Source organism: Nocardioides hungaricus, from assembly GCF_054782915.1.
The window spans coordinates 1-55,008 of record NZ_BAAGRO010000056.1; the positions used below are offsets into that span (position 1 = coordinate 1).

General features: G+C 71.1%; 58 protein-coding genes and 1 pseudogene (1 of these 59 only partly in view). 31 read left to right on the plus strand and 28 right to left on the minus strand.

The window, feature by feature from the left end; genetic code table 11:
- Window positions 1–63: 63 nt before the first annotated feature.
- Window positions 64–396 (minus strand): nitrite reductase small subunit NirD, encoded by a 333-nt coding sequence (gene nirD / locus ACYVKX_RS20255; RefSeq protein WP_460835493.1) that lies wholly within the window; start codon window positions 394–396, stop codon window positions 64–66.
- A 69-nt stretch (window positions 397–465) separates the two neighbouring features.
- Between nirD and ACYVKX_RS20260 the strand changes: the two genes are divergently transcribed.
- Window positions 466–1,137 carry an IspD/TarI family cytidylyltransferase gene (locus tag ACYVKX_RS20260; protein ID WP_460835494.1) on the plus strand — a complete coding sequence of 224 codons (672 nt, stop codon included), beginning with the start codon at window positions 466–468 and terminating at the stop codon, window positions 1,135–1,137.
- On the opposite strand, the gene ACYVKX_RS20265 is transcribed toward ACYVKX_RS20260, so the two are convergent.
- Together ACYVKX_RS20265 and ACYVKX_RS20270 are read right to left on the minus strand one after the other, a co-directional pair.
- Window positions 1,094–1,687, minus strand: coding sequence for a 2-C-methyl-D-erythritol 4-phosphate cytidylyltransferase (locus ACYVKX_RS20265; protein WP_460835495.1), 594 nt, complete (start codon window positions 1,685–1,687; stop codon window positions 1,094–1,096). The genes ACYVKX_RS20260 and ACYVKX_RS20265 overlap by 44 nt on opposite strands.
- Window positions 1,688–1,782: 95 nt before the next feature.
- Entirely contained in the window at window positions 1,783–2,268 is a 486-nt protein-coding gene (locus ACYVKX_RS20270) for a CarD family transcriptional regulator (RefSeq protein ID WP_460835496.1), read from the minus strand.
- 144 nt (window positions 2,269–2,412) lie between these two features.
- Between ACYVKX_RS20270 and ACYVKX_RS20275 the strand changes: the two genes are divergently transcribed.
- The 3 genes from ACYVKX_RS20275 to ACYVKX_RS20285 are packed head-to-tail and all read left to right on the plus strand — an operon-like array spanning window position 2,413 to window position 4,562.
- A complete protein-coding gene (locus tag ACYVKX_RS20275) occupies window positions 2,413–3,195 on the plus strand; it encodes a UbiA family prenyltransferase (RefSeq protein ID WP_460835497.1) in 783 nt (260 codons plus the stop codon).
- A 57-nt stretch (window positions 3,196–3,252) separates the two neighbouring features.
- Window positions 3,253–3,813, plus strand: coding sequence for a copper chaperone PCu(A)C (locus ACYVKX_RS20280; protein ID WP_460835498.1), 561 nt, complete (start codon window positions 3,253–3,255; stop codon window positions 3,811–3,813).
- A gap of 5 nt (window positions 3,814–3,818) precedes the next feature.
- Window positions 3,819–4,562: a phosphoglyceromutase gene (locus ACYVKX_RS20285; protein ID WP_460835499.1), complete on the plus strand. Its 744-nt coding sequence runs from the start codon at window positions 3,819–3,821 to the stop codon at window positions 4,560–4,562.
- Here ACYVKX_RS20285 and phoU read toward each other — a convergent pair whose 3' ends face one another.
- Window positions 4,563–5,222 carry a phosphate signaling complex protein PhoU gene (gene phoU, locus ACYVKX_RS20290; protein ID WP_460835500.1) on the minus strand — a complete coding sequence of 220 codons (660 nt, stop codon included), beginning with the start codon at window positions 5,220–5,222 and terminating at the stop codon, window positions 4,563–4,565. It lies immediately after the preceding gene.
- A 122-nt stretch (window positions 5,223–5,344) separates the two neighbouring features.
- On the opposite strand from phoU, the gene ACYVKX_RS20295 reads away from it, so the two are divergent.
- Together ACYVKX_RS20295 and ACYVKX_RS20300 are read left to right on the plus strand one after the other, a co-directional pair.
- Window positions 5,345–6,499 carry a sensor histidine kinase gene (locus ACYVKX_RS20295; RefSeq protein ID WP_460835501.1) on the plus strand — a complete coding sequence of 385 codons (1,155 nt, stop codon included), beginning with the start codon at window positions 5,345–5,347 and terminating at the stop codon, window positions 6,497–6,499.
- Window positions 6,496–7,173: a response regulator gene (locus ACYVKX_RS20300; RefSeq protein ID WP_460835502.1), complete on the plus strand. Its 678-nt coding sequence runs from the start codon at window positions 6,496–6,498 to the stop codon at window positions 7,171–7,173. The genes ACYVKX_RS20295 and ACYVKX_RS20300 overlap by 4 nt, the downstream gene beginning before the upstream one ends.
- An 87-nt stretch (window positions 7,174–7,260) precedes the next feature.
- Here ACYVKX_RS20300 and ACYVKX_RS20305 read toward each other — a convergent pair whose 3' ends face one another.
- Window positions 7,261–7,764, minus strand: coding sequence for a type III secretion system chaperone family protein (locus ACYVKX_RS20305; protein WP_460835503.1), 504 nt, complete (start codon window positions 7,762–7,764; stop codon window positions 7,261–7,263).
- Window positions 7,761–9,023, minus strand: coding sequence for a D-inositol-3-phosphate glycosyltransferase (gene mshA / locus ACYVKX_RS20310; RefSeq protein ID WP_460835504.1), 1,263 nt, complete (start codon window positions 9,021–9,023; stop codon window positions 7,761–7,763). The genes ACYVKX_RS20305 and mshA overlap by 4 nt, the downstream gene beginning before the upstream one ends.
- A gap of 142 nt (window positions 9,024–9,165) precedes the next feature.
- Between mshA and ACYVKX_RS20315 the strand changes: the two genes are divergently transcribed.
- Window positions 9,166–9,855, plus strand: coding sequence for an aspartate/glutamate racemase family protein (locus ACYVKX_RS20315; RefSeq protein ID WP_460835505.1), 690 nt, complete (start codon window positions 9,166–9,168; stop codon window positions 9,853–9,855).
- Between the two features lie 38 nt (window positions 9,856–9,893).
- Here the strand turns inward: ACYVKX_RS20315 and ACYVKX_RS20320 are convergent, their stop codons facing one another.
- Together ACYVKX_RS20320 and ACYVKX_RS20325 are read right to left on the minus strand one after the other, a co-directional pair.
- The gene (locus tag ACYVKX_RS20320) at window positions 9,894–12,719 is read right to left on the minus strand and encodes a hypothetical protein (RefSeq protein ID WP_460835506.1); all 2,826 of its coding nucleotides are present in this window, start codon (window positions 12,717–12,719) and stop codon (window positions 9,894–9,896) included.
- Between the two features lie 58 nt (window positions 12,720–12,777).
- On the minus strand, window positions 12,778–15,165 hold the full coding sequence (locus ACYVKX_RS20325; protein ID WP_460835507.1) for an NHL repeat-containing protein: 2,388 nt from the start codon (window positions 15,163–15,165) through the stop codon (window positions 12,778–12,780).
- A 256-nt stretch (window positions 15,166–15,421) separates the two neighbouring features.
- Between ACYVKX_RS20325 and ACYVKX_RS20330 the strand changes: the two genes are divergently transcribed.
- From ACYVKX_RS20330 to ACYVKX_RS20340, 3 genes are all read left to right on the plus strand, one after another.
- Window positions 15,422–16,369 carry a type IV toxin-antitoxin system AbiEi family antitoxin domain-containing protein gene (locus ACYVKX_RS20330; RefSeq protein WP_460835508.1) on the plus strand — a complete coding sequence of 316 codons (948 nt, stop codon included), beginning with the start codon at window positions 15,422–15,424 and terminating at the stop codon, window positions 16,367–16,369.
- Window positions 16,370–16,520: 151 nt separating this feature from the next.
- Window positions 16,521–18,413 carry a translational GTPase TypA gene (gene typA / locus ACYVKX_RS20335; RefSeq protein ID WP_460835509.1) on the plus strand — a complete coding sequence of 631 codons (1,893 nt, stop codon included), beginning with the start codon at window positions 16,521–16,523 and terminating at the stop codon, window positions 18,411–18,413.
- Window positions 18,414–18,435: 22 nt separating this feature from the next.
- Complete coding sequence (locus ACYVKX_RS20340) at window positions 18,436–18,927, plus strand: thioesterase family protein (RefSeq protein ID WP_460835510.1); 492 nt, start codon at window positions 18,436–18,438, stop codon at window positions 18,925–18,927.
- A 103-nt stretch (window positions 18,928–19,030) separates the two neighbouring features.
- On the opposite strand, the gene ACYVKX_RS20345 is transcribed toward ACYVKX_RS20340, so the two are convergent.
- The 4 genes from ACYVKX_RS20345 to ACYVKX_RS20360 form a co-directional block, all read right to left on the minus strand.
- A complete protein-coding gene (locus ACYVKX_RS20345; RefSeq protein ID WP_460835511.1) occupies window positions 19,031–19,660 on the minus strand; it encodes a hypothetical protein in 630 nt (209 codons plus the stop codon).
- Window positions 19,661–19,836: 176 nt separating this feature from the next.
- Entirely contained in the window at window positions 19,837–22,407 is a 2,571-nt protein-coding gene (locus tag ACYVKX_RS20350; RefSeq protein ID WP_460835512.1) for a M12 family metallo-peptidase, read from the minus strand.
- 17 nt (window positions 22,408–22,424) lie between these two features.
- Window positions 22,425–23,090 carry a dihydrofolate reductase family protein gene (locus ACYVKX_RS20355; RefSeq protein WP_460835514.1) on the minus strand — a complete coding sequence of 222 codons (666 nt, stop codon included), beginning with the start codon at window positions 23,088–23,090 and terminating at the stop codon, window positions 22,425–22,427.
- Window positions 23,087–23,584 (minus strand): hypothetical protein, encoded by a 498-nt coding sequence (locus tag ACYVKX_RS20360; RefSeq protein ID WP_460835515.1) that lies wholly within the window; start codon window positions 23,582–23,584, stop codon window positions 23,087–23,089. Before ACYVKX_RS20360 ends, ACYVKX_RS20355 begins: the two co-directional genes overlap by 4 nt.
- Before the next feature lie 57 nt (window positions 23,585–23,641).
- Here ACYVKX_RS20360 and ACYVKX_RS20365 point away from each other — a divergent pair, with 57 nt between their 5' ends.
- Window positions 23,642–24,283, plus strand: a complete 642-nt coding sequence (locus tag ACYVKX_RS20365) for a TetR/AcrR family transcriptional regulator (protein WP_460835516.1) — start codon at window positions 23,642–23,644, stop codon at window positions 24,281–24,283.
- Window positions 24,284–24,289: 6 nt separating this feature from the next.
- Here the strand turns inward: ACYVKX_RS20365 and galE are convergent, their stop codons facing one another.
- The 5 genes from galE to ACYVKX_RS20390 form a co-directional block, all read right to left on the minus strand.
- The gene (gene galE, locus ACYVKX_RS20370; RefSeq protein ID WP_460835517.1) at window positions 24,290–25,294 is read right to left on the minus strand and encodes a UDP-glucose 4-epimerase GalE; all 1,005 of its coding nucleotides are present in this window, start codon (window positions 25,292–25,294) and stop codon (window positions 24,290–24,292) included.
- Window positions 25,295–25,312: 18 nt separating this feature from the next.
- Window positions 25,313–25,828, minus strand: coding sequence for a Uma2 family endonuclease (locus ACYVKX_RS20375; protein WP_460835518.1), 516 nt, complete (start codon window positions 25,826–25,828; stop codon window positions 25,313–25,315).
- 34 nt (window positions 25,829–25,862) lie between these two features.
- Complete coding sequence (locus tag ACYVKX_RS20380; RefSeq protein WP_460835519.1) at window positions 25,863–26,402, minus strand: Uma2 family endonuclease; 540 nt, start codon at window positions 26,400–26,402, stop codon at window positions 25,863–25,865.
- 110 nt (window positions 26,403–26,512) lie between these two features.
- Window positions 26,513–26,989, minus strand: a complete 477-nt coding sequence (locus tag ACYVKX_RS20385) for an SRPBCC family protein (RefSeq protein WP_460835520.1) — start codon at window positions 26,987–26,989, stop codon at window positions 26,513–26,515.
- The gene (locus tag ACYVKX_RS20390; RefSeq protein WP_460835521.1) at window positions 26,986–27,345 is read right to left on the minus strand and encodes an ArsR/SmtB family transcription factor; all 360 of its coding nucleotides are present in this window, start codon (window positions 27,343–27,345) and stop codon (window positions 26,986–26,988) included. The genes ACYVKX_RS20385 and ACYVKX_RS20390 overlap by 4 nt, the downstream gene beginning before the upstream one ends.
- A gap of 114 nt (window positions 27,346–27,459) precedes the next feature.
- On the opposite strand from ACYVKX_RS20390, the gene gmd (ACYVKX_RS20395) reads away from it, so the two are divergent.
- Complete coding sequence (gmd, locus tag ACYVKX_RS20395) at window positions 27,460–28,440, plus strand: GDP-mannose 4,6-dehydratase (protein ID WP_460835522.1); 981 nt, start codon at window positions 27,460–27,462, stop codon at window positions 28,438–28,440.
- Window positions 28,441–28,464: 24 nt separating this feature from the next.
- Window positions 28,465–29,418 carry a GDP-mannose 4,6-dehydratase gene (locus ACYVKX_RS20400; protein WP_460835523.1) on the plus strand — a complete coding sequence of 318 codons (954 nt, stop codon included), beginning with the start codon at window positions 28,465–28,467 and terminating at the stop codon, window positions 29,416–29,418.
- Here ACYVKX_RS20400 and ACYVKX_RS20405 read toward each other — a convergent pair.
- Together ACYVKX_RS20405 and ACYVKX_RS20410 are read right to left on the minus strand one after the other, a co-directional pair.
- Window positions 29,356–31,200: a polysaccharide biosynthesis protein gene (locus tag ACYVKX_RS20405; protein ID WP_460835524.1), complete on the minus strand. Its 1,845-nt coding sequence runs from the start codon at window positions 31,198–31,200 to the stop codon at window positions 29,356–29,358. The genes ACYVKX_RS20400 and ACYVKX_RS20405 overlap by 63 nt on opposite strands.
- Window positions 31,201–31,303: 103 nt before the next feature.
- Complete coding sequence (locus ACYVKX_RS20410; protein ID WP_460835525.1) at window positions 31,304–31,666, minus strand: phosphomannose isomerase type II C-terminal cupin domain; 363 nt, start codon at window positions 31,664–31,666, stop codon at window positions 31,304–31,306.
- Window positions 31,667–31,811: 145 nt separating this feature from the next.
- Between ACYVKX_RS20410 and ACYVKX_RS20415 the strand changes: the two genes are divergently transcribed.
- Window positions 31,812–33,257 (plus strand): tyrosine-protein kinase domain-containing protein, encoded by a 1,446-nt coding sequence (locus ACYVKX_RS20415; RefSeq protein ID WP_460835526.1) that lies wholly within the window; start codon window positions 31,812–31,814, stop codon window positions 33,255–33,257.
- Here ACYVKX_RS20415 and ACYVKX_RS20420 read toward each other — a convergent pair.
- The 5 genes from ACYVKX_RS20420 to ACYVKX_RS20440 all read right to left on the minus strand — a co-directional run bounded on the left by ACYVKX_RS20420 (window position 33,190) and on the right by ACYVKX_RS20440 (window position 36,336).
- Window positions 33,190–33,477 (minus strand): DUF2516 family protein, encoded by a 288-nt coding sequence (locus tag ACYVKX_RS20420; protein ID WP_460835527.1) that lies wholly within the window; start codon window positions 33,475–33,477, stop codon window positions 33,190–33,192. The two genes, ACYVKX_RS20415 and ACYVKX_RS20420, sit on opposite strands and share 68 nt — an antisense overlap.
- 31 nt (window positions 33,478–33,508) lie before the next feature.
- Window positions 33,509–34,153 (minus strand): hypothetical protein, encoded by a 645-nt coding sequence (locus tag ACYVKX_RS20425; protein ID WP_460835528.1) that lies wholly within the window; start codon window positions 34,151–34,153, stop codon window positions 33,509–33,511.
- A 31-nt stretch (window positions 34,154–34,184) separates the two neighbouring features.
- Window positions 34,185–34,550, minus strand: a complete 366-nt coding sequence (locus ACYVKX_RS20430; protein ID WP_460835529.1) for a helix-turn-helix domain-containing protein — start codon at window positions 34,548–34,550, stop codon at window positions 34,185–34,187.
- A 123-nt stretch (window positions 34,551–34,673) separates the two neighbouring features.
- A complete protein-coding gene (locus tag ACYVKX_RS20435; RefSeq protein ID WP_460835530.1) occupies window positions 34,674–35,921 on the minus strand; it encodes an HNH endonuclease signature motif containing protein in 1,248 nt (415 codons plus the stop codon).
- Between the two features lie 199 nt (window positions 35,922–36,120).
- Window positions 36,121–36,336, minus strand: coding sequence for a hypothetical protein (locus tag ACYVKX_RS20440; RefSeq protein ID WP_460835531.1), 216 nt, complete (start codon window positions 36,334–36,336; stop codon window positions 36,121–36,123).
- A 121-nt stretch (window positions 36,337–36,457) separates the two neighbouring features.
- Here ACYVKX_RS20440 and manA point away from each other — a divergent pair, with 121 nt between their 5' ends.
- Window positions 36,458–37,696 (plus strand): mannose-6-phosphate isomerase, class I, encoded by a 1,239-nt coding sequence (gene manA / locus ACYVKX_RS20445; protein ID WP_460835532.1) that lies wholly within the window; start codon window positions 36,458–36,460, stop codon window positions 37,694–37,696.
- On the opposite strand, the gene gmd (ACYVKX_RS20450) is transcribed toward manA, so the two are convergent.
- Window positions 37,688–38,704 carry a GDP-mannose 4,6-dehydratase gene (gene gmd, locus ACYVKX_RS20450; RefSeq protein WP_460835533.1) on the minus strand — a complete coding sequence of 339 codons (1,017 nt, stop codon included), beginning with the start codon at window positions 38,702–38,704 and terminating at the stop codon, window positions 37,688–37,690. The two genes, manA and gmd (ACYVKX_RS20450), sit on opposite strands and share 9 nt — an antisense overlap.
- A 148-nt stretch (window positions 38,705–38,852) precedes the next feature.
- Between gmd (ACYVKX_RS20450) and ACYVKX_RS20455 the strand changes: the two genes are divergently transcribed.
- Window positions 38,853–39,080 (plus strand): FitA-like ribbon-helix-helix domain-containing protein, encoded by a 228-nt coding sequence (locus ACYVKX_RS20455; RefSeq protein WP_460835534.1) that lies wholly within the window; start codon window positions 38,853–38,855, stop codon window positions 39,078–39,080.
- Window positions 39,077–39,481: a type II toxin-antitoxin system VapC family toxin gene (locus tag ACYVKX_RS20460; protein ID WP_460835535.1), complete on the plus strand. Its 405-nt coding sequence runs from the start codon at window positions 39,077–39,079 to the stop codon at window positions 39,479–39,481. Before ACYVKX_RS20455 ends, ACYVKX_RS20460 begins: the two co-directional genes overlap by 4 nt.
- 36 nt (window positions 39,482–39,517) lie before the next feature.
- Here the strand turns inward: ACYVKX_RS20460 and ACYVKX_RS20465 are convergent.
- Window positions 39,518–39,649: pseudogene (locus tag ACYVKX_RS20465) on the minus strand (asparaginase); the annotation flags it as partial.
- Window positions 39,650–39,696: 47 nt separating this feature from the next.
- On the opposite strand from ACYVKX_RS20465, the gene cysC reads away from it, so the two are divergent.
- Together cysC and ACYVKX_RS20475 are read left to right on the plus strand one after the other, a co-directional pair.
- Complete coding sequence (gene cysC, locus ACYVKX_RS20470; protein WP_460835588.1) at window positions 39,697–41,592, plus strand: adenylyl-sulfate kinase; 1,896 nt, start codon at window positions 39,697–39,699, stop codon at window positions 41,590–41,592.
- Complete coding sequence (locus ACYVKX_RS20475; RefSeq protein WP_460835536.1) at window positions 41,580–42,578, plus strand: sulfite exporter TauE/SafE family protein; 999 nt, start codon at window positions 41,580–41,582, stop codon at window positions 42,576–42,578. The genes cysC and ACYVKX_RS20475 overlap by 13 nt, the downstream gene beginning before the upstream one ends.
- Window positions 42,579–42,605: 27 nt before the next feature.
- On the opposite strand, the gene ACYVKX_RS20480 is transcribed toward ACYVKX_RS20475, so the two are convergent.
- Window positions 42,606–43,046, minus strand: a complete 441-nt coding sequence (locus ACYVKX_RS20480; RefSeq protein ID WP_460835537.1) for a PIN domain-containing protein — start codon at window positions 43,044–43,046, stop codon at window positions 42,606–42,608.
- On the minus strand, window positions 43,043–43,288 hold the full coding sequence (locus ACYVKX_RS20485; protein WP_460835538.1) for a type II toxin-antitoxin system Phd/YefM family antitoxin: 246 nt from the start codon (window positions 43,286–43,288) through the stop codon (window positions 43,043–43,045). The genes ACYVKX_RS20480 and ACYVKX_RS20485 overlap by 4 nt, the downstream gene beginning before the upstream one ends.
- Before the next feature lie 176 nt (window positions 43,289–43,464).
- Here ACYVKX_RS20485 and cysD point away from each other — a divergent pair, with 176 nt between their 5' ends.
- The 12 genes from cysD to ACYVKX_RS20545 all read left to right on the plus strand — a co-directional run.
- Window positions 43,465–44,379 carry a sulfate adenylyltransferase subunit CysD gene (cysD, locus tag ACYVKX_RS20490; RefSeq protein ID WP_460835539.1) on the plus strand — a complete coding sequence of 305 codons (915 nt, stop codon included), beginning with the start codon at window positions 43,465–43,467 and terminating at the stop codon, window positions 44,377–44,379.
- 59 nt (window positions 44,380–44,438) lie between these two features.
- On the plus strand, window positions 44,439–45,689 hold the full coding sequence (locus ACYVKX_RS20495) for a sulfate adenylyltransferase subunit 1 (protein WP_460835589.1): 1,251 nt from the start codon (window positions 44,439–44,441) through the stop codon (window positions 45,687–45,689).
- Window positions 45,690–45,790: 101 nt separating this feature from the next.
- Window positions 45,791–46,387, plus strand: coding sequence for an acyltransferase (locus ACYVKX_RS20500; RefSeq protein WP_460835540.1), 597 nt, complete (start codon window positions 45,791–45,793; stop codon window positions 46,385–46,387).
- Between the two features lie 4 nt (window positions 46,388–46,391).
- Window positions 46,392–47,480: a DegT/DnrJ/EryC1/StrS family aminotransferase gene (locus ACYVKX_RS20505; protein WP_460835541.1), complete on the plus strand. Its 1,089-nt coding sequence runs from the start codon at window positions 46,392–46,394 to the stop codon at window positions 47,478–47,480.
- 1 nt (window position 47,481) lies between these two features.
- The gene (locus tag ACYVKX_RS20510) at window positions 47,482–48,477 is read left to right on the plus strand and encodes a Gfo/Idh/MocA family oxidoreductase (RefSeq protein ID WP_460835542.1); all 996 of its coding nucleotides are present in this window, start codon (window positions 47,482–47,484) and stop codon (window positions 48,475–48,477) included.
- A gap of 15 nt (window positions 48,478–48,492) precedes the next feature.
- Window positions 48,493–49,791: a nucleotide sugar dehydrogenase gene (locus ACYVKX_RS20515; protein ID WP_460835543.1), complete on the plus strand. Its 1,299-nt coding sequence runs from the start codon at window positions 48,493–48,495 to the stop codon at window positions 49,789–49,791.
- A 127-nt stretch (window positions 49,792–49,918) separates the two neighbouring features.
- Window positions 49,919–51,166 carry a lipopolysaccharide biosynthesis protein gene (locus ACYVKX_RS20520; RefSeq protein ID WP_460835544.1) on the plus strand — a complete coding sequence of 416 codons (1,248 nt, stop codon included), beginning with the start codon at window positions 49,919–49,921 and terminating at the stop codon, window positions 51,164–51,166.
- Window positions 51,163–51,747 carry an acyltransferase gene (locus ACYVKX_RS20525; RefSeq protein WP_460835545.1) on the plus strand — a complete coding sequence of 195 codons (585 nt, stop codon included), beginning with the start codon at window positions 51,163–51,165 and terminating at the stop codon, window positions 51,745–51,747. The genes ACYVKX_RS20520 and ACYVKX_RS20525 overlap by 4 nt, the downstream gene beginning before the upstream one ends.
- Window positions 51,748–51,874: 127 nt before the next feature.
- The gene (locus tag ACYVKX_RS20530) at window positions 51,875–52,318 is read left to right on the plus strand and encodes a GNAT family N-acetyltransferase (RefSeq protein ID WP_460835546.1); all 444 of its coding nucleotides are present in this window, start codon (window positions 51,875–51,877) and stop codon (window positions 52,316–52,318) included.
- Window positions 52,319–52,350: 32 nt separating this feature from the next.
- Window positions 52,351–53,595, plus strand: a complete 1,245-nt coding sequence (locus ACYVKX_RS20535; protein ID WP_460835547.1) for a glycosyltransferase family 4 protein — start codon at window positions 52,351–52,353, stop codon at window positions 53,593–53,595.
- Between the two features lie 3 nt (window positions 53,596–53,598).
- Window positions 53,599–54,681: a polysaccharide biosynthesis protein gene (locus ACYVKX_RS20540; protein ID WP_460835548.1), complete on the plus strand. Its 1,083-nt coding sequence runs from the start codon at window positions 53,599–53,601 to the stop codon at window positions 54,679–54,681.
- A protein-coding gene (locus ACYVKX_RS20545; RefSeq protein WP_460835549.1) for a polysaccharide biosynthesis C-terminal domain-containing protein crosses the window boundary here: on the plus strand, window positions 54,678–55,008 show its beginning. Its footprint extends 767 nt past the window's final position; the window shows 331 of its 1,098 coding nt (coding positions 1–331); the start codon lies at window positions 54,678–54,680; its stop codon lies off the right edge, out of view. The genes ACYVKX_RS20540 and ACYVKX_RS20545 overlap by 4 nt, the downstream gene beginning before the upstream one ends.

Genomic DNA, 55,008 nt, shown 5'->3' on the forward strand with positions numbered 1-55,008 from the left:
ACGCACGACTCAACGCCGCCTGAAACTCAAGACAACCGTCAAAGTTCTAACGACCAAGGATCGCTAGGTGCTCTGCCGGTGCCCGACCAGCACCATGCCGTCGGCGATGCGCACGTCGTAGGCCGGGATCGCCACGTGGTCGTCGTCGAGACACCTGCCGCTGCGCAGGTCGAAGGCGTGCTTGTGCGCCAGTGACGCGACGAACGGCACCCCGTCCCGGACGCCGACGATCCCCTTGGCGATCGCCGAGGCCTTGGCGAACGGGTCGTGGTTGCCGAGCGCGTACACACGGCCGTCCTGGGTCCGGAAGATGGCCAGCGCCTGGCCGTGCACGAGTGCGGTGGCACCGCGCTCGACCTCGAGGTCCTCGACCCGGCAGACCGGCTGCCACTCCATGCCCCGAACGTAGGAGCGGGTTGTGACGTGCCTGTTTCGCCGTGTGACAGCCGTGAAAAACTCAGGGCCGTGCCTGCCGCCGTCGTCGTCCTCGCCGCGGGAGCGGGCGCCCGCGTCGGCGCCGCCTCCAACAAGGTGCTGCTCCCCCTCGGCGACCGGCCGGTGCTGGCCTGGTCGGTGCTGGCCGCGCTCGCGGTCGAGGAGGTACGCCGGGTGCTCGTGGTCGTCCGCCCCGGCGAGCTCGACCTGGTGGCCGACGCCCTCGCCCCCCACCTCGGCGGCGCCGAGGTCGGCCTGGTCGAGGGCGGCGCCACGCGGCACGCGTCGGAGTGGAGCGCGCTCCGCGCGCTGCGCCCCGAGGTCGAGTCCGGTGCGGTCGACGTGGTCGCGATCCACGACGGCGCCCGGCCGCTCGCGGCGGCTGCGCTGTTCGAGGCCACCATCGAGGCGGCGCGGTCCACGGGCGGGGCGATCCCGTGCGTCCGCCTCACCGGGCTGCTGGCGCTCGACGGCCGGCCGCTGCCGGCCGAGCTCGACGGCGTGCAGACGCCGCAGGCGTTCCGGGCGCGCGAGCTGCTGGCGGCGTACTCCTCGGCGGAGGCGGACGGCTTCGAGGGCACCGACACCGCGGCCTGCTGGAGCCGCTACACCGACGTGCCGGTCGCGGCGGTGCCGAGCTCGCCGGCCAACCTGAAGATCACGTTCCCCGAGGATCTGGAGCTCGCGCTGCGGCTGACGTGAGAGACCCTGTCCCGAGGGGCCCCGTGAGGGCCTCCAGGACCCGCACGTCCTCCTCGGAGCCCACGCGGCGAGCGGCGGACGGCGCCTCGACCAACTCGACCGGGAACCGGGCCCGCAGCGCGGCCACCAGGGCCACGAATTCGGTCGACGGCAGCCCGTCCAGGGCCGCCACGACGTCCGGCGACAGCACCACCGGCGACGCCACCGCGATCAGCGCGGAGCGGTCCAGGGTCGCGCCGACCAGGCCGCCCTCGACCACCTTGACGGTGTCGGTCACCGGCCGCACGCCGACGACGACACACGCGTGCTCGACCGCGCGCTCGACGCAGGAGGCGATGAAGTCCGGCGGCGTCATCGGGCAGAGTGAGTCGTGCAGGACGACCGGCTCGCCCGCCGCGACGAGCGCCGGCCACCTCGTCCCGGTGTCGACCGGCGTCACGCCGGCCTCGCCGAGCGCCCACGCGGCCGCGGCGACCAGCGCCTCGCCGTGGATCAGCGCGAACGGCAGGTGGCCGCGGTCCTGCTCGAGGACGGTGCCGAGGGACTCCACGGTGGCGAGCCTACAAATGCGGCCTACAGATGCGACCTACAGATGCGGCGAGGCCCCCGGATCGCTCCGGGGGCCTCGCGCGGTGTCCGGGTGGATCAGGAGGCGAGCACCTCGTCGAGGAGTGCCTCGGCCTTGTCCTCGTTGGTGTGCTCGGCCAGCGCCAGCTCGGAGACGAGGATCTGGCGGGCCTTCGCCAGCATCCGCTTCTCGCCGGCGGACAGCCCGCGATCGCGCTCCCGGCGCCACAGGTCGCGCACGACCTCGGAGACCTTCATGACGTCGCCGCTGTGCAGCTTCTCCAGGTTGGCCTTGTAGCGGCGCGACCAGTTGGTCGGCTCCTCGACGTGCGCGGCCCGGAGGACGTCGAACACGCGGTCGAGGCCCTCCTTGTCGACGACGTCGCGCACGCCCACCAGGTCCAGGTTGCAGGCCGGGACGCGCACGACCAGGTCCTGCTGGGCGACGATGCGGAGTACCAGGTACTGCCGGTCCTCTCCCTTGATGGTCCGCATCTCGATGTCCTCGATGACCGCGGCCCCGTGATTCGGGTAAACAACCGTCTCGCCGACAGTGAAAGTCATGTGTCAGGTACCCCTTCCTAGATGGTCATCCTAACACGCGCCCGGAGTGCGCCCTCGGCGTTTGCGCAGGTCAGCGGCCCAATGCGGGCTTGACAGAAACGCGGTTGATGTGGTGGGCGGGGCCGGTCGCCGATACTGCGGGGTATGTCGCCGACCCTGCGCCGCCGCAAGGATCCCGAGGTCACCGCGTCGGAGCCGCCCCGTCCCGAACGGCGCCGCACGCTCGCCCACACGACGCCGGTGCTGCTGCTCCGAGCCGCCCACCCGCGGCAGGCGCTGCTCACCGCCGGCGGCCTGGCGATCGCCGCCGCGCTGACCGGCCGGGCCGGCCGCGAGGTGGCCCTCGTGTTCGCCACGGTCCTCGTCGGGCAGGCGATCCTCGGCTGGCACAACGACCTGGTCGACCGCACCCGCGACGCCACCCGGCTGCCGAGCGGCAAGCCGATCGCCGACGGCTACCTCGAGCCCGGCACGGCCTGGTTCGCACTGGTGTGCGCCGTGCTGCTCGTCGTCCCCCTCTCCGTCCAGGGCGGGCTGACCGCGGGGGCGGCGTACCTCGCCTCGCTGGCGGTCGGGCTGCTCGGCAACGTCGTGCTGCGCCGCGGCCGGCTGTCGTGGCTGCCGTGGGCGGTGGCCTACGGCCTCTACCCGTTCTTCCTCTCCTACGGCGGGTGGGGCGGTGACGCCACCGGCGCCCCTCCGCGGGTGGCGATCGTCGCGCTCGCGGCCGCGCTCGGCGCCGGGGTGCACGTGCTGTGCGCGCTGCCCGGGCTCGTGGCCGACCACGAGGACGGCATCCGGCACCTGCCGCTGCGGATCGCGCTGCGCACCGGTGCCACCCGGCTGCTGGTGCTCGCGCTCGCGTGGACGGTGGTCGTCATCGCCGCGCTGTTGGTGGTCGGGAACAGCGCCGGGCTGGCGCGGTGAGCCGAGGTGCGGGCCGCTAGGCTGTCGCACGCAATCCAGTCGACCGTGAAGGCCCAGATGATGCAGCTCCGCAGGTCCTCCCGCGTGCTCGCCGCCGCGGGGGCGCTCACGCTCGCCACCGTGCTCTCGTCGTGCGGCTTCGACTACGCGACCGACCGCCAGTACACGCCGGCCGCGGGCGCCAACGACCGTGACGCGAGGGTCGACGTCCTGGGCGCCACGGTGGTCTCCGCCCAGGAGGGCTCCGGCACCTTCGTCGCGTCGTTCGCGAACAACGTCACCGATGCGGCGGCCACGGTGGAGTCCATGACGGTCGAGACGATCCCGAGCGGCGACGAGAAGCCCCTGCCCCTCGAGGTCGCGAAGTTCTCCCCGATCGAGATCCCGGCCGGCGGCCTGGTGAACCTCGCGCAGGCCGGCGGCGTCGTCGTCACCGGCGACCTCACGGCGGGCGACTTCGTCAACCTCACGATCGGCCTCGGCGATGGCGGGTCCGTCGAGATGGAGGTCCCGGTCATGCCGAGCTGCAACGAGTGGGCCGGCCTCGACGAGTCTGGCGACGGCGCCGCGGCCGGCGAGGACCAGTGCGCGGTCGAGTCCCCCGCCGGCGAGGAGTGAGCGCGGTGACCTACCCCCTCGTCCTGCTCCGCCACGGCGAGAGCGAGTGGAACGCCGAGAACCTCTTCACCGGCTGGGTCGACGTCCCGCTCAACGACAAGGGCCGGGCCGAGGGCGCGCACGCCGGCGAGCTGATCCGCGACGCCGGCGTACTGCCCGACGTCGTGCACACCTCGCTGCTGCGCCGCGCGATCAACACCGCGGCCCTGGCGCTCGACGTCGCCGACCGGCACTGGATCCCCGTGCGCCGGTCCTGGCGGCTCAACGAGCGCCACTACGGCGACCTCCAGGGCAGGAACAAGAAGGAGACCCTCGAGGCGTACGGCGAGGAGCAGTTCATGCTCTGGCGCCGCTCCTTCGACGTACCCCCGCCGCCGATCGGCGACGACAGCGAGTGGTCGCAGGCGGGGCAGCCGCAGTACGCCGACCTCGGCGAGGAGCTGCCGCGCACGGAGTGCCTCAAGGACGTGATCGAGCGCTTCCTGCCGTACTGGGAGTCCTCGATCGTGCCCGACCTGCGCGCGGGCCGGACCGTGCTCGTGGCCGCGCACGGCAACAGCCTGCGCGCGCTGGTCAAGCACCTCGACGGCATCGGCGACGAGGACATCGCCGGGCTGAACATCCCGACCGGCATGCCGCTGGTCTACGAGCTCGACGAGCAGTTGCGCCCGACCGTCCCCGGCGGCCGCTACCTCGACCCCGCTGCCGCCGCCACTGCTGCCGCCGCGGTCGCGAGCCAGGGTCGCTGATCAGGAGGCCTCGACCGACGCCGGGTTCTCGCCGGTGACGACGAAGACGACCCGGTTGGCCACCGAGACGGCGTGGTCGGCGATCCGCTCGTAGTAGCGGCCGAGGAGGGCGACGTCGACGGCGGCCTCGACGCCGTGGGCCCAGTCGGCGGAGAGCAGCTCGGTGAAGCTGGACCTGCGCAGCTGGTCCATCTCCTCGTCGGCGTCGGCGAGCTCCCGCGCGGCGTCGACGTCGCGGTCGGCGATGACCTTGGAGGTCTGGCGCACCATCTCCTCGGCGACCTCGGCCATCCGCTCGACGGTCGGGCGCATCGGACCGGGCACGGCGACGTTCGGCACCCGCAGGCGGGCGATCTTGGCGACGTGCACCGAGAGGTCGCCCATCCGCTCGAGGTCGCTCACCATCCGCAGCGCGGCCACCACGATGCGCAGGTCGCTCGCGACCGGCTGCTGGAGCGACAGCAGCAGGAACGCCGAGTCCTCCAGGCGCTCGCGGGCGCGGTCGATCTCGACGTCGCCGCTGATGACCCGCTCCGCGATCCCCGGGTCGCCGACGAGCAGCGACTCGGTCGCGAGCCGGACGGACGTCTCGACGTTCCCGCAGATCTCCGCGAGGTCGCGGAAGATGCCGTCGAGCTGTTCGTTGAAGGCCTCTCGCATGACAGGAGAGCCTAAGTGGGCGAGGTGACCAGCCGGGGAGAACTCGTGAACGCGGGGTGAACATCTCGAAGCCCACCGCCTCCGGGCGAACTCGGGATGAAATGGCTCGTACGATTCAGGGTGTGGATGCGACGACGCAGGCGTTCCTCGCCGCGCTCATCGGAGCCGTTGTCGCCGGCGGGGCCGTGCTCGCGTGGCACGTCAGCGACCGCCAGCAGCACCGGACCGCGCCCGCCGAGGAGCCGCAGGTCCCCGTCGGTGTCGCCACCGTGCTCTCCGTCCTGCGCAGCAGCGCGGTCGTCGTCGACGACGACGAGGTCGTGCTCAAGGCCTCCGCGCCGGCGTACGCCATGGGTCTGGTGCGCGGCACCGCCCTGGTCTCCGACGACCTCGCCAACCTGGTCCGCCAGGTGCGGCGCGACGGCCAGATCCGCGAGACCGAGCTGCTGATGAGCCGCCCCGGCGCACCCGCGCGGCACGTGACCGCGCGGGTCGCGCCGCTCGGCGCCCGGCTGGTGCTGGCGCTGGTCGAGGACCGCACCCGCGAGCGCCGGGTCGAGGCGGTACGCCGCGACTTCGTCGCCAACGTGAGCCACGAACTCAAGACGCCGGTCGGCGCCATCCGGCTGCTCGCCGAGGCCGTCCACGACGCCGCCGACGACCCGGAGGCCGTGAAGCGGTTCTCGCACCGGATGCTCACCGAGAGCGACCGGCTCTCCCGGCTGGTGCAGCAGGTGATCGAGCTGTCGCGGCTCCAGGGCGACGAGCCGCTGGACGCGCCGGTGGTCGTCGACCTCGACGAGGTCATCCGGATCGCGGTCGACACCAGCGCGATCGACGCGGACTCGAAGCGGATCTCGATCGTGACCGGCGGTACGCCGCACCTCGAGGTGCTCGGCAACGAGGAGCAGGTGACGGCGGCCGTCGCCAACCTGGTCGCCAACGCGGTGTCGTACTCCGAGTGCGACGCCACCGTCCTGGTCTCGACCAAGCTCGACGGCGAGATGGTCGAGATCTCGGTCGTCGACCAGGGCATCGGCATCCCCCCCGGGGAGATCGACCGGATCTTCGAGCGGTTCTACCGGGTCGACCCGGCCCGGCACCGCTCCACCGGTGGCACGGGACTCGGGCTGTCCATCGTCAAGCACGTGGCGGCCACCCACGGCGGGGACGTCCGGGTGTGGTCCGTCGAGGGGCAGGGGTCGACGTTCACGCTGACCCTGCCCCGCCACCACTCGGCCCGCACCACCCACAGAGACCAGGAGGCCACGCGATGACGAGAGTGCTCGTCGTGGAGGACGAGGAGAGCTACAGCGACGCTCTCGCCTACATGCTGCGCAAGGAGGGCTACGAGGTCGCGATCGCACCCGACGGGCACACGGCGCTCACCGAGTTCGACCGCAACGGCGCGGACATCGTGCTGCTCGACCTGATGCTCCCCGGCCTGCCCGGCACCGAGGTGTGCCGCCAGATCCGGCAGACCTCGAGCGTCCCGGTGATCATGGTCAGCGCGAAGGACGACGAGGTCGACAAGGTCGTCGGCCTCGAGCTCGGCGCCGACGACTACGTCACCAAGCCCTACTCCCCGCGCGAGCTGGTCGCGCGCATCCGCGCCGTGCTCCGCCGCGGCCAGGAGCCGGACCTGGCGCCCTCGACGCTCGAGGCGGGCCCGGTCCGGATGGACGTCGAGCGGCACGTGGTGACCGTCGACGGCCAGGCGCAGCGGCTGCCGCTCAAGGAGTTCGAGCTCCTCGAGATGTTCCTCCGCAACCCCGGGCGGGTGCTCACCCGCGGCCAGCTCATCGACCGCGTGTGGGGCTCGGACTACGTCGGCGACACCAAGACGCTCGACGTACACGTCAAGCGGCTGCGGGCCAAGATCGAGCCCGACCCCAGCGAGCCGAAGTACCTCGTCACCGTCCGCGGCCTGGGCTACAAGCTCGACCTCTGACCCGCCCGTTGAGTTGGGCAGAAGTCGCACCCGAGTTGGGCGTTGTTCCCGGAATGAGGCCCAACTCGACGGCGAATATGGCCCAACTCAACGAGCGGACGGATCGTCGCCGGACTCGAGCCAGCCGCGGAAGGCCTCGAGGTTCGCGGTCGGCTCGCCGCGCAGCTGGCGCCACTCCCACTCCTTGCGGATCGAGGAGGCGAAGCCGAGCTCGAGGATCGAGTTGAACGACTCGTCGGCGTAGGTGAGCACCGAGCCGAGCAGCCGGTCGAGCTCGTCGGGGGTGACGGCGGCGAGCGGGAGGCGGCCGTCGAGGTAGATGTCGCCGAGCCGGTCGACGGCGAACGCGACGCCGTACATCCGCAGGTTGCGCTCGAGCAGCCAGCGGTAGACGCGCTCGTGGTTCTCGTCCGGCGCGCGGCAGACGAACGCGTGCACGCCGAGCGCGTGCGGCCCGACGTCGAGGCGGACCGCGGTCTGCAGCTTCCTCTCGCCGGGCAGCGAGAAGGAGAAGACGCCGTCGGAGACCTCCTCGAACTCCACCTCGCTCGCGGCGAGGTGGTCGCGGATGGCCTGCGCTGCGTCCGTCACACCGTCTCCTTGAGGTCGGCGCTCGCGCGGGCGTAGACGCCGAGCGTGCGCTCGGCGGTCCGCTCCCACGAGAACCGGCGGGCCTGCTCCAGCGCCCCGGCCTCCAGCCGGACCCGCAGCTCGTCGTCGGCGACCACCCGGCCGAGCGCGTCCGCCCAGGCGCCGGCGTCGTGGCCGTCGACGAGGAGCCCGCTGTGCCCGTCGCGTACGACGGTCGTCAGCCCGCCCACGGCCGCGGCGACGACCGGGGTGCCGGTGGCCTGGGCCTCGGCGGCGACCAGCCCGAAGGACTCGTTGTAGGACGGCACCGCCACCAGCGTCGCGGCCGCGCACCAGCAGGCCAGGTCGCCCTGGGCGACCGGCGGCACGAACCGGACCACGCCGTCGAGCCCGAGCGACGTGGACAGTTGGGCGAGCGACTCGGGGTGCTCGAGGCCGGACCCGGACGGCCCGCCGACGATCGGCACGACGAGCCGGGACCGGAGGTCGGGCGAGCGCCGCAGCAGCTCGGCGACCGCGCGCAGCAGCACGTCGGGGGCCTTGAGCGGCTGGATGCGACCGGCGAACAGCAGCACCGACGCGTCGCCCGGCAGGCCGAGCTCGGCGCGCACCTGCCGCCGGTCGCGCGGCCGGAAGACGTCGAGGTCCACCCCCGGATGGACGACCTCGACGCGCGAGGGGTCGGCGTCGTACAGGTTGATCAGCTGCTTGGCCTCGAGGTCGGTGTTCGCGACCAGCATGTCGGCCGCCTCGACCACCTGCTCCTCGCCGATCACGCGCGCGACCGGCTCGGGCGAGTCGCCCTCGGCGAGCGCCTCGTTCTTGACCTTGGCCATCGTGTGCATCGAGTGGACCAGCGGCACGCCCCACCGGTCGCGCGCGAGCGAGCCGACCTGGCCGGAGAGCCAGTAGTGGGAGTGCACGACGTCGTAGTGGCCGACCGGCTGGGACGCCTCGGCGCGCAGCACCTCGCGGGCGAAGACGCACAGCTGGCCGGGCAGCTCGCCCTTGGCCAGCCCCTCGAACGGCCCGGCGTGGATGTGCCGCACCGTGATCCCGCCGCCGCAGTCGACCACCGGGTCGAGCGACGAGCTCGTGGCGCGGGTGAAGATGTCGACCTCGATGCCCCGTGCGGCCAGCCGCTTCGACAGCTCGATCACGTAGACGTTCATGCCGCCCGCGTCACCGGTGCCGGGCTGGTCGAGCGGGGACGTGTGCAGGCTGATCATCGCCACACGCCGGATCGCGGCCACGTCCACCTCGGGTTCGTCGGGTCTGGAGGTCAACCATGGTGAACACGCCCGATACCCCGATGATTCCCCGGTCTAGTGCGCGCGGGCTCGGCGCGACCAGCTCCACCGGACTCTCTGACTCCACCGGTTCTCTGACAGAGTGGCTCCCATGCAGACCATCGGACTCGTCGGCGGATTGAGCTGGGAGAGCAGCGCGGCGTACTACGAGGCGCTGAACCAGGGGGTCGAGCAGCGCCTGGGCGGCCTCTCCTCCGCCCGTACGGCGATGGTGTCGGTCGACTTCGCCGAGGTGACCGCGCTGCAGGCAGAGGAGCGCTGGGACGACGTCGCCGAGATCCTCGTGCGCGCCGCCCGCGGCGTCGAGGCCGCGGGTGCGGACTTCCTCGTGCTCTGCACGACGACGTTCCACCGGGTCGCCGACCAGGTCGCGGACGCGGTCGGCATCCCTCTGCTGCACCTCGCCGACGTGGTCGCCGACGCGTGCCGGGCGCAGGGGCTGAGCGAGGTCGGCCTGCTCGGCACGACGTTCGCGATGTCGCGGTCGTTCTTCACCGACCGGATCGCCTCGCACGGCCTGACCGTGCACGTGCCCGACGAGCGGCACCACGAGACCGTGAACCGGGTGATCTACGACGAGCTCGTGCACGGCAAGGTGCTCGACTCCTCGCGGCGCACGGTGGTCTCGCTCATCGACGAGCTCTGGGACGCCGGCGCGGGCGGGGTGATCCTCGGCTGCACCGAGCTCGAGCTGCTGGTCCGCCAGGCCGACGCCGACATCCCGGTCTTCCCCTGCACGACCCTCCACGTCGCGGCCGCGCTCGACCGCGCGCTGGCCTGACGCGCTGGCCTGACGCGCTGGCCTGACCTCCGCGGTCGTCACCAGGGGCGGATCAGCATGGCCGGCTGGTCGATCTCGATCATGTCGGTGTAGATCGTCCCCGCGCCGTTGAACCGCACGTAGACCGACCAGGACAGCGGCAGGCCGGGGATCGACTCCATCGTCCACGGATAGCTGCAGGTCCCCGAGGGGGCCACGGTCCACGCGCCGGACAGGTCGGGCCTGTTGGAGATCTCGATCGAGGTCGTGCCGGCCGGCACCCGGATCGAGAGCTGGACGTCGGGCGAGGTGGTCGCGGCGTCGCCGTCGTTGATCACGACGCCGGCCGCGCCCTGGCACGCGCCGCCGCCGACCGGGGCCGACCGCGCCGCGCCCCTGCCGGCGCCGTTGATCGCGATCACCACGCAGCGCAGCGTGGCCGTGGTGTCGGCCCCTGCCACGACGTACGTCGTGCCGGTGGCGACCGTCACGCCGTCGCGCTGCCAGATCGTCGGGTAGCCGGTCGGCGCGCCCGTCCAGGTGCCCGGGTCGCAGGTCAGCGTCTGGCCGACGGCCGCGGTGCCGGTGATCGAGGGGGCCGTGAGCGGGGTCGGCGCGCCGACGACGACGCCGTCGAGGCTCACGGCCGGGGTCGTCGCCGTCCTGGTGCCGGCGGTGTTCTTGGCCGTCACCGTGCAGGCGATGCTGGTCCCGACGTCCGCGGACAGCACGAGGTAGCGGTCCGCGCCGGTGTCGGCGATCGGTACGCCGCCGCGGCTCCACGTGTAGCGGTAGCCGATCCCGGTGCCGGTCCAGGTGCCCGGGTCGCAGGTCAGCGCAGTGCCGACGGCGCCCGAGCCGGACAGGCTGGGCGGGGTGGTGCCGGGGCCGGTGTTCGAGGGCGGGTTCGCGTCCGCGACGGTGACCGCCGCGGCGTTCGCGGCGCCGTTGCCGTAGCCGTTCCTGCCGATGACCGTGCAGACCAGCGTGCTCCCCGCGTCGGCCGCCACCGGCGTGTAGGTGGCGGTGGTCGCGCCGCTGATGGTCGCGCCGCTGCGCGACCACAGGTAGCCGTACGGCTCGGTCACGCCGGTCCAGGCGCCGGGGCTGCAGGTGAGCGTGGTGCCGATCGCGACGATCCCCGACGGCGACACCGAGGGCAGCGTGGTGTTGGCCGGGGCGTGGCCCGATCCGCCCGTCACCGTGACCGCGGGCGAGGTCAGCACGGTGCTGCCGGCCGCGAACGACGCGGTCACCGTGCAGGTGAACGACTTGCCGATGTCGTCGTTCGTGGTGACGTAGGTGGTGCCGACGCCGACCGTGGTGGTGCCGTCGCGGGTCCAGACGACGCCGATGGAGACGCCCGCGCCCGACCAGGTGCCCGGGTCGCAGGTGAGCACGCTGCCGGGCAGCGTGCTGCCGGTGACCGACGGCGGGGTGAGGTTGACCGGACCGGTCCCGGCGCCCGGGCCACCGCCGACGACCACGCCCGGCGAGGTCGCCTCGTTGTAGCCGATGCTGTTGCTCGCGCGGACCACGCAGTCCAGGGTCTGGCCGCGGTCGGCGTCGACCACGGTGTAGGTCTGCGAGGTCGCGGACGCGATCGTCGTGCCCTCCCGCCGCCACCGGTAGGTGAACACGGTGGTGCCTGCCGACGGGCCACCGCTGGAGGTCCAGGTGCCCGGCCGGCAGGTCAGCGTCTGGCCGACCGCCGCGGTGCCGCCGACGCTCGGCCGCTCGGTGTTGGTCGGGCCCTCGCCGCCCGGGCCACCGGGGTCGCCCGGGCCACCGGGGTCGCCGGGGCCACCGGGGTCGCCGGGGCCACCCGGGCCGCCGGGGCCACCTGGGCCGCCGGGACCGCCGGGGCCGCCAGGGCCACCCGAGCCGCCCGAGCTGCCCGCCTTGACCTTCTTGACCCAGTACGTGTAGCCGCTGGTGTTCCACCGCTGCACCCGGGTGTTGTTCGTGTCGGCGACGAACAGGTCGCCGGACATCCCGCTGCCGTCCTGCGGGTACTGGGCGAGGGCGCTCGGGCCGTTGAGACGGCCGGCCGCCCGGCTGGCCCGGGGCGGGTGGCCCAGGGTGCGGTAGAGCGAGAAGTCGTTGTTGGCGTCGACCAGGTACACCGCGTTGTTCGCGAGGTCGCTGATCGTCAGCTGGCCCCACTTGTCGACAGCCACGCCCGCCGGCTGCGGCTTCTTCCCGCCCGACGGCTTCCGGACCGTGTAGGTCCGCATCGGCTTCGAGGAGCTGCGCAGCGACGCGGCCCGGTAGGCGAGCACGACGCCGCGGTCCGGCATGGCGACGTACAGCGTGGCCGGCTTGCCGGCCTGCGCGACGCCGTAGGAGATGCCTCGGGGGTAGCCGCCGCCCGGCAGGTCCACCGTGGCGCGCAGGCGGCCGTCTCGGGAGTAGACCGAGACGCTCCCGTGGCACTGGTTCGCGACGTAGACCGTGTCGCCGTTCGCGGTGATCCCGCCGTACCGCGACGCCGGGGCGTCGTCGCCGCAGCTGCGCAGCGGCTGGTGCTCGAAGCTGCTGAGCACGCGGCCGTTGGCCCCGAGCAGCGACACCCCGCTCTCCTGGTTCACCCAGAGCGAGCCGCCACTGGTCGCGAACAGCCCGGCGACGGCGCTGTCGTCTCGAAGCCTGATCGTGCCCTTCGGCTTGCCGTTGCCGGCCGCCAGGCGCTGGACCCTGCCGCCGCCCGAGAACCCGACGAACGTCGTCCCGCTCGGCGCGATCGCGACCGCGGTCGGGCCGTCGGCGGAGGCCCGCGCCACGGCGGCGACGGCCGCGTCCGGGCGCGCCAAGGACACCGTCCCGAGCCCGGCGCAGATCATGACAAGGCCGATCCAGCGGCCCAGGGGGGGCAAGCCGCGCACGGGAGAAGGGTAAGCGGGATCGTCCGCGATCACCGGAGGTGACTGGACCGGTCGCGGCCTAGAAGCTCCTCAGGTGATACCAGCCGGACCTGTTGCCGGCCCGGTCCCAGACCCGCACCCAGCGCAGCTGGCTGCTGTCGGCGGAGCCGACCGGCCGGCCCCACTTCACCGTGCGGGCGCCGCGCTTGGACTTGCCGACCTGCACCTTGGCCAGGCCGGTGCCCACCTCCTTGACGCGGAAGGAGAGCACCCACGCCCAGCGCGCGCGGCTCCAGCGCGCGGAGACCCTCTTCAGCACCGGCGGGCGGGCGTCGACGACGATCCTGTCCGTGACGGTGCCGGCCGCGGCCGCGCCGACGAACCGGACGTGCACGGCCTGCGGCCTGTTCGAGGCCCTCTTGTCCAGGGTCCAGCGGTAGACGCACGACGAGGCCAGCGCCCGGGTGTCGGCCCGCCGGAAGCCGGCGTCGTTGGAGATCGTGACCGCCGTGGCCCCCGAGGGCGCCTTGATCCGCAGCGCGACGTACGGCTTGCGCGCGTAGGCGGCGCCGTTGTCGATCTGCACCGAGGGCGTGCCTCGACAGGTCGTCCCGGAGCCGGTGCCGCCGCCTCCGGGGTCGACGTACCCGCGCGGGCGGACCGGGGCGGAGCTGACCGCGTCGGAGCCGCGCGGGTTGGTGCCGGTGACCAGGCAGGTGAGCTCCCGGCCCAGATCGTCGCCGAGGACCTCGTAGCGGTCCTTCTCGGAGCCGCCGATCGGCTGGCCGTCGCGGCGCCACACGTAGGTGAACACCGGCGCGTTGTCCCAGGTGCCGGGCTCGCAGGTGAGCACCGCGCCGACAGCCGCCTCGCCGACGATGCGCGGCCTGGTGAGGTTCTTTGGCGGGTCGATGCCGCCACCACCGCCCTGCTCGACGGCCACCGGGTCGCTCAGCGCCGCCTTGCCGACGCCGTTGCCGTTCCCGGCCGCGACCCGGCAGGTGAGCTCGTGGTAGACGTCGTTGTCGGTGACGAGGTACTCCGGCGCGTTGGTGCCGGGCAGCAGCTGCCCGTCGCGCAGCCAGCCCCAGGAGTACGACGTGGGGTTCTGGTCGGTCCAGGTCCCGCGGGTGCAGCGGACGATCGACCCCGAGCGCGCCGTGCCCTGGATGGCCGGCCTCTCCACGACGTACGGCGGCGAGTCGGCGCCCGGGATCGGGAACGCCTCGCTGGCCGCCGGCGCGCTGCCCGCGCCGTCGGCGCCGCGCGCGACCACCACGCAGGTGAGCTCGGTGCCGACGTCGGCCTGCTTGACGGCGTACGTCGCCTGCCCGGACGCGAGCGGCAGCCCGTCGCGCAGCCAGCTCACGTCGTAGGAGAGCGCGACGCCGTCCCACGTGCCGGTGTTGCAGGTGAGCTCGTCGCCGGCGAACGGCCGGCCCTCGATCTCGGGCAGGACGGTGTTGACCGGGGCGCCCGGGTCGCCGGGCGGCATCGTGTCGGTCATCCAGGAGGTGGTGCCGATGTGGTCCCACTGCTGGATCCGGCCGTTGCCCATGTCGGCGACCCAGAGGCCGCGCTTGAAGCTGCCGCCGGCGTGGTCGACCGCGGTCGGCCGGTCGAGGAAGCCGCGGTCGGACGCGGGGCTCGGCGGGTGCCCGAGCGCGCGGTAGAACCAGTAGTCGTCGGTGCCGTTGTAGAAGTAGAGCGCGTTGTTGGCCTGGTCGAGGACGCCGAGCTGCCCCTTCTCGTCCGCGATGACGTCGACCGGCTCCGGGTCGGCGTACCCGTAGGCCTTCTGGACCGTCAGCGTGCGCACCGGCTCGGGGTCGCCGCGCAGCGTGCCGGCGTTGTACATGAAGACCTTGCCGGACGCCGGCACCGAGACGTAGAGCCGCGACGGGAGGCCCTGGTACGCCGGCGCGAGCGCGACGCCGCCCGGGAGGCCGGTGCCGGGCGGGTCGATGGTCGCCTTGAGGTCGCCGCCCTTGCCGTAGACGCCAACGGTCGCCGCGCACCGGCCGGCGACGAGCACGTAGTCGTCGGTGACCTCGATGCCGCCGTAGCGGGTCGGGTCGTGGGCGCGGTCGGCCGGACAGCTCACGGCCGGGTCGTGCGAGAAGTGGGTGAGCAGCTCGCCAGCGGGCGAGAGCTCGGAGACGCTGTCGCCGTAGTCGACCCAGACGTTGCCGTCCGGGGCCACGTCGAGACCGGTCAGCGGCGCGTCGGAGTCGAGCGGGATCGAGCCGTCGACCTCGCCGGCGGGGGTGAGGCGGAGCAGCCGGCGGCCCGAGGCGAAGCCGACGTACGACGTACCGTCGGCCGCGACGGCGACGGCGACGGGTCTCCCGGTGCCGACCGCGGCGGCGGGTCCGGGGGACAGCACCGCGAGGCCCGCGACAACCACCGTCGTCGCGACCCCCCACATCAGCACATGCTCCCGTGCACGCAGCAGCGCGCCCCCCATGGGTCACATTCTAGGGCGGCCCCACCCTTCCGGGTGGCGATTCCGTGAAGGTGGCCGACACGTCGGGTTTCACCGGCTGACCGGAGAAACCCGACCGACACGCCGCCCGTGCCCGGCGTGTCGGTCGGGTTTCGCACGACAACCCCAGCGCGAGCGACCCACTTCGCGTCCACAGGGGCGGTGCGGCGCCCGGCTCTCCCCAGGCGCGGGACCGCCGGGGGTGCGCTGCACGGGGATGCGGGATGCCCATCGCATGATGAATTCACCCAAGATCGTCCTCACCGACGACAACCTGATGACCACGGCGGACCTGCTGGCCACCGGCTACCACGACAAGGCGATCGCGCGGTTGCTCCGCCGCGGCGTCCTCCACCGGATCCGACACGGTGCCTACACGTACGCCGAGCACTGGCAGCAGCTCGATGCACGCGGCCGACACGACCTGATGTGTCGCGCGGTCCTGAGGAACGCCCGGACGCCGACCTTGCTCGCCGGTCCCAGCGCCGCACGAGTCCTCGGCGGCCCGGTCTGGGATCTCGGCGACGAGACCCATGTCGCCCGGGTCGACCGCAAGGCTGATCGGCACAATGCCGGCCGACGTCCCCATCGCGGTGATCTGCGGGTCGAGGACACGACGATCCGCGCCGGACTTCCGATCACCTCGGCAACCCGTACCGCGCTCGATGTGATCGCCATGACGGACGAGGAACATGCCCTGGTGGTCGTTGACGGACTCCTGTACGCCGGCGAGACCACCATCCCCCTGCTCATCCGGCGAGCTCAGGGGATGCGCTACGACCCCGGTTCCCTGTCGGTGCCGCTGGTCCTCATGCACGCGAACAAGCGCCACGAATCGGCCGGCGAGACCCGCAGTGCGGCGATGTTCCGACGAGCCGGCCTGCCCCGAGTCAAACCGCAGGTCGAGATCCGCGACCGATCGGGTCGCGTCGTCGCTCGGGTCGACTTCGCCTGGCCGGAGCTGGGCGTCTTCGTCGAGTTCGACGGCAAGGAGAAGTATCTCCGTCACCGCCGACCCGGCGAGTCCGTCGCGGACTGTGTCCTCCGCGAGAAGCGCAGGGAGGAGCTAATCTGCGGATTAACCGGTTGGCGTTGCATCCGGATCATCTGGGCCGACCTGTACCGGCCCAAGCTCGTCATCGCACGTATCTCTGCGGCCATGCGGGGCGAAACCTGGGCGGCCTGAGAGGGGTTGTTCGCCGAAACCCGACGACACGCCGGGCCGGCCTCGGCGTGTCCGTCGGGTTTCACCGGCTGACCGGAGAAACCCGACGTGTCGCACCCCGCACAAACGAGGATGACCGCCGGAGGGCGGGCAGCGCCTAGACTCGACCCTCGTGCCCACCACCGCCCGCAGCGACCTGCGCAACGTCGCGATCGTCGCCCACGTCGACCACGGCAAGACCACCCTCGTCGACGCCATGCTCCGCCAGGCCGGGGCGTTCACCGAGCACCAGGCCGAGGGCGTCGGCGAGCGGGTGATGGACTCCGGCGACCTCGAGCGCGAGAAGGGCATCACGATCCTCGCCAAGAACACCGCGGTGCGGTACGCCGGCCCGGCCGCCGGCGGCGAGCCGATGACGATCAACATCATCGACACCCCCGGGCACGCCGACTTCGGCGGCGAGGTCGAGCGCGGCCTGTCCATGGTCGACGGCATCGTGCTGCTCGTCGACGCCTCCGAGGGCCCGCTGCCGCAGACCCGGTTCGTGCTGCGCAAGGCACTGAACGCCGACATGCCGGTGATCCTGGTCGTCAACAAGACCGACCGCGGCGACGCCCGCATCGCCGAGGTCGTCGACGAGACCTACGAGCTCTTCATGGACCTGCTCGACGAGCACCACAGCCAGGACGCGCTCGACTTCCCGGTCGTCTACGCCTCCGGCCGCGCGGGCGTCGCCGCGCTCGAGGCGCCGGAGAACGGCGCGCTGCCCGACTCCCCCGACCTCGAGCCGCTGTTCGAGACGATCCTCGAGACGATCCCCGCGCCGACGTACGACGAGGGCGCGCCGTTGCAGGCGCACGTCACCAACCTCGACTCCTCGCCGTTCCTCGGCCGCCTCGCGCTGCTGCGCGTCAAGCAGGGCAGCCTCCGGAAGGGCCAGACCGTCGCCTGGATCCGCCGCGACGGCGAGGTCAAGAGCGTCCGGATCACCGAGCTGCTGGTGACCGAGGGCCTCGAGCGCAAGCCCGGCGAGGCCGCCGGGCCCGGCGACATCGTCGCGGTCGCGGGCATCCCCGACATCACCATCGGCGAGACCCTCGCCGACCCCGAGAGCCCGGTCGCGCTGCCGCTCATCCACGTCGACGAGCCTGCGATCTCGATGACCATCGGCACCAACACCTCGCCGCTGGTCGGCAAGGTGAAGGGCTCGAAGGTCACCGCCCGCCTGGTCAAGGACCGGCTGGACTCCGAGCTGATCGGCAACGTCTCCCTGCGGATCCTGCCGACCGAGCGCCCGGACGCCTGGGAGGTCCAGGGCCGCGGCGAGCTGGCGCTGGCGATCCTGGTCGAGCAGATGCGCCGCGAGGGCTTCGAGCTCACCGTCGGCAAGCCGCAGGTGGTCACCAGGGAGGTCGACGGCAGGCTCCACGAGCCGGTCGAGCGGCTGACCATCGACGCGCCGGAGGAGTACCTCGGCGCGATCACCGAGCTGCTCGCCACCCGCAAGGGCCGGATGGAGCAGATGACCAACCACGGCACCGGCTGGGTGCGGATGGAGTTCCTGGTGCCGGCGCGCGGCCTGATCGGCTTCCGCACTGAGTTCCTCACCGACACCCGCGGCACCGGCATCGCGCACCACATCTCCGAGGGCTACGAGCCGTGGGCCGGCGAGATCCGCTCGCGGGCCTCCGGCTCGCTCGTCGCGGACCGCAAGGGCGCCGCCACGGCGTACGCCATGACCTCGCTGCAGGAGCGCGGCGTGCTGTTCGTGGAGCCGGCCACCGAGGTCTACGAGGGCATGATCGTCGGCGAGAACTCCCGCGCCGACGACATGGACGTCAACATCACCAAGGAGAAGCAGCAGACCAACATCCGGTCCGCCACCTCCGACAACTTCGAGAAGCTGGTCCCGCCGCGCCGGCTGTCGCTCGAGCAGTGCCTGGAGTTCTGCCGCGACGACGAGTGCGTCGAGGTCACCCCCGACGCGGTGCGGATCCGCAAGGTCGTGCTCGATCAGAACGAGCGGGCGAAGCTGGCGAGCCGAGCGCGGAAGGCGAGCAAGTAGGGGCCCGGTAGGGTCGCGGAGCGTGAGCCACCCCACCTACGACCAGCTGGCCGGACTCCCCGCGTACGCCGAGCAGCCGGTGCCGATCGCCTTCGAGGACGTCAACGGGCACCTCAACGTGCGGCACTACACCGGCATCGCGAGCGAGGGGCTCGACGAGTCCCTGGTCCCTCTCGGGATCCCGCAGAACTGGCCCGCACAGGGCCACGCCTGCTTCTCGGCCGAGCACCACCTGACCTACCTCGCCGAGCTGCGCACCGGCGACCGGATGTCGACCCGGGTGCGGCTGCTCGGGCGCTCGGAGCGGGCAGCGCACGCGCTGGTCTACCTGCTCGACGAGACCCATCGGCGGCTCAGCTGCGTGATGGAGGAGATCTTCCTCCACATCGACATGGGCACTCGGCGTACCGCCCCGTGGCCCGAGGACGTCGCCGCCACCCTCGACCAGCGGATCGCCGAGGACGCCGGGCTGCCCTTCCCCGCCGCCACCTCGGGCTGCCTCCGCCTCCGCTGACGGGGCTCGGTCACTTGTAACGCCGGGTTACTGCTTGTTCCCACGGGGATGCAACACCCTGGGAACAATGGGTAACCCGGCGTTACATGCGCGGTGGCGGCGCTCAGCTGAAGCGGCGGCGGTTCTGCGGGGACGTGGCCTGGATCGCGACCCCGGCGAAGCCGAGCACGAGGAGCAGCACGGTCGCCTTCGACAGATACTCCGGCAGCAGGCCGGAGACCGGGAACGTCAGCACGTGCGCGATCAGCGCGAACGGGACCCACCGTGGCGTCGTACCCGCACGCAGCAGGGCGAAGCCGAGCAGCAGCTCGCCCAGGTAGAGGCCGGCGATCCAGGTGTAGAGGAAGACCGCGAGCCCCGCGTCGGTCGCGACCTCGTCGAGGCCCTGGGCCGTGATCGTCTCGGTGTTGACCAGCGCGCGGAAGAAGCCCATGAGCATCGCGAACCCGGCGGTGCCGATGAAGCCGATCTCGAGCACGACCGCCGCGATCAGGCCCAGCGTCCAGCCGCGCCGCTGCAGCAGCGTCATGATGGCGGGCAGGCCCAGCGAGAGGCAGATCGAGCCGATGAACAGGATCGTCGCGGCGATCATCCACCGGCCGCCCTGCTCCTGGACGATGCGCAGCGACTCGGCCGAGCTGTCCGACTGCGGCAGGAGGAAGCCGCCGAGGCACAGCGCGAGCGCCCCGGTGAGCAGCAGCGCCGCCGAGACCGGCAGCCAGTCCATCCGCACGGTGAGAGGGTAGGTCCTCGACCCGCCCGGCGCGGGCGAAATGGCAGCACTTCACCCCAACAGGTCGGCGACCCGCCCCAGCGCTCCGCGAGTCGGCGCGTCTTGCTCACCTTCTCCACAGGAGGGCGGGCAAGACGCGCCGACTCGGCACTCCTGCGCGGGCAAGACGCGCCGAGTCAGCGGATCCGGAAGGCCCGGTCGTTGACGTCGAAGAAGTAGTTGTCGATCGCGCGGACCATGATCCAGGCGCGGCCGGCGGCGACGTCGGGGATCACGACCCGCTTGCGGCCGTCGTTCTTGGCGCGCCAGGCGAGGACCTGGTCCCAGGTGCGGCCGTTGTCGGTCGACAGCACGATCTCGACGAACGGCGCGAGCCTGCGGGTGCCGTTCACCTGCCAGCGGAGCACGCGCGCGGACCCGCCCCGGACCTGCGTGCCCCTGCGGCCGAAGGAGTCGACGAGGAACGGCCCGGCCTTCGGGTCGATGCGCAGGGTCACGTCGTCGGATCCGACGCCGCCGCCACCCGGTACGCCGTCGCGCGCGGTCAGCCGGAAGTGCATCGCGGGCCGCTTCGACCCGGCAGTGCCGACGTACCCCTTGACGGGCAGGAACTCCGAGTAGCAGTTGAGCACCTGGAGGTCGGTCAGCGGGCGCTGCCGTGCGCTCGGTACGTCGGGGCACCGGCCGGTCCGGGCGTTGGTGTTGCCGCCGAGGATCTGGCGCAGGTCCGGGAAGGTGCGGGTGCTGTCGGCGCCGGTCGCGTGGTTCTGCCCCGGCGACGGGCTCTGGAACGAGTCCTCCCGGGAGACGTCCGCGAACCGCCCGAAGACCCGGAACAGCGGGCCGCTCCTGCGGTTGTTGCTCGTCAGCAGCGTGCCGCCGCGCCCGCCGGTGTCGTTCTGCTCCCAGAGGTAGGTGAGCGGGTCGCCGTCCGGGTCGGTGGCGGTGCCGGACAGCGTGAACGGCGTCCGGACCGGGATCGTCCTCGGGGCCGGGGCGGTGACGACCGGCGCGCGGTTGCCGGTGGGGTTCACCTGGTACCCGCCGTTGCCGGCGGCGCCGCCCTGGACGGTCTCGCCGACCTTGCCCGACACGCCGGCCGAGGCGCTGGTGATCGTCAGCGCGGCCATGTCGAGCCGGTCGCTGGCGTCGGTCTTCGGGTCCGGGTCGCCGGCGAAGATCACGGTGAAGCCGCCGTCGCCGGGCCTCCCGAGCGGTGCCGGGGACTGCTCGAAGCTGTCGTCGGCGTTGTAGCCCCAGCGGCCGATGGTGACGTCGGTGCCGGTCAGCTGCTCGACCGCGGCCTCGATGCCGGGGGCGTCGTAGTTGCCGCCCCGGGTGAGGGTCACCGGCGCGGCGCCCGGGTAGCCGAGCTCGATCGACTCGCCGGCGGTGTCGAAGCCGGTGAGCGAGACCGTCTGCACCTCCACCTGGTCCCGGGCCGCGGCGCGGGCCCGCTGGCCGACCTCCTGGATGGTGCGCTGCGAGAAGTACGGGTCGGTGTGCGGCTGGAGGTCGTCGGCGCCGCAGATGCCGGCGTAGGCCATCACCGACGAGCCCGAGCCGGGCTCGACCGACGCGACCCGCGCCCGGTTGCCGCCGCCGCAGGAGCCGCGCCTCCCGTCGAAGGTGTGGTTGCCGCCGAACTGGTGGCCGAGCTCGTGCGCGACGTAGTCGATCGCGAAGACGTCGCCCTGCGGCCGCGGGAGGCCGGTGCAGCCCATCGCCTTCTCGCCCGTGCCGGCGACGCCGAGGCCGGCGATGCCGCCACTGCTGCCGCCGAGCATCACGTGGCCCACGTCGTACGCCGAGGCGCCGACGAGCTGGCCGAGCACGGTCGGCATCCGGGCGAGCGTGCCGGGCCAACAGGTCTGGAGGTCGCCGGGGAAGCCCTGCTCGGGGTCGGCGAGGTCGAAGCACCCGCGGGCGCCGCACGGGCCGTTCGGACCGGTCGCCTCGGCCCGGGTCTCGAAGCTGAGCTCGTCGGTGCCGTCGATGAGCTGGAGGCTGATCGCCAGGTCGTCGTTGTAGATCTGGTTGACCCGGTTGATCAGCGTGACCTTCTCGGCGGTCACGTTGGCGGCGCCGAAGTACTTCGCGTACGCGGGGTCGGAGAGCAGCGCGAGCCGGTACACCCGCTGCTCGACGGTCCCCGCCTCCCGGGTCGCCCCGACCCGCGACCGGCGGTCGAGCGACTGCTGTACGTCGGGCAGCTCCTGCTCCGCGAACTGCTCCTCGGGACGCGGCACGCTGGCGCCGTAGTAGCTCACGTGCGTGGCGGTGCCCCGGGCGTCGTACGCCGGGTCGACGTACCAGGCGCCCTGCCCGCCCGGGCCGCGGACCGAGGCGTGGAAGCCCATCGGGGTGACGTCGAGCGCGATCGTGGTGCCGGGGTTGTCGAGCGACCGGCCGGACCAGGTGCGGATGTCCGGGTGCCTCTTCGCGAGCCCGGGTGCCATCACCGCGGTGGGCTCGACCTCGAACCGCTCCAGCCCGCCCTCCGGCGTCGGCACCGACACGACGTCGGAGCCGGCGAGCCGGGCGCGCAATTGCGCCGTATCGACACGGATCGCCCGGTACTGGCCAGGCTCGACCCGGACCCGCGACCCCTCGAGCGTGAAGCCCGGGATCGTCCGGAAGAGCGGACCGTCGTCGGAGGCGTCCGCCGACGGGCCCGCGAGCGGGAGGAGGGCGGCGGCGAGGACGGCGCTGGCGAGGGCGGCCAGGGACCGGAGGGGGCGCGGCATGGCCGAAGCCTAGGGCGTCAGGTGAGCCAGCGTGCCAGCAACGTCCCATCCCGCTCGAGGAGCGTGTGCAGGCGCAGCGGTACGTCGAGCGGCGGCCCGGCGGTGATCCGCGGATGGGTCCCGGCGATCAGCCGCGGCACGGTCGTGGTGCACAGCTCGTCGACGACGCCGGCGGCGAGCAGGTCGCGCAGCAGGTGCGGCCCGCCCTCGGCGAGCAGGCGGGTCCGTCCGCGGTCGACCAGCGACCGGCGCAGCCCGGCCAGGTCGACCCGGTGCGACCCGAGCACGAGGACGTGGTCGGCGCCGAGCAGGTCCCGGGCCTCGTCGAGTCGCTCCGCGGCCGCGTAGGTCGCCAGGAGGACCGCGCCCGGCGGCGCGCCCCGCAGCCGCTCCGGCACCTCGCCCCGGCGGCTCACGACGACCAGCGGGACGCCGGCGACGCCGTACCCCTCGGCGCGCGCGGTCCCGGCGCCGACGACGATCGCGTCGGCGGTGGCGCGCAAATGCGCGAACACGGCACGGTCGGCGGCGTCGCTGATCGACCCGCTGCGCCCGGACTCCCCGGTCGCGGCGCCGTCGACGGTGCCGACCATGTTGACCCGCAGCCACGGGTCGGCCGGGGCGGCGTAGAGCGTGCCGAGGTCCTCCGGGTCGGCACCGCCGGGTCCGACGAGGACCCTCACCACTCCCACCTCGCGACCCAGTACTGCACCCCGAACGGGTCCGCGTCGAGGTCGACCGTCGCCGGCAGCCCGGGCGGCAGGACCCGCGCGAGCGCGGCGATCGCGTCGGTGTCGGCCCACAGCTCCTCGGAGAGGCCGAGGTCGAGCCCGGCGAGCCGGCCGGTTGCCAGCGCGTCGCCGAGCGCGCCGTCGAACGGCACCGCGCGCTCGTCGACGTGGCCCGGCGCCCCCTCGGTGCGCTTCGCGGAGCCGTTCCCCACGGCGAGGTACGAGCGGCCGGCACCGGTGCGCGAGGACGCCGCCAGCAGGTGCTCGGCGACCCGCCGGCCCTGCGGAGACGCCAGCACCGTGACGTCCTCGCCCAGCCATCCGACGGCCCGCTCGCAGGCGGCCCGCAGCTCCGCGACCGGGTCCTCGAGGCCGGCGTACTCCGGCAGCAGCGCGAGCGCGCCCGGCACCAGCACCGCTCTCGCACCGCTAGCCCCGCTAGACATGGACTGGACATTAGCCATCGTCCGCACGCGAACGGCATTTGTGATGTTCAATCAGCCATGTCCACCTCGCAGGTCCCATCAGGGGACGACCCGCCGCGACGGGGTCGCGGTCGCCCGCGGACCCCGGGAGCGGAGAAGCGGATCGCCGACGCTGCGCTCGAGGAGTACGGCGAGCACGGCTGGTCCGGCTTCACCATGGACGGCGTCGCGCGCCGCGCGGGCGTCGGGAAGTCCACGGTCTACCTGCGCTGGCAGGACAAGGACAGCCTCCTGACCGACGCGATCGGCAGCTACAGCGACAAGCTCGGCGCGGTCGACACCGGCAGCCTGCGCGGCGACCTGGAGGCGCTCGCGACCAACCTCTTCGAGTACTACCGGGACCCGGCCGGCTGGGCCTCGCTGCGGATCATCATCGACTCCGCGGGCGCCCAGGAGGCCCTCGGCCGCTTCGCCGAGGACGTCGGCCAGGTGCAGATCGACTTCGTCGAGCAGATCCTGCGGCGCGCGGCGGACCGGGGCGAGATCGCGCCCGGGATGTCGGCGGCCACCACCGCGGAGTGCCTCTACGGCTCGGTGATGATGTGCACCCTCGGCCTCCGGCTGGAGTCCCGGGCCGCCACCGACGAGGAGATCGCCGCGCGCGTCGCGGAGTTCGTCGGCATCATGCTCGACGGCGTATGCCGGCCGGCGGGTCCTTAGCTCGGCCTACTCGTAGCCCAGGACCTCCTGGCGCCGCTCGCCCCACGCCAGGGCGGACGCGATCGCGTCCTCCAGGGACAGCTCGGTGCGCCAGCCGAGGAGCGCGGCCGAGCGGTCGACGTTCGCGAACGCCCCGACCGCGTCGCCCGGCCGCGGCGGCGCCTCGCGCACGGGCACCTCCTGGCCGAAGACGTTCTCGAACGCCGTGAGCAGCTCGCGCACGGTGACGCCAGTGCCGGTGCCCACGTTGATGATCGCGCTCGGCCGGCCGACCGCCGCGAGCACCTCGTCGAAGCGCTCGATCGCGCGCACGTGCGCCCGCGCGAGGTCCCAGACGTGGATGTAGTCGCGGATGCCGGTGCCGTCGCGGGTCGGGTGGTCGACGCCGGTGATCGTGAACGCGTCCTTCTGCCCGCGCGCCGCCATCACCAGCTGGCCCAGCACGTGCGAGGGCTCCTTGGCGTAGATGCCGGACTCGAGGTCGGGGTCGGAGCCGATCGGGTTGAAGTAGCGCAGGATGATCGCGCGGAGGTCGGTCGCGACCGCCATGTCCTGGAGGACCTGCTCCATCATCCGCTTGGTCCGGGCGTACGGCGACGGCGGGTCGAGCGCGTCCTCCTCGGTGACCTCGAAGTCGTCCTTCGTCGCGTAGAGCGACGCCGAGGACGAGAACAGCACCCGGGTCTTGCCGAGCGCGTTGAGCTCGTCGAAGAGCTCCAGCGATTTCGCGACGTTGTCGCGGTAGTACTCGTAGGGCTTCTCCACCGACTCCGGTACGACGATGCGCGCGGCCATGTGGATGGTCGCCTCGATGTCGGGGTGCTCGTCGACGACCCGGCGCACGAGCGAGCGGTCCGCGATGTCACCCTCGTAGAAGATCCGGTCCCTCACGAACACCAGCGGCCCGGTGAGCAGCGAGTCCAGGATGACCGGCGTGTGGCCCGCCTGCTCGAGCGCCTTCGCGGTGGTCGAGCCGATGTACCCGGCACCGCCGGTGACCAGAACCTTCATGCCGGCCACCTTAGGTCGTCAGCCGGCGGCCACCCGACTCGGCGTGACCTCGACCGGGTACGGCGCCCGCGCGCGGAACGTCGCGTCCCCGCGCACCACGACCGGCTCCCGATAGCCCTCGCCCTCGAGCTCCCAGACCGTCAGCTCCACCCGGTCCGGGTCGAACACCCAGTACGACGGGCACCCGGCGTCCTCGTAGCGCGCCCGCTTCAGCTCCAGGTCGACCAGCCGGGTGCTGGGCGAGAGGACCTCGACGACGAGCAGGGGCGCCCCGGGGAGGTCCCTCTCGGTGAAGTCCGCCCGCCGCGCGACCACCAGGTCGGGCCGCATCACGGTGTCGTCCGCGAGCACGACGTCGACCGGGCCGAGGAGCGCGATGAGGCCGTCGGGGCGAGATCGGTGGAGGACGTCGAACAGGCCCATGAGGGCGGCCTGATGCCGAGTCGGCGGCACCGGCGTCACGATCAGCACCCCGTCGATGAGCTCATGGCGCCGGCCGTCGTCGGGCCAGGCGTCGAGCTCGGCCCTGGTCATCGGTCCGTGCGTCGTGGTCCAGATGCCCGTCATGTCACCCCGCGGCGATCCGGGACGGTGTCACCTCGACCGGGTACGGCGCCCGCGCGCGGAACGTCTCGTCGCCCCGCACCACCGTCGGCGAGCCGTAGCCGGCCCCATCGAGCTCCCAGACCGTCAGCTCCACCCGGTCCGGGTCGAACACCCAGTACGACGGGCACCCGGCCGCCTCGTAGCGGACCCGCTTGAGGTTCAGATCGACCCGCCGCGTGCTCGGCGAGAGCACCTCGACCGCCAGCAGCGGCGGCGCCGACAGATCCCTCTCCGTGAAGTCCGCCCTGCGCGCTACCAGCAGATCGGGCTGGACGAGCGTGTCGTCTCCCAGGACGACATCGAGTGGAGCGGTGTAGAGGAGCAAGCCGGGGGGCAGCGCCGTATCGAGCGCCCTGACGAGATTCATGACCGCATGCTGATGACGGACCAACGGCGCCGGCGTCACGACCAGCACCCCGTCGATGAGCTCATGGCGCCGCCCATCGTCGGGCAGCGCGTCGAGCTCGGCCCGGGTCATCGGGCCGGGCGAGATCGCGGTCATGCCCACCATGGTGCCTCCTGTCGGTCATGGCGACCAGCATCGGAGATCGGCCCGTCTCGCGCCGCCGTCATCCACAGGCCCCCGACGACAGGCCCCGATCCGAAGGGGGCTCAGTCGCCCGCGAGGAGCGCGTCCAGCTTCTGGTAGCCCTCGGTCACGCCGACGTCCATGCCGCTGGACAGGATCAGGTCCCGGATCTCGAGCGACTCGACGACCGACGTGCCCACGATCCGGCAGCGCCCGCCGGGCAGGTCCTCGAAGGTCATCGTCTCCAGGCTGACGCCGTCCGGCGCGCCCTCCCAGGTGAAGGTCTGCACGATCCGCTCGTTCGGCCGGACCTCGTGGAAGGACCCGTAGAAGCCGGTGTCGAGGCCGTCTTCGGCCCGGGTGTTGCGGTAGGCGTAGCGCCCTCCGGTGGTCGCGTCCCACACGGTGATCGTGGTGTCGATGCTGTTCGGCCCGATCCACCGGGCGAACACGTCGGGGTCGGTGTGCGCGCGGAACACCCGCTCGGCCGGCGCTTCGAACTCGCGGGTGATCCGGATGACCGGGAGGTCCCTCACGGCCTCGATCGTGGTCTCGCTCATGATGCTGCTCCTCCTGCTGCGTCCGTCGTGGTCTGCTCGTCCATCGCGGCGAGGACGCCGTCGAGGCGCCGATAGCGCTCCTCGGTCTGCCGGCGGTAGCGCTCGATCCACTTCGTCATCAGGTCGAGCACCTCCGCCTCCAGGTGGACCGGGCGCCGCTGTGCCTCCCGGCTGCGGCTGACCAACCCGGCGGCCTCGAGCACCTTGAGGTGCTTGGACACCGCCTGCACGCTCACGTCGTACGGCGCCGCCAGCTCGCCGACGGTCGCGTCCCCGTCCGCGGCGAGCCGGGCGACCAGGTCGCGCCGGGTCGGGTCCGCCAGGGCCTGGAAGACCCGGGACAGCTGGTCCGCCATGCGATCCACCTCCTCAACCATGTGGTTGAAGAAGATCCTGCATCCGGCAGCCACCTTTGTCAACCGTCCGGTTGCAGAAGGTCATTGGCACAACGGCACTGGCACAATCCGTCCATGCCGACCGCGCTCATCACCGGGATCACCGGCCAGGACGGGCTGTACCTGGCCGAGCTCCTGCTCGCCAAGGGGTACGACGTCCACGGGGTCATCCGCGGGCAGAACAACCCCAAGCTCGACCTGGTGCAGCGGCTGCTCCCCGACGTACGCCTGCACAACGGCGACCTCACCGACATGTCGAGCCTGATCCGGGCACTGCGCGACTCCGACCCCGACGAGGTCTACAACCTGGGCGCGGTCTCGTTCGTCGCCTACTCGTGGGAGAACGCCCAGCTCACCACCGACGTCACCGCCAAGGGCGTGCTCAACATGCTCGAGGCGGTGCGGCTGCACACCGGCGACCGGCCCGACGGCATCCGCTTCTACCAGGCGTCCAGCTCGGAGATGTTCGGCAAGGTGCAGGAGGTGCCGCAGCACGAGCGCACGCTGCTGTGGCCGCGCTCGCCGTACGGCGTGAGCAAGGTGTTCGGCCACTACATGACGATCAACTACCGCGAGTCGTACGGCATGCACGCCTCCTCGGGGATCCTCTTCAACCACGAGTCGCCGCGGCGCGGGCCGGAGTTCGTGACCCGCAAGATCAGCGAGGCGGTCGCGCGGATCAAGCTCGGGCTCCAGGACGAGCTGGTGCTCGGCAACCTCGACGCGGAGCGGGACTGGGGCTTCGCCGGCGACTACGTCGAGGCGATGTGGCTGATGCTCCAGCAGCCGCACGGCGGCGACTACGTCGTCGCCACCGGCGAGACGCACTCGATCCGCGACTTCCTCGACGCGGCGTTCCGCCACGTCGGCATCGAGGACTGGGCGCCGTACGTCCGCCAGGACCCGCGGTTCATGCGGCCGGCCGAGGTCGACCACCTGATCGGCGACGCGAGCAAGGCGCGCGAGGTGCTGGGCTGGAAGCCGAAGGTGTCCTTCCGCGAGCTGGTCGCGCTGATGGTCGACGCCGACCTCGCCGCGACCCGGCAGGGCTGGTGAGCTCTGTTGACTGAGGGACCACGGTTGACTGAGGGGCCACGCGCGTTCGTCACCGGCATCGGCGGCCAGGACGGCAGCTACCTCGCCGAGCGGCTGCTCGCCGACGGCGTCGAGGTGCACGCGCTCGCGCACGACGCCGAGCCACTCCCGGACCTGCCCAGCGTGGAACTGCACAGCGGCGACCTCACCGCGGTCGACGACGTGCGCGGCCTGCTCGTCGACCTCGCCCCGGACGAGGTCTACAACCTCGCCGCGCTGAGCTCGGTCGCGCGCTCGTGGGAGGAGCCCGATCTCACCGCCCGGGTCAACGGCCTCGCCGCGGCCGCGCTCATGGAGTCGGCCCTGCTGGTGCAGGAGAAGCAGGGCCGCCCGGTCCGGTTCGTGCAGGCATCCAGCGCCGAGATCTTCGGCGAGCCCGACCGCTCCCCCCAGGACGAGTCGACGCCGGTGCGTCCGGTGAACCCGTACGGCGCGGCCAAGGCGTACGCGCACCTGATGGTCGACGTCTACCGCCGGCGCGACCTGCATGCGGTGAGCGCGATCCTCTACAACCACGAGTCGCCGCGCCGCCCCGAGCAGTTCGTGACCCGCAAGATCACCTCGACCGTCGCCGCGATCGCCCAGGGGCGGGCCGACGTGCTCGCGCTCGGCAACCTCGACGCCCGGCGCGACTGGGGCTGGGCCCCGGACTACGTCGACGCGATGGTGCGCGCGGCCCGGGCCGACACCCCGGCCGACTACGTGGTCGCGACCGGCGTCGCCCACTCGGTGCGCGACTTCGTCGCCGCTGCGTTCACCCGGGCGGGAATCGACGACTGGGAGCGGTACGTCGTCGTCGACCCGGAGTTCGTCCGCCCGGCCGACCCGACCGAGTTCGTGGGCGACGCGACGCGCGCGCGCAGCGTGCTCGGCTGGTCACCGACCGTCGAGTTCGGCGAGCTCGTCGGCCGGATGGTCGACGCGGACCTGGCCGGCTAGCACCTCCAGCGCCCGGCGCACCTCCCCGGCCGTGCCGGCGGTCGGCAGACCGAGCACGTCGGCGTCGGTCAGGGGTGACACCGGCACGTGCGAGACCAGAGGATGCCGCGGCCGGATGTCGCGCGGCTCGTCGGAGGCGAAGAGGTCCTCGTGCAGCTTCTCGCCCTCGCGGAGCCCGGTGAACTCGATCCGGACCGGGGTGCCGGACTGCTCGATGAGCTGCCTGGCGACGTCCACGATCCGCACCGGCTCGCCCATGTCGAGGACGAGCGCCTCGCCGGGCGCACCGATGGCCGCCGCCTGGATGACGAGCTGGCAGGACTCCTCGATCGTCATGAAGTAGCGGGTGACCTCGGGGTGGGTCACGGTCAGCGGACCGCCCGCGGCGATCTGCCGGGCGAACGACGCCAGCACCGACCCGCGGCTCCCGAGGACGTTGCCGAAGCGGACCGACAGGTAGACGCCGGCGGCACCGCGGGCCCTCTCGGCGGTGATCCGCTCGGCGACGCGCTTGGACCAGCCCAGCACGCTGCCCGGATCCGCGGCCTTGTCGGTGGAGATGTTCACGAACCGGTCGACGCCGACGAGGTCGGCCGCCTCGAGCACAGTCCGGGTGCCGAGCACGTTGGTCTTCACGGCCTCGGCGGGGTACTGCTCCAGCATCGGCAGGTGCTTGAGCGCCGCCGCGTGGAAGACCACGTCGGGTCGGCGCGCGCCGAAGATGCGCCGTACGGCCGCCTCGTCTCGGATGTCGCAGAGGATGACCTCGTCGGAGTCCAGCAGCGCTCGGCCGTGGATCGAGAGCTGGACGGCGTGCAGCGCGGACTCGTCGCGGTCGAGCATCATCAGCTCGGCCGGCTGGTAGCGGTGGATCTGCCGGCACAGCTCGGAGCCGATCGAGCCACCGGCGCCGGTGACCAGCACCTTGCGGCCGGTCAGGTAGCCCGCGATCGCGGCGACGTCGGTGTCGAGCTGCTTGCGGCCGAGGACGTCGGTGATGTTGATGTCGCGGAGGTCGCGGATGCCGACGGTGTCGGTCAGCAGCTGGGTGGAGGCCGGCAGCACCTTCACCGGGACGTCGGCCTCGATCGCGGCGAGCCGCAGGCGGTTGATCGTGTTGGCGTCCGCGCTCGGGATGGCGATCACGACGAGCTTCACGCCGAGCAGCGCGACCTGCCGCGCCAGGTCGTCGGTCGTGCCCACGACCGACACGTGCCGGATCCGCAGGTGCCGCTTGCGGTGGTCGTCGTCGAGCAGGGCCACCGGCCGGTAGCGCTGCGCCGGGTCGCGCTGCATCGAGCTGATCAGCTCGCGCCCCGCCTCACCGGCGCCGACGACGAGGGTGTCCAGGGACTGGTCGTCGCCGCCGGCCCGCTCGTCCCGCTCCTGGAGGACCCGCCAGGTCGCCCGCGCCCAGGCCGCGAACACCAGGGTGCCCAGGGTGGCGCCGGCCGGGATGCTGCGCGGGACCCACTGCGTGATGAGATTGGCGACGAAGACCGTCGTACCGATGCCGCCGACGAGGGTGCCGAGGAGCACCATCTCCTCGAGGCTGGCGGTGCGGGCCCGGCCCTGGTGCAGCCGGACCGGCACGGCCGCGACGACGTACAGGACCGCCGTCACCACGGCGACGGCCATGACCTCGCTCCAGGGGACCTGCGACGCATCGCTGTCGAGGCGCAGCCAGGCGAACACGACGTAGGAGACCAGCCACGCCCAGACGTCGAAGGCGATCGCCAGCGGCGCTCGGTGACGCCTCATACGCGCGACCAGGTCGCTCACTGCTCATTCTCCTGTGCTTCGGCGGCATTCCCCGAGGGGCACGGTAGCCCGATTTGCTGCCACCCGCATGCGCCGAAGGGGTGGTCTTGGACCGGTCAGCCGATCAGGATCGGAGCGCCTCGCAGCGGCCGTAGTCGTCCTCGAGGCGGCAGATGTCGTCCTCGCCGGTGTAGGCGCCGCGCTGGACCTCGATGAGGACGAGCTCCTGCTCGTGCGCGTTGGTGATCCGGTGCGCGGCGCCGATCGGCACCTCCACGGTGTCGCCGGGCCGCGCGACCACGGTCTGGCCGTCGAGCACGCAGGTGGCCACGCCGGACACGACGATCCAGTGCTCGGCGCGGTGCTCGTGGGTCTGGTACGACAGCCGCTGACCGGCGCGCACCTCGATCCGCTTGACCTTGTAGCCGCCGCCCTCGTCGAGAACGTGCCAGCTCCCCCATGGACGTACTTCGAAGTCACCCACCATGACCAGACTCCCCCCGATGAACCGGGATGGTCACCCGGTCGTACCCACGGTAGCGGCGCCGTTCGGCAAACGGAGGTGAAACGGTCGATACTGTTCGCGGACGGCCTCGCGCATCCGGGGCCGGTCGACTCAGGATGGGGACCAGGTGGAGCTCAGGGACTATTGGCTGACCGTGCGCCGGCGGTGGCGGGTGATCGTGGCGACCCTCGTGGTCGCGGTCGGCGTCGCCGCGGCGCTCACCTGGCAGGCGACACCGCAGTACGCCTCGACCGCGAGCATCTTCGTCTCGACCAGCCCGTCCGACACCTCCGACGCCTACACCGGCAACCTGTTCGCGACCCAGCGGGTCGCGTCGTACGCCGAGCTCGTGACCAAGCGGAAGCTGGCCGAGCGGGTGTCCGACGACCTCGGGGGCGACCTCAGCCCGGCCGCGCTCCAGGCGAGCGTCTCGACCAGCGTCAACCCCGACACCGTCCTGCTCGGCATCACCGCCACCGACCCCGATCCGGTGATGGCGCGCGACATCGCCCAGGCCTACGCCCAGGCGCTGAGCGACCAGGTCACCACCCTCGAGACGCCGCAGGGCAAGTCCAACGCCCTCGTCCAGGCCTCGATCGTCGACAACGCGCAGGTGTCGGACACGCCGGTCAGCCCTCAGCCGGTGCGCAACCTCGGCCTCGCCGTCGTGCTCGGCCTGCTCCTCGGCGTCGGCCTCGCGGTGCTCCGCGAGCTGATGGACACCACCTTGAAGTCGACCGAGGATGTCGCGACCGTGACGACGGCGCCGATCCTGGGCCGGATCGGCGCCGACAGCGCGGCGGTCAAGCGGCCGCCGGCCGAGATGCTCGCCACCGCGACCCCGTGGTCGGAGTCGTTCCGGGTGCTGCGCACGAACATGCAGTACGTCGAGGTCGACCACGACCAGAAGGTCTTCGTCGTCACCAGCTCGCTGCCCGGCGAGGGCAAGACCACGACCGCGGTGAACCTGGCCGTCACTCTCGCCCTGGCCAACCAGCGGGTCGTGCTCGTCGAGTGCGACCTGCGCCGCCCGCTCATCGCCGACCGGCTCGGCCTCGACGGGGGCGTCGGGACGACCAGCGTGCTGATCGGCAAGGTGCACCTGCGCGACGCGCTGCAGAAGTACGCCGACACCGAGCTCGCGGCGCTCGCCAGCGGCCCGATCCCGCCGAACCCGTCGGAGCTGCTGCAGTCGAACGCGATGGAGAAGCTGCTCGGCCAGCTCCGCGACGAGTTCGACATCGTCATCCTCGACGCTCCCCCGCTCCTCCCGGTGACCGACGCGGCCCTGCTCGCCGCGCAGTCCGACGGCGCGCTCATCGTCACCCGGCACGGCAGGACCACCCGCGACCAGCTCGCGCACGCGATCGAGCGCGTGGAGGCGGTGGACGGCAAGGCGATCGGGGTCGTCGTCAACCTCGCGCCGGCCCGCAAGAGGGCCGGGGGCTACGGCTACGGATACGGCTACGGGTATGCGTACGGCTACGGCTACGCCCCGCGGCCCGCTACCGACGGGTCAGCGAGGCGAGGGCGGGACGGACGTCGGCGAGGTAGACGAACGCCGCGATCGTGAACGCGAGGTTGACGATCCCGAGCGGCCCACCGAGGACGAGCTGCACCACGATGCCCAGGCCGAGGATGATCGCCCACGCCGGCTTGGTGAGCTTGTTGGCCGCGCTGTAGGCCTCCGCGGAGTACAGCAGGCTGTTGATGAACGCGAACAGCTTCACCACGAGGAGCACCAGCTCCACGATCAGCATCAGCTTCAACTCGGCGTCGAATACCTCCAGCACGCCGACAGCCTACGGGGTCCGGACCCGCGAGTCAGTCGCCGACCTTCTCGGCGGCGTCGGTGACGGCCGCGGCGGCGCTGGCCGCGGTCTTCTTCGCCGCGGTCGCGGTCGCCTTCGCGCTGCTCTTCGGCGCGGCCGACGACTTCTTGGCGGTGGTCGACGCCTTCTTGGCGGTCTTCTTGGCCGTGGTGGCGCCGGCCTTCTTCGCCTGCGTCCTGGTCGTCTTCGCCTTCGCGGTGGTGGTCGCGGCCGAGGCCTTGGCGTCCTGCGTCGACTGCTGCCGGCGGATCCGCTCGACCAGCGTCTCGCCGCGCTTGGCGAGGTCGGCGTAGGTGTCGGTCACCACCGCCGGGATCGTCCGGGCGTCGGCCTGGAGCTCGGCGACGCGCGCCTCGATGGCGGTACGGCGCGCCCTGGCGTCCTTGGACAGCGCGTCCACGCCGGCGCTGACCACGGTCACGGCCTGGTCGCGCAGCGCCCTCGGCTCGAACTCGAAGTCGGTGATCCGGGCCTGCACGTCCTTCTGGACGTCGGCGAACACCTTCTGCATGTCGGCGACGTAGTCGCGCACGACCCCGACGGCGAGGTCGGTGACGCCGACGCCGGCGTAGAGCGGGCGAGCCGCCTCGGTCTTGATGTCGAACTTGGTCTTGATGTCGAACTTGGTCTTGGCCATGTCCACTCCTTCATCGGGGTTCATTGGGGGGTCAATCGGTGCCCTTGTTGAGGGCGAGGAAGGACGCGTAGACGTCCAGCAGGGACTGCTTCTGCCGCTCGGTGAGCGCGGTGTCCCCGAGGATCGCGAGCTCCACCGAACCGCCCACGCCGTCGTCGGGGCTGACGATGCCGGCGCGGACGTAGAGCTGCTCGGCCGAGATCCGCAGCGCCTTGGCGATCTGCTGCAGCACCTCGGCGGACGGACGGCGCAGCCCGCGTTCGATCTGGCTCAGGTAGGGGTTCGAGACGCCGGCCTGCTCGGCGAGCTGCCGGAGCGTCAGCTGAGCGCCGACGCGCTGCTCCTTGAGGTAGTCACCGAGGGACTCGACGGTCTTGCCGACCTTGCCCTTCGCCATGACTCCCACGGTGCCAGCCTTTGCTAGCAAGAGCAAGCAGAGGTGATGTGCATCCGTTCACACCCGGCAGATTTTCCTTGGAAGAAAGGAGAATCAACCGCTAGCAGCAGCAAGATCTCGCCGTCACGTCCGCCGATGGAAGCGATAGTCGCCGCTCGGCAGCCGCTGCATCTCACAGGTGGAGTCGTGCGCACGATGATGGTGGTGCGAGCAGAGCAGTACGCCGTCGGCGAGGTCGGTGCGCCCACCGACCGCCCAGCCCCGGAGATGGTGGGCTTCGCACCAGGTCGCCGGGACCGTGCAGCCCTCCGCCCGGCACTCGCGGTCGCGCAGGCGCATCGCCTTGCGCTGGGCGGCGCTGAACAGCCGCCGCGACCTGCCGAGGTCGAGGATCTCGCTGTCTCCCCCGAGCACGACCGGGACGAGGTGCGCGGTGCAGGCCAATCGGCGGGCCTCGTCGGCGGTGAGGTTGGAGCCGCCGGACAGGTCGCCGTCGATCAGCCCGGCCGCGGCCAGGTCGGCCCGCAGCTGGTCGAGGCCGATCGTCACCAGCACCGTGGTGGCGTCACCACCGTGGTCGGGCAGCCGCTGCGGGTCGAGGTGCTCGAGCAGCGAGCCGAACGCCTCGGCCATCCGCCGTCCGTAGGGAACCCGGTCGCCCGGCGCCGGCTCGCTGCGCCGGGGCGAGGTGTACGCGTCGAGGTAGGTCTTGAACCGGGCGGCGATCGACTCCTGGACGTCGAGGACGATCCTGGTCATGCCGTCCCCCAGGGGCCGGAAGCTCACGCGCAGCCGGGAGGTGGCGCGCTGCTCCTCGGCGCGCAGTCGACGGGCCTCCTCCTCGTCGGCCACCTCCGGCGCGACGATCTCGAGGATCCGCCGACCCAGGCGGGTCAGCTGTGCGGGACGGAACTCGCCGGCGTAGCCGACCAGCGCCGTCTCCGCGCTCGCGGCCACGTCGACGTCCAGGCCGCGCGGAAGCACCTCCAGCGCGGCCACGATCGACCGGGCATGCGCCGGTGAGATGTCACCGGCGAGCAGGGCCGACGCGACCAGGCCGTGGCGCTCCAGCCCTGCGGCGAGCTCCTGGTCGGACCGGACCGACCGGTACTCCGTCCGTGTCTCGGCCGCCAGCCAGGCGGCGACGTCGCGGGCGCCGTGCTGCTCGGCCACGTCGCCGGCGACCGCCATCACCTGCATCCGCAGGCCCGCGACCTGCGCCTCGACCCGGGCGAGCTCACGCAGCGCCTCGGCCTTCTCGGCGGGGGACATGAACGTCGGCTCGACGTCCGCGACGTCCTTGGCGGCAGCGCGGACATGTGCCGCGAACGCCACCACCGGGTGGACCTCGGGATCGGACTGCCAGCACATCGGATACTCCGGACAGGACACGGGACTTGGACGCGTGTCGCCCCGCCGGAGGCGCCCCCTGGGCGCTATTACTCACCGATTGCGGAACCTGAGCCGCCGACCTTCGATCCGGTGTGGACCACCTCGGCCGGTCGACCTACCGCTATCGAACACCTGTTCGAACAAAATGTCAAGGGCCCGGCCGGCCCTGTGTGATGTCTCAGGACATCGGTGACAGCCAGGCTTCCGGCTCCGCGTTGACGTCCTCGTCCTTGATCCGCTCGGCGTCGGCGTGGAACTGGCCGAGCCACCGTTCGTGGTCCAGCAGCCGCAGGGCGCGACGCAGCGTGTCGGAGGTGCTCTCGCCCGGACGGGCGGCCTCGCGGAGGATGCGCTCGTCCTCGGCGGTGGGACGGAACCCGATCGACGACGACATGTCACCAGACTAGCCGCGTTCGACAGTTGTCCGACAGGGTCCGATCCGGCCTGGGGATACGCCCGCGACCGCCGCCTAGGATGACCCGTCGGAGGGCCTGGGGAAGGGAGCGGGAACGACGATGCAGCGGCTCGACGGCGCCGTGCGGAGGTACGAGTGGGGCTCGCGCACGCTGCTGCCGCGCTTCCTCGGGGCCGAGCCCGACGGCGGCCCGTACGCCGAGCTCTGGCTGGGCGCCCACCCCGGCGACCCCGCCATGCTCCCGGACGGGACGACGCTGGCGGACCTGATCGCGAGACGCCCCGGCGAGGCGCTCGGCGCCGAGGTCGCCCAGCGGTTCGACGGCCACCTCCCCTTCCTGATGAAGGCGCTCGCGGCGGCCGAGCCGCTCTCCCTCCAGGTCCACCCCACCGCGCAGCGCGCCCGGCAGGGCTTCGCCCGCGAGGAGGCCGCCGGGATCCCGGTCGGCGCGCCCGACCGCAGCTACCAGGACGAGTCGCACAAGCCGGAGCTGATCGTCGCCCTGACCAGGTTCGAGGGCATGGCCGGCTTCCGGGACGTCGCGAAGTCCGCCGCCATCCTGCGGCTGCTCGACCTCCCCTGGGCCGACGCGACCGCCGCACAGCTGACCGAGGGCGACCCGGGCGATGCCCTCCACGCGGTCGTGGCCGAGATGCTCGCGATGCCCGGCGACCGGATCGCCGGCCTGCTCGCCGAGATCGGCGCGGCGGCACGGCGCGCCGAGGACGACGGCCACCGGCGGCGTACGCCGTCCAGCCGGATCCACCGGGACCGGGACAGCGTGGAGCGCGAGGCCACGCGCGTGTTCGCCCAGACCCCGGCGCTGGCCGCGAGGTACCCGCACGACCCGGGCGTGCTGGTGACCCTCCTGCTCAACCACGTGATCCTCCGGCCGGGCGAGGCGATGTTCCTCGACGCCGGCGTCGTGCACGCCTACACCTCGGGCTTCGGGGTCGAGATCATGGCCGCCTCCGACAACGTCGTCCGCGCCGGCCTCACGCCCAAGCACGTCGACGTGCCCGAGCTCCTCGAGATCGCGGACTTCCGGCCGATGCCGCCGCCGCTCTGGACCCCGGCCGAGGAGGGGGCGGCCCTGGCCTACGCCCCGCCGGTGGCGGAGTTCGGCCTCCACCTCGTCGACGCCCCCGCGAGCGAGCTGCCGGTCGCGGGCCCGCGCATCGTCCTGGTGCTCGACGGCGAGGTGACCGTCGCGTCCGGCACGGACACCCGGACGCTGACCCAGGGGTCCGCCGTCTTCGTCGGGTACGACGAGGGCGCGATCGAGCTCGGCGGCGCCGGACGCGTCGCGATCGGCGCCGTACCGCCGCGGTCAGGCTGAGGGCCAGGGCCGGTCGATCCACGGCCCGGCGCTCTCCAGGGCCGCGATGTCGGCGTCGACCATGATCCGGACCAGCTCGTCGGTGGCGACCTCCGCCCGCCAGCCCAGCCGCTCCTCGGCCTTCGAGGCATCGCCCAGGAGCGCGGCGGTCTCGGTCGGCCGCACGTAGCGCTCGTCGGTGCGCACGTGCCTCTCCCAGTCCAGCCCGGCCCGGTCGAAGGCGGCCGCGACGAACTCGCGCACGCTGTAGCCGGTGCCGGTGGCGAGCACGTAGTCGTCCGGCTCGTCGGCCTGGAGCGTCCGCCACATGCCCTCGACGTACTCGGGCGCGTAGCCCCAGTCCCGGCGCGGGTCGAGGTTGCCGAGGTAGAGGTAGTCGTCGAGCCCGGCGCGGATCCGGGCGACCGCGCGGCTCACCTTGCGGGTCAGGAAGGTCTCGCCGCGCCGCGGCGATTCGTGGTTGAAGAGGATCCCGCTCACCGCGAACATGCCGTACCCCTCGCGGTAGGTCACCGTCGTCCAGTGCGCGTGCAGCTTCGCGGCGCCGTACGGCGAGTTCGGCCGGAACGCCGAGGACTCGTCCTGCCGGCCGGTGGCGGCGCCGAACATCGCCGAGCTGGACGCCTGGTAGAAGCGGCAGTCGATGCCCGCCGTACGGATCGCCTCGAGCAGCGTCACCGTGCCGACGCCGGTGGTCAGGGCGGTGTGCTCGGGCTCCTCGAAGCTCGCGCCGACGTGCGACTGCCCGGCGAGGTTGTAGACCTCGTCGGGCTGGATGCGGTGGAGCAGCCGGATCAGCCGGGCGCCGTCGGAGAGGTCGGCGTAGTGCAGGAACAGCCGGCTCTCCGGGTCGTGCGGGTCCTGGTAGAGGTGCTCGATCCGCGACCGGTTGAACGTCGAGGCGCGCCGGCGCAGGCCGTGCACCTCGTAGCCCTTCGCCAGCAGCAGCTCGGCCAGGTAGGAGCCGTCCTGGCCGGTGATCCCGGTGATGAGCGCCCGTCGCGTCACGGCGCACCTCCCCTCGGTGGTCTCGCCCTCGGTGGCCTCGCCGGTCGAGTGGCGAGCGCCAGCGAGCGTATCGCCCGCTCGTGACCATCGGAGTGGAGATGCGGCCAGCATGATTGCATCACTTGCACATGCAGCCTACGGTCGAGACATGACGATGATCCAGATCCGCAACGTGCCCGAGGACGTCCATCGGCGCCTCAAGGCGCGCGCGGCGCTCGAGGGCATCTCGCTGTCCGAGCTGGCCCTCGCCGAGCTCCGTCGGTCCCTCGACCGGCCGACTCGCCGGGAGCTCCTCGAGCGGGTGGCGTCCCGTGAGCCGGTTCGCTCCGGCCCCTCCTCCGCCGAGTTGGTCGACGAAGCCCGAAGCGCCTCGTGATCGTCCTGAACGCGTCCGCGGCCGTCGAGTGGCTCCTCGTGCGCGACGCGGCAGCGTCCGTGGCGGACCGCTTCGACGAGCCTGATGTCACCGTGCACGCGCCGTCCCTGATCGGCGTCGAGGTGGCAGCCGCCCTACGGGGCCTCGTCAGGGCAGGGCACACCACACCCGAGCGGGCGTCACTCGCGCTCACCGACCTGACCGCGTCCGACATCGACCTTCACGATCCGACTCCGCTGCTCCCTCGCGCCTGGGAGCTGCGAGACAACCTGACGCCGTACGACGCGGTCTACGTCGCCCTCGCCGAGGTACTCGACGCGACGCTCGTCACGACCGACGCCCGCATCGCCCGAGCGCCGGGACTGCGCGCAGTGGTCGACGTGGTCACGGCGACTCGATGACCGCGCCTGGAGCGGCTTGCTGCACGAGCGCGGCAGGATCGGCTCGGCCACGGACCCGACGGACCACGCGACCGACCCGTCGGCGTCGAGCGCGACCACCGACCCGTGGTGGCGGCCCTCCACGAACCCCGACCGGACCAGCTCGGCGACGACCACGGGCTTCGGCATGCCTTGCAGAGTAACTTGACTAGGATGGCAGCATTAGGCCCGTGCCGATGCCCCCCGTCCCCCAGCACTGCCCGACGCCGCGCGAGCTCGACGACCTCGAGCTGCTGGTCACCGGCGCGCTCGCGCCGACCGTCGCCTTCGACGAGCCGGGCAGCCCGGTGACGCTCGAGCTCCCGGCCGACGTCGCCGAGCGCGCCGCCGCCGCGGGCGCGGTCGAGCTCGTCGACCCCGAGGGCCTCCCGCTGGCGCAGGTCGACCTCCCCGGCGGCACCATCGAGCCGCTCGCGCACGCGCAGTACGGCCCGTTCCGCGGCCACTACCTGACGCCCACCGAGACGCGGAGGCGGTACGCCGGGCGCACGTTCGTCCCGCTCGTCGACGCGCTGACGGCGCCGCAGCTGGCGGCGCTGGCGACCGTCGGCCCCGCCGTACTCCTGCCGCTGGTCGGCCACGGCACCCCCGAGCTCTCCCCCGTCGCCCTGATCCGGGCCACCATCGCCGCGGCCGCGCGGCTGCCCGACGCCGCGGTGGTCGCGATCCCGCTGGCCGCGCACGGCGACCCGGACGTCGACCACGACCTCGGCGTCCAGGTGGTGGCCAACTACGCCGGCGACGACCCGGTCGTGGGCGTCACCGACGACCCGGCCGGCGCCCACCCCGCCGAGATCGCCGACATCGTCGCCCGCGACCGCCCGGCCCCGGCCGAGCAGGGGCTCGTGCTGTTCTTCTCCGGGCTGTCCGGCAGCGGCAAGTCCACCCTCGCCCGCGCGCTCATGGACCGACTGCTCGAGCGCGGCACCCGCTCGCTCACCAGCCTCGACGGCGACGTCGTACGCCGGAACCTCTCCGCCGGCCTCACCTTCTCCAAGGAGGACCGGGAGACGAACATCCGCCGGATCGGCTGGGTCGCCGCGGAGATCGCCCGGCACGGCGGCGTGGCGGTCTGCAGCCCGATCGCGCCCTTCGACGAGACCCGCCGGCAGGTCCGGGCGATGGTCGAGGACGCCGGTGGCGCGTTCTTCCTGGTCCACGTCGCCACGCCCCTGGAGGAGTGCGAGCGCCGCGACCGCAAGGGGCTCTACGCCAGGGCCCGCCGCGGCGAGATCCCCGAGTTCACCGGCATCTCCTCCCCCTACGAGGAGCCCCAGGACGCCGACGTCCGCGTCGACACCACCGGCCGCACCATCGAGGACGCGCTCGACGACGTCCTCGCCGCGCTCCGCGACGCCGGCTACCTCGACCTCACGAGCAGCGACCCGGTGGTTGAGGAGGTTGCGCAGCAACCGTCTCGAAACCACCCCACCCCCGGTGGTCGAGCAGCGAGCGCCAGCGAGCGCGTCGAGACCCCCGAGGACGCCGGCCTCGACATCCTCTCGCCCACGGCCGAGGCGCCGATCCGCGTCCTCTACGTCTGCACCGCCAACATCTGCCGCTCCCCGTTCATGGAGCTGCTCTCCCGCCACCTGGCCGGCCCGCATGCCCGCGCCACGTTCGGCAGCGCCGGCACCCGGGGGCACGCCGCCGAGCCGATGTCGCCGGAGATGGCCGCGACCCTGGCCGCCCGCGGGGTGCCCGGGGCGGGCGGGTTCCGCAGCCGCGCGTTCTCCAGCGCCCTGATGCCGAACGCCGACCTGGTGCTCACCGCCGAGACCGCGCATCGCCAGTTCATCCTGGACGACCACCCGGCGACGTTCCGCCGGGTCTTCACGCTGGGCCAGTTCGCGGAGTCGGTGCGCGCGCTCGGCGACGGCCCGACCGGCCGGGAGCTGCTCGACGCGGTCGCCGAGCGCCGCGGGCCGGCGGACCGGTCGCTCGACGTCCCGGACCCTTACGGGCTGGGGCCGGAGGCGGCCGAGCGGACCGCCGCCGCGCTCGAGGAGCTGCTGCGCGTCGTCGTACCCGCCCTGACCGGCTCGAGGGAGGACGCGTCATGGGCGACCTGATCACGACGACGTTCTTCGCGATCCTGGCCGCCGGCTTCCTCGTCGGCGTGGTGGTGGGGCTGACCGGGATGGGCGGGGGCGCGCTGATGACGCCCGCACTGATCTTCCTCGGCGTCGGCGAGGCGGCGGCGGTCGTGACCGCCGACCTCACGGCGGCCGCGATCTACAAGACCGGCGGCGCGGCCGTGCACGCCCGCCACGGCTCCCCGAACTTCGCCCTGGCCAAGTGGCTGATCGTCGGCTCGGTGCCGATGGCGCTGCTGGGGCCGTGGATCATCCACCGGATCGCCGGCGACGAGCCGGCGTCGCTGGAGAAGCTGCTGCTGATGTGCATCGGCTTCGCGCTGCTCTTCGCCGCGTCGACGTACGCCCTGCGCCTCTACATCAACCTGCGCCGGGTGCGCGGCGGCGCCCCGGACGCCGACCCGAACCCGCCGATCCGGCCGGTCCCGACGCTGCTGGTCGGCGCCCTGGGCGGCCTGCTGGTCGGCATCACCAGCGTCGGCTCCGGCTCGGTCATCATGATCGCGCTGCTCATGCTCTACCCCGGCCTCTCGGCCGTGAAGCTGGTCGGCACCGACCTGGTGCAGGCGGTGCCGCTGGTGCTCGCCGCCGCGATCTCCAACATCGTCATCAACGGCCTGGACTGGTCGCTGCTGATCCCGCTCGTGCTCGGCTCGCTGCCCGGCACCATCCTCGGCAGCCGGATCGCCCCGCGGGTGCCGCAGTCGATCATCCGCCGCGGCATCGTCGTGGTGCTGACCATGTCCGGCGTCGCGCTGCTCGACAAGTCCGGCTGGTCGGTGCTCGGCGCGGACCGCACCTACCCGATGCTGGTCGCCGGCATCGGCGTCGCGACGCTCGTCTTGGTGCCGCTCGTCTGGGGCGTCCTCCGCAAGGAGCAGGGCCTGCCGATGTTCGGCGCCCCGACCGTCGCCGAGCTCGACGCCGTCGCCGACCCGAGAGGCCGCCCCCCTGGCGCCTGAGGCCCTCGGGCCAGAGGTCAGGGGTCCCTACGTGGCGTGCGGGTGAGCGACGGGTACCACGCGCAAGTCCTTGACCCCGGCGAAGTCTGCAGGATTCACCGTGAACAACGGCAGGTCGTGCGCCACCGCGGTGGCCGCGATCAGCGCGTCGAAGGCACGAGCGGCCGGCTTCCGACCGGCGGCTCGCAGATCTGCCGCCACCCGGCCGAAGGCTCGCGCGGCTGCGGCGTCGAAGCCGATGGCCGCGAAGTCGGCCTCGGCCTGCTGCAGGTGCGCCTGCCGCGCCGCCCGGACCTCCGGGTCATCGGCCACCAGCGGTCCGACGGACAGCTCCGCGATGGTGACGGCACTGATCAGGGGCTCCTCGGGCAACGTGCTCGGATCCAAGTCCGGTAGTAGGACGACCACGTTCGTGTCGATCAGCCCGCGCTCCGCGCCAGCAGCGCCGGAGTCGTTCGTGTCGTTCACAGCGACATGTCCACGGCGGCGTCGACGTCGGCACGCAGGTCGTCGGGGTCCATCCGAGGCAGTGCCGCGCGGCGGGCGACCAGCTCGGTGGCTGTCGGTCCTCGTCGTGGGACCGGACGCAGCTCCGCGACCGGCTCGCCGTCCTTGGTCACGACGACGGTCATGCCTCGGGCGACCTCGCTCAGGACCTGTCCACCGCGATGACGCAGGTCCCGAACGGACACCGATGGTTGAGTGCTCACGACGCGATGGTATCACCGGTGACACCACTCTGATCCGACGACGTCGTCGCCCCCTGGCAGCCGCGGTGGCCGGCCGCAGTGACCCGAGCCACTCCACTTCGGCGGCGCTTCGCCTCCCCCGTCCTGCCACGGCTACCATGACGGCTGCTGTCCCGACGAGAGGCCCCCTGTCAGCCATGACCCAAACCCACGCCGACTACCGGCTGAGCCAGCTCGACCAGCTGGAGGCGGAGTCGATCCACATCTTCCGCGAGGTCGCCGCCGAGTTCGAGAAGCCCGTGCTGATGTTCTCGGGCGGCAAGGACTCGATCGTGATGATGCGGCTGGCGGAGAAGGCGTTCTACCCCGCGAAGATCCCGTTCCCGGTGCTCCAGGTCGACACCGGCTACGACTTCCCCGAGGTGCTGGCCTGCCGCGACAACTGGGTCAGCCGGCTCGGCGCGCGGCTGATCGTGGCGAGCGTCGAGGAGGCGATCGCGAACGGCGTGGTGGTCGACGACGGCAAGACCAGCCGCAACCGGCTGCAGATCGGCACCCTGCTCGACGCGCTGGAGGAGGGCGGGTTCACGGCGGCGTTCGGTGGCGGCCGGCGCGACGAGGAGAAGGCCCGCGCCAAGGAGCGCGTCTACTCCCACCGCGACGAGTTCGGCCAGTGGGACCCGAAGAACCAGCGCCCGGAGCTGTGGAGCCTCTACAACGGCCGCCTCCACGAGGGCGAGCACATGCGGATCTTCCCGATCTCGAACTGGACCGAGCTGGACATCTGGCACTACATCGGCCGCGAGGGCATCGAGATCCCCTCCATCTACTTCTCCCACCGGCGCCGGGTCTTCGAGCGCGACGGCATGCTGCTGACCGAGTCGGAGTTCAACCCCACCCGCGGCGGCGAGACCGTGCAGGAGCGCACCGTCCGCTTCCGCACCGTCGGCGACCTGACCCTCACCGGCTGCGTGGAGTCCGAGGCGGACACCATCGACAAGATCATCGACGAGATCGCCGTCGCCCGCGTCACCGAGCGCGGCGCGACCCGCGGCGACGACCGGTTCTCCGAGGCGGCCATGGAGGACCGGAAGAAGGAAGGCTACTTCTGATGAGCGACCCCACCTCCCCGAATCTGACGCAGGCGCAGGTCGCGCAGGAGATCCGCGACATGGACCTGCTGCGCTTCGCCACCGCCGGCTCCGTCGACGACGGCAAGTCGACCCTGATCGGCCGGCTGCTGCTGGACTCCAAGTCGATCTTCGAGGACCAGCTCGAGGCGGTCGAGGCGACCAGCCAGTCCAAGGGCTACGACTACACCGACCTGGCGCTGCTCACCGACGGCCTCCGCTCCGAGCGCGAGCAGGGCATCACCATCGACGTGGCGTACCGCTACTTCGCGACGCCGACCCGCAAGTTCATCATCGCCGACACCCCGGGCCACGTGCAGTACACCCGCAACATGGTCACCGGCGCCTCCACCGCCGACCTCGGCCTGGTCCTCGTCGACGCCCGCCAGGGCCTGACCGAGCAGTCCCGCCGGCACGCGGTGATCCTCTCCCTGCTCCGCGTCCCGCACCTGGTGCTCGCCGTCAACAAGATGGACCTCGTGGACTTCTCCGAGGAGACCTACGAGCGGATCCACGCAGAGTTCACCCAGTTCGCGACCAAGCTGAACATCCCCGACCTCGAGGTCATCCCGATCTCGGCGCTCCAGGGCGACAACGTGGTCACCCGCTCCGAGCGGATGCCGTGGTACTCCGGCCCGACCCTCATGCACCACCTCGAGCACGTCCACGTCGCCTCCGACCGCGACCTGGTCGACGTCCGCTTCCCGGTGCAGTACGTCGTGCGCCCCAAGTCCGACGAGCACCACGACTACCGCGGGTACGGCGGCCAGGTCGCCGGCGGCGTACTCAAGCCGGGCGACGAGGTCGTCGTCCTCCCCTCCGGCATGACGTCGACGATCGCCGGCATCGACCTCTTCGACCAGGAGATCGGCGAGGCGTTCCCGCCGATGTCGGTCACCGTCCGCCTCGCCGACGACGTCGACGTCTCCCGCGGCGACATGATCGCCCGCCCCGCCAACGCCCCGAAGCCCTCCCAGGACATCGACGCGATGATCTGCTGGATGACCAACGAGCCGCTGCGCCCCCGCCAGAAGCTCGCCATCAAGCACACCACGCGTACGGCGCGCACCCTGGTCAAGGACATCCAGTACCGCCTCGATGTCAACACCCTGCACCGCGACCAGGAGACCAAGGAGCTCGGCCTCAACGAGATCGGCCGCGTCCAGCTCCGCACCACCGTCCCGCTGCTGTGCGACCCTTACTCCAAGAACCGCACCACCGGCTCCTTCATCCTCATCGACGAGGCGACCGGTGTTACCGTCGGCGCGGGCATGATCAACAGCGGCACCTGAGCAGCCGTCTCCCCATCCAAGACCCCGACTCGGCGCCGCCGGAGCAGGTAGGGCATGCTGCGACAGATGGTCATGTCGTCCCGGAACGGGGTCATGGTGCGGTGACTGTGCGAATCGTCGACAGCGCTGACGTGGACGAGAGCGCCGTGATCGGCGCCGGCTCCTCGATCTGGCACTTGGCACAGGTCCGGGAGCGGGCAGTGATCGGCGCGAACTGCGTGGTGGGGCGTGGCGCCTACGTCGGCACCGGTGTCCGCACCGGCGACAACTGCAAGATCCAGAACTACGCACTGGTCTACGAGCCAGCCGATCTCGCCGACGGAGTCTTCATCGGTCCGGCTGCGGTGCTCACCAACGACACCTACCCGCGGGCAGTGAACGGCGACGGGAGCCCGAAGTCGGCCACCGACTGGGAGGCGGTCGGAGTCACCGTCGAGACCGGGGCCGCGATCGGTGCGCGCGCCGTGTGCGTCGCCCCCGTAACAGTGGGCGCTTGGGCGACCGTCGCCGCGGGAGCGGTCGTCACCAAGGACGTGCCTGCCTACGCCCTGGTGGCCGGCGTGCCGGCCCGGCAGGTCGGATGGGTGGGGCATGCTGGGCGCCGTCTCGAGCCGGACGGCGAGAATTCATGGATCTGTCCTGCGACCGGGGCTCGCTTCGTCGAGAATGACGGTCGCCTGTCCCCTGCGAAGAACTGAGCACATGGACGACTTCATCCCCCCGGCCCGACCCATCATCGGCGAGGAGGAACGAGCCGCGGTCGACCGCGTGCTTCGCAGTGGCATGCTCGCGCAGGGACCCGAGGTCGCCGCGTTCGAGGACGAGTTCGCCGGGCACTTCGGCCTCGACAGGGCGTGTGTCGCGGTCAACTCCGGTACGTCTGGGCTCCATCTCGGACTTCTGGCGGCCGGGATCGGCCCGGGCGACGAGGTGATCGTCCCGTCCTTCACGTTCGCGGCGACCGCGAACTCCGTCGCACTCACGGGAGCGACGCCCGTCTTCGCCGACATCGATCCGGCGACGTTCTGCCTCGACCCGGCCAGCGTCGCCGCTTCCGTCACCGACAGGACCGCGGCGATCATGCCGGTGCATCTCTACGGCCACCCCGCCGACATGCCGGCGTTGCAGGTCATCGCCGACGAGCACGGCCTCCAGGTCTTCGAGGACGCGGCCCAGGCTCACGGTGCCAGCCTCGGCGGCGTCCCGGTCGGCGCTTTCGGCAGGTTCGCGATGTTCTCGCTCTACCCCACCAAGAACATGACCTCCGGCGAAGGCGGCATGGTCTCGGTCGCCAACGACGAGATCGAGCGTCTGGTGCGCCTCTACCGGAACCAGGGGATGCAGCGTCAGTACGAGAACGAGGTCGTCGGCTTCAACAATCGGATGACCGACATCCACGCCGCTATCGGTCGGGTGCAGTTGACGAAGGTCGACGTCTGGACCGAGCGCCGTCAGGAGAACGCCGCGTTCCTCGACGCGAACCTCGAGGGCGTGACCACGCCGCCGGTCGCCGACGGCGCCGTCCACGTCTACCACCAGTACACGGTCCGCGTCCCGCACGACCGCGACGGTCTGTCTGCTGCCTTGCGCGAGCAGTATGCCGTCGGATCGGGCATGTTCTATCCGATCCCGAACCACCGGCTCGCGCCGTTCCGGTCGTCCGTCGACCTACCGGCCACCGAGCGAGCGGCGCAGGAGTGCCTGTCGCTCCCAGTGCACCCTTCTCTGTCGACGGACGATCTCGAGAGAATCGTCGCGGCGGTCAACAAGCTCGCGGCGGCAGGAGCCTGAGATGACACAGCTTCGCGCCGGCCTGGTCGGCATCGGCATGATGGGGCGCAACCACGCGCGCGTCCTCAACTCCCTCGACGGTGTCACGCTGGTGGCGGTGGCCGATCCGGCGGGCGACAAGCACGGGATGGCCGGAGGGGCCAAGGTCGTCCCGACCGTCGCGGAGATGATCGACGTCGGGATCGACCTCGCGGTGGTCGCGACGCCGACGGTCTACCACCTTGACGCCGGGCTCGAGCTCGCCGCGGCGGGCGTTCCGACGTTGATCGAGAAGCCACTGGCCACCGACGCAGAGGAGTCACGTCAAGTGGTCGAGGCGTTCGAGGGCGCGGGTCTCGCCAACGCGGTCGGCCACATCGAGCGATTCAACCCGGCCCTGCGCGCACTCCGCACCAGGCTCGAAGCCGGCGAACTGGGCGAGATCTACCAGGTCGCGACCCGCCGTCAAGGACCATTCCCGAACCGGATCGCCGATGTCGGTGTGGTGAAGGATCTCGCGACTCACGATATCGACCTGACGGCATGGGTGATCCAATCACCCTATGCCCGGGTGTCGGCTCACACGGCACACAAGAGCGGCCGACCTCACGAAGACTTAATCTCCATCACCGCGCAGATGGCTGACGGTACCGTCGCGAACCATCTCGTTAACTGGCTCTCTCCGCTCAAGGAGAGATGCACCGTGGTGACCGGCGAGCGAGGCGCGTACGTCGCGGACACCCTCCATGGTGATCTCACATTCCACGAGAACGGACTCGTCACGACGGAGTGGGAGCAGGTGTCGACGTTTCGCGGGGTCGCCGAAGGCAACAGCACCCGCTTCGCCATCCCCAAGCCCGAGCCGCTGCGCGTCCAGCACGAGAATTTTCGCGATGCCGTCCTCGGCCTGGAGGCCGAGATCGTCACCATGCGAGAAGGCATGAAGACGGTCGAAGTCGCAGATTCGGCCATTCGGTCTGCACGCGAGCGGCGGACCATCGACATCATCATCGACTGAACAAGGATCTATCGCGTGAAGATCGCAGTCATCGGCTTGGGCAAGATCGGTCTCCCCCTCGCAGCCCAATTCGCCAGCCGTGGTCATCAGGTGACAGGAGTCGATATCAACCCTGTCACAGTCGAGACCGTCAACTCCGCCAGGGAACCCTTCCCGGGCGAAGCCTTTCTTGCCGAGCGGCTGGCGGAGTTGGTGCCTACCGGAACGCTCACGGCAACTACTGACTATGCGACGGCCGTGCCCGAGGCCGACGTCGTCGTGGTGGTCGTCCCACTGTTCGTCGACGACACCGGAGCACCTGACTTCGGGTGGATGGACTCCGCTACTAGGGAGATCGCCGCCAACCTCACCGAGGACACTCTCGTGATCTACGAGACCACGCTCCCGGTCGGCACTACGCGGACGCGGTGGAAACCCCTGCTTGAGCAAGGTAGCGGCCTGACGGAGGGAGCGGACTTCCACGTCGCGTTCTCCCCGGAGCGAGTTCTCACCGGCCGGGTGTTCGCCGATCTCCGGAAGTATCCGAAGTTGATCGGTGGACTGTCCTCCGCCGGTGCCGGTCTCGCTGCACACTTCTATCGGCAGGTCCTGGAATTCGATCAGCGCCCGGACTTGACTCGCGACAACGGCGTCTGGGATCTGGGGACCGCCGAAGCGGCCGAGTTGGCGAAGTTGGCCGAGACGACGTACCGCGACGTCAACATCGGGCTCGCGAACCAGTTCGCGATATTCGCAGAAGGCATTGGCGTCGACATCCGAAAAGTCATCACCGCCGCGAACTCTCAGCCCTATTCACACATCCACAATCCGGGGATTTCCGTAGGCGGGCATTGCATTCCGATCTATCCGCAGCTGTATATGAGCACGCATCCGGAAGCGACGATCGTCCGAGTTGCCCGTGAAGCCAACCAGGCAATGCCTGGCCACGGAGTGACGCGTCTCGAGTCCGCCCTCGGCGGTCTGACTGGCATCCGTGTAGCCGTACTCGGGGCCGCGTATCGGGGTGGCGTCAAGGAGTCGGCCTTCAGCGGTGTCTTCTCGCTGGTCGCGGAGCTGCGCCGCCGAGGCGCTGAACCAAGGGTGCACGATCCTCTCTACAGTCCGCAGGAGCTCGACGAACTTGGTCTTCCAACCCACCAGATGGGAACTCCGGTCGATGCAGCAATTCTCCACACCGACCATGCCGAGTACCAGGATCTGTCAGATGCTGACCTCCCGGGCTGCCGCGTCCTAGTGGACGGGCGAGGAGTCCTCGACCGTTCTCGATACTCTTCGACGCGGCTGGTCGTCCTCGGCGTGGGGGAACAGATCTGAACGGGACTCAGCGTGTGTTCGGAACCGGCGGCGGGCGCACCCCTCAGGTGAGGACAAGAACGTGACGCCCGGATCAAGCGTGCTTCCGAGGCTCAAGAGGGAGCTGCCGGCTGGCGCGCGAGGCGCATTGTCCATCATCGCGGGAACGGCCGGTGCCCAACTCATCAGTGCGGTATGCGCGCCAGTCCTCACGAGGGTCTATACACCCGAGCAACTTGGCACCTTCACCATCGTCACGGCAAGCGCTGCAGTAGCTGTCCCGATCGCAACCTTGCGCTGGGAACTGGCGATTCCAGTGCCGATCAACCGGTCGGAGGCCCTGACGATTGCGCGTCTGGGCCTGCTCTCGTGCCTCGCGACCTGGGTCGTGCTGACCCTCGGGCTCGCGGCCGTTGTCCAGAGCCTGCCCCAGTCGTCGGACATCGGACAGGCTGGCAACTGGCTGCTCTTAGCGCCCTTTCTCGCTTCTCTCCAGGGTACTCATCTCGTGCTCAACCAGCTGGCCATCCGTCGGCGAATGTACTCCGCGGTCGGACGACGCAACTTCATGCGGTCCGGAGTGCAGGCGCTGGTCCAGGTCGGCGCCGGCCTGGTCAACGCGAGTACCGGCACGCTGGTACTCGGAGCCGTCGTCGGCAACATCGCGGCCTCAGTCGCGCTGCTGAGACCGTCGCAGATCCTCACCCGCGCACCGGGCGCCCGCGAGCCGATGCGACGCATCGCCATCCGCTTCAGGCGGTTCCCACTCATCTTGGGACCATCGGCCGTCCTCAATGCCCTCGGACTCCAGGCGCCCTTCCTTCTCATCGCGGCGACGTTCGGCCCGATCGTTGCAGGGTGGCTGGGCCTCACGCTGCTGGTCCTCGCAATGCCGGTCGCACTGCTAGGACAGGCGATCGCGCAGGTGTACCTAGGAGAGCTGGGCCAGGCGCACCGAGACAACGACGGCTCCGAGCTGCGACTCTTCCTGACCGCGACGCGCTGGTTGGCGCTGTTCGGTCTCCTGACGGCAACGGCGCTCGTCATCGTGGCCCCCAGCGCGTTCAGCTGGGTCTTCGGCGACGCTTGGGAAACCAGCGGTCACTACACACGCTTGCTTGCCATTCCGATGGCCGTCCAGCTCATCGTCGCGCCGGTGTCGCAGACGCTTGCGATCAAGGGCAGGCAGGGCCTGCAGCTGGCGTGGGACGCCTCCCGCCTGGTCCTGACGGTGGGATGCGTCGGAGCGTCCATCCTCATTGGCGGCTCGGCCGTGGAAGCAGTCCGGGTCCTAGCCATTGCCTCTACCGTCGCCTACGTGACCTTATGGGGGCTCGTCCTGTACACCCTGATCGTGGCGCGTCGACCCGCTCGCAGAGGAGAGATGACACAGTGAACCAGCTCGCGAAGAAGCTTCGCAAAGCATTCTGGATGGCCAGCGCTCGCGCTCTAGGGAAGTTCCACCCTCGCACTGGATCGAACCTTTCCGTGCGCTTCTATGCACGCCAAGGCCTTAATTTCGCGGGCGAACCCACCTACGTCGCCTCCGATGCGTGGTTCGACGGCACCGACGGCTACCGGCTGATCACGCTGTCAGAAGGCTGCAACATCTCTTCGGGCGTACGGATTCTCACCCATGACTGGTCCCCGTTCACGGCTCTGCGCGGTCTCGGCGGCGTACCGGCTTGGCCGGTGGGCAAGAAGGCAGCTGTGGTGGTTGGGCCCCATGCGTTCATCGGCCTGGGGGCCATACTGCTGCCGGGATCAACCGTCGGCGAGGGAGCGGTCATCGGTGCCGGAGCCGTGGTCAGAGGTGAGGTGCCGCCCCATTCGATCGCGATTGGCAATCCAGCAACGATCATCAACACCACCCGAGAGTTTCTCGAGCGCCAGTATCCCGGTGAGTACAACCAGCTGCCCGGGCAGTCGCTCCCCGAGGCAGACGAGTCCTTGGCAGTCGAAGCAGAAGACCGTTGACCGACCTCACGCGAGGGTCCTACATGTGCACGCCTGCGGAGCTGTCTTGACTGACGCCTGTCTCTTCTTCGCACTCGGCGAGGTGCCCGCTGGGCAGCCCGCCCCTCTCACGCCGGACCTGCGCCACATGACCTTTCCGACCTATGCGGCTCGCAACTGGAGCCACCCGCCGCGACTGCTCCGAGCCGGCGCCGCGCAGCACATTCTCTACAGGGGTGCGACGGTGAACCTGTTCGTGACCCCGGCGGGCGTTGCCCAGCACCGATCGGTCGTTCATCGGCGAGACTTCCGATTCCCGTTCATGTCGCAGGACGACTTGATGATCGGCGCGGTGTGGACAGCGCCCGAGATGCGAGGGCTGGGCTTGGCAAGCACGATGCTGACGATGATCCTCCAGTCCACGCCGTGCAGCGGTCGCTACTGGTATGTCACGGAGGCACACAACCGCGCATCCGTCGGCGTTGCCCAGAAGAACGGGTTCGAATGTGTGGGACGCGGGCGCAAGGTTCCCAGGCTTGGCCGCAGCGAACTCGGGTCGTATGTCCTGGCGCAACGGACGACGAATGACTGAGTCCCGATCGAACCCGAGGTGACCTAGGAGCCATGGCGAAGACAAGGGTGACTCTCGTCGTGCAGTGGTTCCCGCCGGAACCCGCGCTGCAACCGTGGTGGATCGCCGGCGCTCTGCAGCGGGCGGGGTTCGACGTAGACGTGGTGACGGGCATCCCGAACTATCCGAGCGGGCGGGTGGTCGAGGGCTACCGGGCCTGGCGTCCGCGGGTTGACAAGGTCGACGGCATGACCGTTCGTCGGGCCCCCCTGTACCCGAGCCACGATGAGCACGTCATCGGTCGCGCCCTCAACTACCTCTCCTGGGCAGGAGCAGCATCCCTCTTTTACGTCCGGCACCTTCGCTCGAGAGACGTCGTGTTGGTGTACTCCTCGCCCGCCACCGCGACAGTGCCTGCCCTCATCACCCGGGCGCTCTTCGGCACTCAATACCTGCTACTCGTGGAGGACGTATGGCCGGACTCAGTGTTCTCCTCCGGCTTCCTGAACGGGCGAGTCCGTCGACCCATCGAATGGGCACTTCATCGTTTCGTAGATCTCACGTACCGACACGCTCGGGACATCGCGGTCATCTCCCCCGGCATGATCGACCTGCTCATCTCTCGAGGCGTCCAGCCAGCGAAACTGTCGCTGATCTACAACTGGGTCGAGGACGTGCCTCAGGAAGCCGATCGAGATGCGCCGGACTGGCGCACTCGTTGGGGACTCAGCAATGAGGACTTCATCTTGATGTATGCCGGGAACCATGGCGGAGCGCAGTCGCTGTCCGCTGTGATCGAGGCGGTCGGGCGTGTCGCGCTTTCCGAGCGTTGCCATCTGGTCATGATCGGCGACGGTGTCGAGAAGCCGAAGCTTGAGGAGCTTGCTGCTCGAGTGGCGCCTGAGCGGGTCCACTTCGTCCAGCCACAACCTCGAGAGTCCATGTGGGGGCTCATGCGTGCAGCCGACGCGCAGGTGGTGGCTCTCGCCGACCGGCCCATCTTCTCGGTGACGATGCCGAGCAAGGTGCCCAGCATCATGGCGGCTGGGCACCCCATCCTCGCGGTCGCCGCGGGGGACGTGGCACAAGTCGTCGAGGAATCGCGCTGCGGTACCTCCGCTCACCCTGGAGACCCGCAGGGCATAGTCGACGCGCTCATGACCATCCGACGCGCCGGTGCCAGCGAGCGCGCTGCTATGGGTGCGAGGGGCCGGGCCTACTACCATGAGACGATGTCGATGCGGGTCGGCTCGCGTCGCCTGAGTGCCCTTCTCGCCAAGGCCGTCGAAAGAGGATAGACCTTGACCACCTCCGTCGAGCCAAGCTCGCCGACCTTTTCGGGAACCGTCCTCGTCACTGGCGGAACGGGCTCGTTCGGCACCACGATGGTGCGCCGCCTACTTGGCTCCACCTCCGTCGAGCGGGTGCGTGTCCTCAGTCGCGACGAGGCGAAGCAGGATCAGATGCGACGACAACTCGGCGATTCGCGGCTCAGGTTCTATCTCGGCGACGTGCGAGACAGGGACAGCGTCGTCGACGCGATGAGGGACGTGAACTACGTCTTCCACGCTGCAGCGCTAAAGCAGGTTCCGAGCTGTGAGTTCTTTCCACTTCAAGCGGTACAGACCAACGTGCAGGGCAGCGAGAACGTGATCACTGCCGCAGAACGCTCAGGCGTGCAGTCGGTCGTCTGCCTCAGCACCGACAAGGCCGTCTACCCGATCAACGCCATGGGACTGTCGAAGGCCCTCATGGAGAAGGTCGCCATGGCACATGCACGAAACAACCCCCGGTCACGCACGACCGTCTCGGTTACCCGCTACGGCAACGTCATGATGTCCCGCGGGTCGGTGATCCCGGTGTTCATGCATCAAGCGCTCTCGGGTCAGCCTCTCACCGTGACCCAGCCCGACATGACTCGCTTCATCATGTCGTTGGAGGAGTCCGTCCAACTCGTGGAGCACGCCTTCGCACATGCGACGCCCGGCGACCTCTTCGTGAGGAAGGCACCGGCCACCACCATCTTGGACCTCGCACACGCAGTCGCGGAGGTCTGCGGCAAATACGATGCCGAGATCCGGGTCCTGGGGACGCGGCATGGCGAAAAGCTCTACGAAACGCTCCTCTCCCGCGAAGAGGTGCTGCAGGCTCAGGAGCTGGGCGACTACTTCCGAGTCCCACTCGACGCTCGTTCCCTGGAATATGAGCTCTTCTTCGATGGCAGTTCCGAGGTGCAGACTCAGCAGTCCGACTACACCTCACATAACACCACCCGGCTCACCAAGCCCGAGGTGAAAGCTGTTCTGTGGGGGCTCCCGGCCGTCCGTGCAGAGTTGCGGCGAGCGGGCGTCGACGTGCCCGCGGCGGCTGGTTCCGAGTCATGAGAGCGGCGGTGACAGGTGCTCGCGGATTCCTCGGCTGGCACCTCCGCTGCCGTCTCGCAGCGACGAGGGGAATCGAGGCTGTCCCGGTAGGACGCCATGACTTCGACGACCCGCGAGCGCTCGCGCGAAAGATCAAGGACGTCGACGTCGTCTATCACCTTGCGGGGATCAACCGAGCGCCACTCGACGCAGACGTCGAGCAGGGCAACATCGAAGCCGCGCGGACCCTCATCGACGTCTTGCCCGACGGGGTTCACCTGGTCTACGCCAACTCGGTTCACGCACGTGGCGATACTCCTTACGGCCGCGGGAAGGCGGCCGCGGCGG

Bases quoted from the DNA above. Each gene is read 5' to 3' on its own strand.
- galE (WP_460835517.1), bottom strand. From the start codon at position 25,294: ATGAAGGTTCTGGTCACCGGCGGTGCCGGGTACATCGGCTCGACCACC.
- cysD (WP_460835539.1), top strand. From the start codon at position 43,465: ATGACCCAAACCCACGCCGACTACCGGCTGAGCCAGCTCGACCAGCTG.
- ACYVKX_RS20430 (WP_460835529.1), bottom strand. From the start codon at position 34,550: ATGGCGAAGGGCAAGGTCGGCAAGACCGTCGAGTCCCTCGGTGACTAC.
- ACYVKX_RS20350 (WP_460835512.1), bottom strand. From the start codon at position 22,407: ATGCCGCGCCCCCTCCGGTCCCTGGCCGCCCTCGCCAGCGCCGTCCTC.
- ACYVKX_RS20280 (WP_460835498.1), top strand. From the start codon at position 3,253: ATGATGCAGCTCCGCAGGTCCTCCCGCGTGCTCGCCGCCGCGGGGGCG.
- ACYVKX_RS20315 (WP_460835505.1), top strand. From the start codon at position 9,166: ATGCAGACCATCGGACTCGTCGGCGGATTGAGCTGGGAGAGCAGCGCG.
- ACYVKX_RS20510 (WP_460835542.1), top strand. From the start codon at position 47,482: ATGACACAGCTTCGCGCCGGCCTGGTCGGCATCGGCATGATGGGGCGC.
- ACYVKX_RS20535 (WP_460835547.1), top strand. From the start codon at position 52,351: ATGGCGAAGACAAGGGTGACTCTCGTCGTGCAGTGGTTCCCGCCGGAA.
- ACYVKX_RS20505 (WP_460835541.1), top strand. From the start codon at position 46,392: ATGGACGACTTCATCCCCCCGGCCCGACCCATCATCGGCGAGGAGGAA.
- ACYVKX_RS20300 (WP_460835502.1), top strand. From the start codon at position 6,496: ATGACGAGAGTGCTCGTCGTGGAGGACGAGGAGAGCTACAGCGACGCT.
- cysC (WP_460835588.1), top strand. From the start codon at position 39,697: ATGCCCCCCGTCCCCCAGCACTGCCCGACGCCGCGCGAGCTCGACGAC.
- ACYVKX_RS20435 (WP_460835530.1), bottom strand. From the start codon at position 35,921: ATGTGCTGGCAGTCCGATCCCGAGGTCCACCCGGTGGTGGCGTTCGCG.
- phoU (WP_460835500.1), bottom strand. From the start codon at position 5,222: ATGCGAGAGGCCTTCAACGAACAGCTCGACGGCATCTTCCGCGACCTC.
- ACYVKX_RS20275 (WP_460835497.1), top strand. From the start codon at position 2,413: ATGTCGCCGACCCTGCGCCGCCGCAAGGATCCCGAGGTCACCGCGTCG.
- ACYVKX_RS20330 (WP_460835508.1), top strand. From the start codon at position 15,422: ATGAATTCACCCAAGATCGTCCTCACCGACGACAACCTGATGACCACG.
- ACYVKX_RS20375 (WP_460835518.1), bottom strand. From the start codon at position 25,828: ATGACCAGGGCCGAGCTCGACGCCTGGCCCGACGACGGCCGGCGCCAT.
- gmd (WP_460835522.1), top strand. From the start codon at position 27,460: ATGCCGACCGCGCTCATCACCGGGATCACCGGCCAGGACGGGCTGTAC.
- nirD (WP_460835493.1), bottom strand. From the start codon at position 396: ATGGAGTGGCAGCCGGTCTGCCGGGTCGAGGACCTCGAGGTCGAGCGC.
- ACYVKX_RS20380 (WP_460835519.1), bottom strand. From the start codon at position 26,402: ATGACCGCGATCTCGCCCGGCCCGATGACCCGGGCCGAGCTCGACGCG.
- ACYVKX_RS20495 (WP_460835589.1), top strand. From the start codon at position 44,439: ATGGACCTGCTGCGCTTCGCCACCGCCGGCTCCGTCGACGACGGCAAG.
- ACYVKX_RS20410 (WP_460835525.1), bottom strand. From the start codon at position 31,666: ATGGTGGGTGACTTCGAAGTACGTCCATGGGGGAGCTGGCACGTTCTC.
- ACYVKX_RS20475 (WP_460835536.1), top strand. From the start codon at position 41,580: ATGGGCGACCTGATCACGACGACGTTCTTCGCGATCCTGGCCGCCGGC.
- ACYVKX_RS20270 (WP_460835496.1), bottom strand. From the start codon at position 2,268: ATGACTTTCACTGTCGGCGAGACGGTTGTTTACCCGAATCACGGGGCC.
- ACYVKX_RS20455 (WP_460835534.1), top strand. From the start codon at position 38,853: ATGACGATGATCCAGATCCGCAACGTGCCCGAGGACGTCCATCGGCGC.
- ACYVKX_RS20530 (WP_460835546.1), top strand. From the start codon at position 51,875: ATGACCTTTCCGACCTATGCGGCTCGCAACTGGAGCCACCCGCCGCGA.
- manA (WP_460835532.1), top strand. From the start codon at position 36,458: ATGCAGCGGCTCGACGGCGCCGTGCGGAGGTACGAGTGGGGCTCGCGC.
- ACYVKX_RS20385 (WP_460835520.1), bottom strand. From the start codon at position 26,989: ATGAGCGAGACCACGATCGAGGCCGTGAGGGACCTCCCGGTCATCCGG.
- ACYVKX_RS20325 (WP_460835507.1), bottom strand. From the start codon at position 15,165: ATGGGGGGCGCGCTGCTGCGTGCACGGGAGCATGTGCTGATGTGGGGG.
- ACYVKX_RS20425 (WP_460835528.1), bottom strand. From the start codon at position 34,153: ATGGCCAAGACCAAGTTCGACATCAAGACCAAGTTCGACATCAAGACC.
- ACYVKX_RS20440 (WP_460835531.1), bottom strand. From the start codon at position 36,336: ATGTCGTCGTCGATCGGGTTCCGTCCCACCGCCGAGGACGAGCGCATC.
- ACYVKX_RS20360 (WP_460835515.1), bottom strand. From the start codon at position 23,584: ATGTCTAGCGGGGCTAGCGGTGCGAGAGCGGTGCTGGTGCCGGGCGCG.
- ACYVKX_RS20390 (WP_460835521.1), bottom strand. From the start codon at position 27,345: ATGGCGGACCAGCTGTCCCGGGTCTTCCAGGCCCTGGCGGACCCGACC.
- ACYVKX_RS20365 (WP_460835516.1), top strand. From the start codon at position 23,642: ATGTCCACCTCGCAGGTCCCATCAGGGGACGACCCGCCGCGACGGGGT.